General features: G+C 61.9%; 40 protein-coding genes and 1 tRNA gene (2 of these 41 cut by a window edge). 24 read left to right on the top strand and 17 right to left on the bottom strand.

The genetic code is table 11. The features are described 5' to 3' along the window. Positions 1–613, bottom strand: the 5' portion of a protein-coding gene (locus NAP1_RS15760) for a hypothetical protein (protein ID WP_156777165.1). The gene continues 1,127 nt to the left of window position 1, outside the view; the window shows 613 of its 1,740 coding nt (coding positions 1–613); its start codon is at positions 611–613; the stop codon falls past the left edge of the window. On the opposite strand from NAP1_RS15760, the gene NAP1_RS16385 reads away from it, so the two are divergent. Both NAP1_RS16385 and NAP1_RS01215 read left to right on the top strand, forming a co-directional pair. Further along, on the top strand, positions 603–824 hold the full coding sequence (locus tag NAP1_RS16385) for a hypothetical protein (protein WP_007163384.1): 222 nt from the start codon (positions 603–605) through the stop codon (positions 822–824). The two genes, NAP1_RS15760 and NAP1_RS16385, sit on opposite strands and share 11 nt — an antisense overlap. Positions 825–859: 35 nt before the next feature. Next, positions 860–1,933, top strand: coding sequence for an alpha/beta hydrolase (locus NAP1_RS01215; RefSeq protein ID WP_007163383.1), 1,074 nt, complete (start codon positions 860–862; stop codon positions 1,931–1,933). Here the strand turns inward: NAP1_RS01215 and NAP1_RS01210 are convergent, their stop codons facing one another. The 4 genes from NAP1_RS01210 to NAP1_RS01195 form a co-directional block, all read right to left on the bottom strand. Continuing rightward, positions 1,934–2,323, bottom strand: coding sequence for a RidA family protein (locus NAP1_RS01210; RefSeq protein WP_007163382.1), 390 nt, complete (start codon positions 2,321–2,323; stop codon positions 1,934–1,936). A gap of 16 nt (positions 2,324–2,339) precedes the next feature. Beyond that, positions 2,340–3,455: an ATP phosphoribosyltransferase regulatory subunit gene (locus tag NAP1_RS01205; protein ID WP_040464603.1), complete on the bottom strand. Its 1,116-nt coding sequence runs from the start codon at positions 3,453–3,455 to the stop codon at positions 2,340–2,342. A 76-nt stretch (positions 3,456–3,531) separates the two neighbouring features. Then, entirely contained in the window at positions 3,532–5,115 is a 1,584-nt protein-coding gene (gene serA, locus NAP1_RS01200; RefSeq protein ID WP_040464140.1) for a phosphoglycerate dehydrogenase, read from the bottom strand. 131 nt (positions 5,116–5,246) lie between these two features. Next, on the bottom strand, positions 5,247–6,425 hold the full coding sequence (locus tag NAP1_RS01195; protein WP_007163379.1) for a phosphoserine transaminase: 1,179 nt from the start codon (positions 6,423–6,425) through the stop codon (positions 5,247–5,249). Positions 6,426–6,612: 187 nt separating this feature from the next. Between NAP1_RS01195 and NAP1_RS01190 the strand changes: the two genes are divergently transcribed. Then, complete coding sequence (locus tag NAP1_RS01190) at positions 6,613–7,812, top strand: glycosyltransferase family 1 protein (RefSeq protein WP_007163378.1); 1,200 nt, start codon at positions 6,613–6,615, stop codon at positions 7,810–7,812. Positions 7,813–7,831: 19 nt separating this feature from the next. Here NAP1_RS01190 and NAP1_RS01185 read toward each other — a convergent pair whose 3' ends face one another. The 3 genes from NAP1_RS01185 to NAP1_RS01175 form a co-directional block, all read right to left on the bottom strand. After that, positions 7,832–8,260 carry a hypothetical protein gene (locus NAP1_RS01185; protein WP_007163377.1) on the bottom strand — a complete coding sequence of 143 codons (429 nt, stop codon included), beginning with the start codon at positions 8,258–8,260 and terminating at the stop codon, positions 7,832–7,834. Positions 8,261–8,382: 122 nt separating this feature from the next. After that, the gene (locus NAP1_RS01180; RefSeq protein WP_007163376.1) at positions 8,383–8,787 is read right to left on the bottom strand and encodes a hypothetical protein; all 405 of its coding nucleotides are present in this window, start codon (positions 8,785–8,787) and stop codon (positions 8,383–8,385) included. A gap of 118 nt (positions 8,788–8,905) precedes the next feature. Next, positions 8,906–9,559, bottom strand: a complete 654-nt coding sequence (locus NAP1_RS01175; protein WP_040464138.1) for a PadR family transcriptional regulator — start codon at positions 9,557–9,559, stop codon at positions 8,906–8,908. Positions 9,560–9,674: 115 nt separating this feature from the next. On the opposite strand from NAP1_RS01175, the gene NAP1_RS01170 reads away from it, so the two are divergent. Next, positions 9,675–10,994 carry a replication-associated recombination protein A gene (locus NAP1_RS01170; RefSeq protein WP_007163374.1) on the top strand — a complete coding sequence of 440 codons (1,320 nt, stop codon included), beginning with the start codon at positions 9,675–9,677 and terminating at the stop codon, positions 10,992–10,994. After that, positions 10,991–11,905, top strand: coding sequence for a hypothetical protein (locus NAP1_RS01165; RefSeq protein ID WP_007163373.1), 915 nt, complete (start codon positions 10,991–10,993; stop codon positions 11,903–11,905). The genes NAP1_RS01170 and NAP1_RS01165 overlap by 4 nt, the downstream gene beginning before the upstream one ends. A gap of 112 nt (positions 11,906–12,017) precedes the next feature. Here NAP1_RS01165 and NAP1_RS15755 read toward each other — a convergent pair whose 3' ends face one another. Continuing rightward, complete coding sequence (locus tag NAP1_RS15755; protein ID WP_007163372.1) at positions 12,018–12,437, bottom strand: TM2 domain-containing protein; 420 nt, start codon at positions 12,435–12,437, stop codon at positions 12,018–12,020. Positions 12,438–12,637: 200 nt separating this feature from the next. Between NAP1_RS15755 and NAP1_RS01155 the strand changes: the two genes are divergently transcribed. Further along, positions 12,638–12,713, top strand: a tRNA-Thr gene (locus tag NAP1_RS01155). A 31-nt stretch (positions 12,714–12,744) separates the two neighbouring features. Here the strand turns inward: NAP1_RS01155 and NAP1_RS01150 are convergent. Beyond that, positions 12,745–15,159: a prolyl oligopeptidase family serine peptidase gene (locus tag NAP1_RS01150; RefSeq protein ID WP_007163371.1), complete on the bottom strand. Its 2,415-nt coding sequence runs from the start codon at positions 15,157–15,159 to the stop codon at positions 12,745–12,747. Positions 15,160–15,322: 163 nt separating this feature from the next. Between NAP1_RS01150 and NAP1_RS01145 the strand changes: the two genes are divergently transcribed. The 5 genes from NAP1_RS01145 (at position 15,323) to NAP1_RS01125 (ending at position 25,470) form a co-directional block, all read left to right on the top strand. Further along, positions 15,323–17,911 (top strand): M14 family zinc carboxypeptidase, encoded by a 2,589-nt coding sequence (locus NAP1_RS01145; protein ID WP_007163370.1) that lies wholly within the window; start codon positions 15,323–15,325, stop codon positions 17,909–17,911. Between the two features lie 166 nt (positions 17,912–18,077). Then, the gene (locus NAP1_RS01140; protein WP_050750446.1) at positions 18,078–21,341 is read left to right on the top strand and encodes a glycosyl hydrolase; all 3,264 of its coding nucleotides are present in this window, start codon (positions 18,078–18,080) and stop codon (positions 21,339–21,341) included. Positions 21,342–21,399: 58 nt separating this feature from the next. Beyond that, positions 21,400–21,927, top strand: a complete 528-nt coding sequence (locus NAP1_RS01135; protein WP_007163368.1) for a PepSY-associated TM helix domain-containing protein — start codon at positions 21,400–21,402, stop codon at positions 21,925–21,927. Between the two features lie 28 nt (positions 21,928–21,955). Further along, positions 21,956–23,752, top strand: a complete 1,797-nt coding sequence (gene ggt / locus NAP1_RS01130) for a gamma-glutamyltransferase (protein ID WP_007163367.1) — start codon at positions 21,956–21,958, stop codon at positions 23,750–23,752. A gap of 68 nt (positions 23,753–23,820) precedes the next feature. After that, the gene (locus tag NAP1_RS01125) at positions 23,821–25,470 is read left to right on the top strand and encodes a DUF885 family protein (RefSeq protein WP_007163366.1); all 1,650 of its coding nucleotides are present in this window, start codon (positions 23,821–23,823) and stop codon (positions 25,468–25,470) included. Positions 25,471–25,477: 7 nt separating this feature from the next. On the opposite strand, the gene NAP1_RS01120 is transcribed toward NAP1_RS01125, so the two are convergent. Beyond that, positions 25,478–27,781, bottom strand: coding sequence for a GAF domain-containing protein (locus NAP1_RS01120; protein WP_007163365.1), 2,304 nt, complete (start codon positions 27,779–27,781; stop codon positions 25,478–25,480). Beyond that, complete coding sequence (locus NAP1_RS01115) at positions 27,778–28,317, bottom strand: hypothetical protein (RefSeq protein ID WP_007163364.1); 540 nt, start codon at positions 28,315–28,317, stop codon at positions 27,778–27,780. The genes NAP1_RS01120 and NAP1_RS01115 overlap by 4 nt, the downstream gene beginning before the upstream one ends. Positions 28,318–28,692: 375 nt before the next feature. Between NAP1_RS01115 and NAP1_RS01110 the strand changes: the two genes are divergently transcribed. The 3 genes from NAP1_RS01110 to NAP1_RS01100 are packed head-to-tail and all read left to right on the top strand — an operon-like array spanning position 28,693 to position 44,115. Then, entirely contained in the window at positions 28,693–30,429 is a 1,737-nt protein-coding gene (locus NAP1_RS01110; RefSeq protein WP_007163363.1) for a ShlB/FhaC/HecB family hemolysin secretion/activation protein, read from the top strand. 16 nt (positions 30,430–30,445) lie between these two features. After that, positions 30,446–41,077 (top strand): hypothetical protein, encoded by a 10,632-nt coding sequence (locus NAP1_RS01105; protein ID WP_156777164.1) that lies wholly within the window; start codon positions 30,446–30,448, stop codon positions 41,075–41,077. After that, entirely contained in the window at positions 41,074–44,115 is a 3,042-nt protein-coding gene (locus NAP1_RS01100; RefSeq protein ID WP_007163361.1) for a CHAT domain-containing protein, read from the top strand. The genes NAP1_RS01105 and NAP1_RS01100 overlap by 4 nt, the downstream gene beginning before the upstream one ends. Before the next feature lie 80 nt (positions 44,116–44,195). Here NAP1_RS01100 and queF read toward each other — a convergent pair whose 3' ends face one another. After that, complete coding sequence (gene queF / locus NAP1_RS01095) at positions 44,196–44,669, bottom strand: preQ(1) synthase (RefSeq protein ID WP_007163360.1); 474 nt, start codon at positions 44,667–44,669, stop codon at positions 44,196–44,198. Positions 44,670–45,429: 760 nt separating this feature from the next. Here queF and NAP1_RS01090 point away from each other — a divergent pair. The 9 genes from NAP1_RS01090 (at position 45,430) to NAP1_RS01050 (ending at position 53,771) form a co-directional block, all read left to right on the top strand. Continuing rightward, complete coding sequence (locus NAP1_RS01090) at positions 45,430–46,476, top strand: hypothetical protein (protein WP_007163359.1); 1,047 nt, start codon at positions 45,430–45,432, stop codon at positions 46,474–46,476. 48 nt (positions 46,477–46,524) lie between these two features. Further along, positions 46,525–47,394: a sulfurtransferase gene (locus NAP1_RS01085; RefSeq protein WP_007163358.1), complete on the top strand. Its 870-nt coding sequence runs from the start codon at positions 46,525–46,527 to the stop codon at positions 47,392–47,394. Then, entirely contained in the window at positions 47,391–48,608 is a 1,218-nt protein-coding gene (metC, locus tag NAP1_RS01080; RefSeq protein ID WP_007163357.1) for a cystathionine beta-lyase, read from the top strand. Before NAP1_RS01085 ends, metC begins: the two co-directional genes overlap by 4 nt. Continuing rightward, positions 48,605–49,723: a mechanosensitive ion channel family protein gene (locus NAP1_RS01075; RefSeq protein ID WP_007163356.1), complete on the top strand. Its 1,119-nt coding sequence runs from the start codon at positions 48,605–48,607 to the stop codon at positions 49,721–49,723. Before metC ends, NAP1_RS01075 begins: the two co-directional genes overlap by 4 nt. A 100-nt stretch (positions 49,724–49,823) precedes the next feature. Beyond that, positions 49,824–50,579: a uroporphyrinogen-III C-methyltransferase gene (gene cobA, locus NAP1_RS01070; protein WP_040464598.1), complete on the top strand. Its 756-nt coding sequence runs from the start codon at positions 49,824–49,826 to the stop codon at positions 50,577–50,579. Then, complete coding sequence (locus tag NAP1_RS01065) at positions 50,576–50,875, top strand: DUF2849 domain-containing protein (protein ID WP_007163354.1); 300 nt, start codon at positions 50,576–50,578, stop codon at positions 50,873–50,875. Before cobA ends, NAP1_RS01065 begins: the two co-directional genes overlap by 4 nt. Next, positions 50,875–52,518 (top strand): nitrite/sulfite reductase, encoded by a 1,644-nt coding sequence (locus tag NAP1_RS01060; RefSeq protein ID WP_007163353.1) that lies wholly within the window; start codon positions 50,875–50,877, stop codon positions 52,516–52,518. The genes NAP1_RS01065 and NAP1_RS01060 overlap by 1 nt, the downstream gene beginning before the upstream one ends. Further along, a complete protein-coding gene (locus NAP1_RS01055; RefSeq protein WP_007163352.1) occupies positions 52,511–52,975 on the top strand; it encodes a DUF934 domain-containing protein in 465 nt (154 codons plus the stop codon). The genes NAP1_RS01060 and NAP1_RS01055 overlap by 8 nt, the downstream gene beginning before the upstream one ends. Then, complete coding sequence (locus NAP1_RS01050) at positions 52,968–53,771, top strand: phosphoadenylyl-sulfate reductase (protein ID WP_007163351.1); 804 nt, start codon at positions 52,968–52,970, stop codon at positions 53,769–53,771. Before NAP1_RS01055 ends, NAP1_RS01050 begins: the two co-directional genes overlap by 8 nt. Before the next feature lie 4 nt (positions 53,772–53,775). Here NAP1_RS01050 and NAP1_RS01045 read toward each other — a convergent pair whose 3' ends face one another. Then, complete coding sequence (locus tag NAP1_RS01045; RefSeq protein ID WP_162013454.1) at positions 53,776–54,195, bottom strand: hypothetical protein; 420 nt, start codon at positions 54,193–54,195, stop codon at positions 53,776–53,778. A gap of 64 nt (positions 54,196–54,259) precedes the next feature. Between NAP1_RS01045 and NAP1_RS01040 the strand changes: the two genes are divergently transcribed. Further along, on the top strand, positions 54,260–54,850 hold the full coding sequence (locus NAP1_RS01040; protein WP_007163349.1) for a hypothetical protein: 591 nt from the start codon (positions 54,260–54,262) through the stop codon (positions 54,848–54,850). Here the strand turns inward: NAP1_RS01040 and NAP1_RS01035 are convergent. The 3 genes in view from NAP1_RS01035 to obgE are tightly spaced (at most 59 nt apart) and all read right to left on the bottom strand, a layout consistent with a single transcriptional unit that may run on beyond the window. Further along, positions 54,847–55,761, bottom strand: a complete 915-nt coding sequence (locus NAP1_RS01035) for an NAD(P)-dependent oxidoreductase (RefSeq protein WP_007163348.1) — start codon at positions 55,759–55,761, stop codon at positions 54,847–54,849. The genes NAP1_RS01040 and NAP1_RS01035 overlap by 4 nt on opposite strands. 4 nt (positions 55,762–55,765) lie before the next feature. Next, positions 55,766–56,899 carry a glutamate 5-kinase gene (gene proB / locus NAP1_RS01030; RefSeq protein WP_007163347.1) on the bottom strand — a complete coding sequence of 378 codons (1,134 nt, stop codon included), beginning with the start codon at positions 56,897–56,899 and terminating at the stop codon, positions 55,766–55,768. A 59-nt stretch (positions 56,900–56,958) separates the two neighbouring features. Next, positions 56,959–57,671, bottom strand: the 3' portion of a protein-coding gene (obgE, locus tag NAP1_RS01025; protein ID WP_007163346.1) for a GTPase ObgE. 358 nt of this gene lie beyond the right edge of the window; 713 of the gene's 1,071 nt are visible here — the last part of the coding sequence; the start codon falls outside the window, past its right edge; the stop codon is at positions 56,959–56,961.

The following is a 57,671-nucleotide window of genomic DNA, read 5'->3' as shown; positions in this document are numbered from 1 at the left end:
TATTCGCGATGTCCATCTCGAACACTTCGCAATCGCCCAGCAACCCTTCGAGAGTGGTGCTGGTTTCGTCGGTTGTATCGTCGTTCTCGTGAACCACGCCGCCGTCGGAATTGCGGATCACGAAATCGAGATCGGTGTCCCCGTCGCCGCGCGCGCTCACCCGCGCGCTCGTCCCGCAGGCCTTGAACGTCACCGTCTGCGTCTCGGAGGCCTGAACAATGTATTTCTGCACGCGGGTCGTGCTCTCGGTTATCGGTTCGAGGACGACCACGAATGCGTTCGCTTCTTCGCCGAGATTCGAAACGCCCAGCGCGAATGTCTCGCACTCATCGCCCTCTTTCTCGAGAACGACCGAGAGATAATCGTCGATGCCGGTGTCTTCGTGCTGGTTGTTGCCGTTTGCATCGGTGACAACGAAATCGAGATCGGTGCCGGTGTCTCCGCGAACGACGAGCTGCGATTCCGCCGAACACACCTCGAGATTGATCGTGACGCGGCCCGCGCCTTCGATCGAATACTCATCCACCGCTGCCTGTGCGCTCGTCCCCGCGAGAGCTGCGATGGCGCTCCCGGCCATAAGTGAAGCTCGCAAGAGCAAGTGGATGCGGTTCATTGACGTCCCCTTTGGCGAAACTGCGGGGTTTGACACGGTGGATTCGGCAAAAGCCTATAAGCATTCGCAAGTGAATAACAGCTTGATTGCCCGATTGGCGCTGCAACCTACTCAGATCGTGCGCGAATGTGGTGGGTGCATTGGAGATGAGCGCACGCTGTTACAAAGCGCGACCCGCGAGCGCTTGCCCGCAGCGCCGCGATTGGCTTGATTGAAAGCACCCAGTTCGAAGAGAGGAACCCCCGTATGCGCTTCTCACGTCCTTTTGCATTTCAGGCCGCAGGTCTTGCAGCCCTTGGCAGCCTTGTCCTTGCCAGCACCAGTTACGCCCAACAGCGCGACCGCCCCTCGCGCTCCTGCATGAGCGAAATCCGTCAATTGTGTGGATCGGATCGTTCGCAGATCCGGTCGTGCCTACAGGAACGCTTCTCGGAATTGTCGGAAAGCTGCGCGAGCGAGATCCGTGAGCGCGTGCAACAGCGGCGCGGTGGGCGCGAAGGGCGCGGAAACCGGGAGGGTCAGCAGCCCGACACATCCGCCAGCTACGTCCCTGCCAAAGTCTCGCACACGGTGATCTATGGCGAACACCAGCGCCAGCAGATCGACATCTATGCGCCCGATGACGCGGTCGAGGACCTGCCGATGGTGCTCTTCATCCATGGCGGAGGTTGGTCCTTCGGCAGCCACGAGAACGTGCAGGCGAAGCCCGGCCACTTTAACAAGACCGGCTATTACTTTGCCTCGGCCGGATACCGGGTGCTGCCCGGCGCTCCGGTGGAAGATCAGGCCCGCGATGTGGGCGCTGCAATCAACGCGCTGCGCGGACAGGCGAGCGCGTTCGGCTTTGATGGTGAGCAGATCGTGCTGATGGGTCACTCGGCAGGCGCGCATCTTGCGGCGCTGGTTGCAACCGATCCGACCTATGCTGGCGAGGCGTTTGATGCGGTCAAGGGCGTGATCCTGCTCGATGGCGCTGGATACGACGTGGCTGCGAACATGGCCGAGGCCCAGCCGCAAGCCTTCCAGATCTACAACAACGCCTTTGGCACCGACCCTGCGCGGCAGGCAGCCTTGTCGCCGGTAACCCATGTGGGCGGAGAGGATGCGCCCAATTGGCTCGCGCTTTACGTGGCCGCGCGCGATGTTGCGCAAAAGCAGGCTGGCTTGCTCGTCGATGCGCTCAGTGCGCAGGGGGCAAGCGCTGAGGCGGTGTCGATCGCTGGCACTGACCATGGCCGCATGAACCGCGAGCTTGGCACCGAGGCGGGCGCCGCTCAGACGCAGGCGGTGGATGCGTTTCTGGCGCGGGTGTTTAGCTGATCACACGGTCGCGGTGACGTCGATCTCGACCATCAGTTCTGGCAGAGCGAGGCTCTTCACCTCGACGGTCGTGTCGGCGGGGTATGGCGGTGTGAAGTAACGCTTCCGCGCCTCTACGATCTTCGGGAAATGCGCCATGTCGGTCATGTAGATCGTGACCTTGACGATCTTCGAAAGGTCGCTCCCCGCCGCAGCCAGAACCCGCTCGATATTGGCGAAGGTCTGCGCGAGCTGCGCGTCGAAATCGCCTTCTCCGACAATCGTGCCCTCTTCGTCGATGGCAGCCTGGCCAGAGAGAAACAGCAAATCCCCCACCCGCCAAGCTGGCGCGATGGCGTAAGGGGCGAGCGGGTCGGGATCGATGGCGATTGGCTCTGCTTTGTCGTCCATGCAATCCGTTCTCGTCTCAAAGCCCGGTCAGATCCGAGCCGTTTAAGGCGTGCGTGCAGCCGAGCGCTTGTGGGTCTTCACCCTCGCCCAGCTGCGCGATGGTGCGCGCGCCTTCGCGGCGAAGCTCTGCGGCTTTTGCGGTATCGTGGCCGGTCGGCAAGTAGACCGTGCGCGGTGTCTCGGGCTGCGGAGCGGCGGCGGACAGGCGGTCGACATAGAGCGTGAAGCCGGTTGCTGCCTCCTCACTTCCGCCGATCCGGTAAGTCCCCCCCCGCCCGGCAGCGCCGCGAACACCGTCGGCGTAGATCGTGAAGCCGAACCAGCTTTGATATTCGAACCCATGCCGCTCGGTCGGGTCGAGCGTGATGCGGGCCCCGGGACCTTGAACGTCGCCGATCCGCGCGGCGATCGCCTCAAGCCCGTCGAGCCGGGTTGCCAGCACTCCGCCCGCGTCGATCTCGCGCAGCTTGGCGAGCGCGTCTTCGAAGGGGCCAGTTGCATAAAGCAGCGGCAGATAATCGGCCCCACCCGCCTGCTTCAGCCCTCCTGCATCCTTCGTATCGAGCTCACGCCGGATCGCGTCGATCGCGCCTTCCTCCAGCCCATCGCGCGCCGCAAGCGTGTCGACGAGGTCGGGCAAGGTGAAGTCGACCGAAATGCCAGTGAGGCCAGCCGCGCCCAGCGCCTCGATCGCAAGGCTGACGATCTCGCCAGCGGCCTCGACCGTGTCAGCACCGATCAGCTCTGCTCCCAACTGCAAACGCTCGCGCGCCGGGTCGAGCTGGCTCGCCTGGATCAGCGCAGTGTCGCCGCAATAAGCGAGCCGCAGCGGGCGCGGCGCACTGGCGAGCGAGGTCGATGCGATCCGCCCGATCTGCGGGGTGATGTCGCTGCGCAAAGCGAGCGTGCGCAGGCTGGCCGGATCGACCATGCGGAAGGTGCGGCGGGTAGCTACGCCTTCCATCCGGGCGGCGAGCGCGGTTTCGAACTCGAGCAGCGGCGGGCGCACCCGGTCATAGCCATGGCTCCCCAGCGCATCGAGGCAAGCGCGCATGGCGGCGGTGATCCGCGCGGCGGACGCAGGCAGCCGGTCTTCAAGGCCGACGGGGAGGAGATCAGTTGAATTGGTCATGTCGCGGCGGTCCCTACTCAAATCGCCATCCATGCGTAAAGCACGGATGGCGAATTCGAGCAGATTGGCGGGCTATCTAAAAGCTGAGCGCCTTGACCATTTTCACGCCTTCGACCTTCTCGGCCTCGGCCATCACGTCCGCGCTGGGCTCATCGTCCAGGCTCAAAAGCAGCACCGCTTCCCCGCCCGCATCGCGGCGACCGAGGTTGAAGGTGCCGATATTGATGCCCTGTGAACCCAGCAGCGTACCGATGCGCCCAATGAAGCCCGGCTTATCGTCGTTGACGACGTAAAGCATGTTGCCGTCGAGGTCGGCTTCGATCCCGATGCCGAAAATCTCGACGAGGCGCGGTGCGTCCTTGCCGAACAAGGTACCGGCGACCGAGCGCGTGCCCGCATCGGTTTCGACCGAGACGCGGATGAGCGTGTTGAACGCACCTTCGCGCTGGTGGCGGATCTCGCTCACATCCAGGCCGCGTTCCTTCGCAAGGTACGGCGCGTTGACCATGTTCACCGTGTCGGAATAGCGGCGCATGAAGCCCGCCAGCACCGCGCCGGTGATCGGCTTGCCGTTGAGCTCTGCCGCTGCACCTTCACGCTCGATGCTGATCTTGGTGAGGTTGCCATGGGCGAGCTGTCCCACGAGGCTGCCGAGCTTTTCGGCGAGCGACATGTAGGGCTTGAGCTTCGGCGCTTCCTCGGCGGAGAGCGAAGGCATGTTGAGCGCGTTCGTGACGCCTCCATTGACGAGGTAGTCGCTCATCTGCTCGGCCACCTGCAGCGCAACGTTCACCTGCGCTTCGGTCGTCGATGCTCCAAGGTGCGGGGTGCAGATAAAGTTGGGCGCGCCGAACAGCGGATTTTCCTTCGCCGGTTCCTCGGCAAACACATCGAGCGCGGCGCCTGCGACCTGACCGCTTTCGAGGCAGTTCTTGAGCGCGACCTCGTCGATCAGCCCGCCGCGCGCGCAATTGACGATGCGGATGCCGGGCTTCGCATTCTCAAGCCGTTCGCGGCTGAGAATGTTGCGGGTTTCATCGGTGAGCGGTGTGTGCAGGCTCACGAAATCGGCGCGCGAGAGCAGGTTGTCGAGATCGACCTTCTCCACCCCGATTTCGACAGCACGGTCTTCGGTCAGGAACGGATCATACGCGATGACCTTCATGCGAAGGCCCAGAGCGCGGCTGGCGACGATCGAGCCGATATTGCCGGCCCCGATCAGGCCAAGCGTCTTGCCCGTCACTTCGATGCCCATGAAGTCTTTCTTGGGCCACTCGCCATTCTGGGTGCGTGCATCTGCCGCCGGGATCATCCGGGCAAGCGCCATGATCATCGCAATGGCGTGTTCGGCTGTGGTGATCGAGTTGCCGAACGGGGTGTTCATCACCACCACGCCCTTGCCGCTCGCATAAGGGATATCGACGTTGTCGACACCGATCCCGGCGCGGCCGATGACCTTAAGGTTCGTCGCAGCATCCAGAATTTCGGCCGTCACCTTGGTCGAGGACCGGATGGCGAGGCCGTGATACTCGCCAATACGCGCTTTCAACTCTTCTGGCGTTTCGCCGGTGATGACGTCGACCTCGCAGCCGCGCTCTTCAAAAATGCGCGCTGCATTGGGGTCCATCTTGTCGGAAATGAGGACTTTGGGTTTTGTCATTGGAAGCACTCCAATCGTCATCCCGGACTTGATCCGGGACCCCGCTTCTTGTTGCGGGAGGAGAAAAGGGAACTAGCGGGACCCCGGACCAAGTCCGGGGTGACGCCAGAAATCAGGTAACGCGCGGTGAATCAGCCGTTCTTGACGTTTTCGTAGGCCCATTCGATCCAGGGCAGGAGGCGCTTGATATCCTCCGCCTCGACCGTGCCGCCGCACCAGATGCGTAAGCTCGGTGGTGCGTCGCGATAGCCGTTGAAGTCGAGACCGACATTGCGTTCTTCGAGCATCTTGACGATCTTTTTCGGCACAGCCGCCTGATCTTCAGCCGAGAGGCTTTCGTACCAGTCGCCCTGGAACATCATGCAGACGCCGGTATTGGTGCGCTTCGCCGGGTCGGAGACCATGTTGCGCAGCCAGGGCTTCGCCTCGATCCAGTCCTTGACGATATTGGCGTTGGTATCGGCGCGTTCGAACATCGCCTGACGCCCGCCAATTGACTTCGCCCATTCGAGCGCAGCGATGTAATCCTCTGTCGCAAGCAGCGAAGGCGTGTTGATCGTCGCGCCTTCGAAGATGCCGCGATTGAGCTTTTCACCCTTTTTCAGGCGGAACAGCTTGGGCAGAGGCCAAGGGGGATCGTAGCTTTCGATCCGTTCGACCGCCTTGGGCGACAGGATCAGCATGCCGTGCTGGGCTTCGGAACCCATCACCTTCTGCCAACTGTAGGTCGTGGCATCGAGCTTGGGCCAGTCCATTTCCTGAGCGAAAATGGCGCTGGTCGCATCGTTGATGGTGACGCCTTCGCGGCCCGGCTCGAGCCAGTCGGTGTTCGGGATCATCGCTCCGCTCGTCGTGCCGTTCCAGGTGAACACCACGTCGTTGCGCTGCGGAATGGTGGAGAGATCGGGAATCTCGCCGTAATCGGCCGAAAGCGTTTGCAGGTTGGGAAGCTTCAGCTGCTTCACCGCGTCCTGGATCCAGACATTGCCAAAGCTTTCCCACGCTGCGACCGTGGCCGGGCGCGCGGGATCGAGCATCGTCCACATCGCGCATTCAAGCGCGCCGGTGTCCGATGCCGGCATGATGCCGACCAGATAGTCCTCCGGAATGCCGAGCAGTTCCTTCGACAGGTCGATCGCGTATTTCAGACGCGACTTGCCGGTTGCCGAGCGGTGCGAGCGCCCGAGCGAATCGGTTTTCAGCTTGTCGAGGGACCAGCCCGGGAACTTTACCGTGGGACCGGAAGAAAATTGGGGGCGCTCAGGTTTGAGCGGGGGCTCGTGCATGAGCCCGCGAGTGTAGTCAGTCATTGTATTCTCTCCTTACAGAGAGCACGCGCGGCGTTGGGACCGCGTGGCCCGCTGGCCGAACTAATGTTGCGCTGCGAAGAGTCAATGAGAAATCCTCCGCAATCGGTGAAAGTGATTTGGGCAAAGATCAAATGCTTGTCGCAAGCCTCTCGCATTCAACGCGCGACTGCCTTAGATGTGCCCGGCAATGCAGACAGACGACCTTCGCATTGCCCTGTTCAGTGGCAATTACAATTACACCCGTGATGGAGCGAACCAGGCGCTAAACCGCCTTGTGGGGTCGCTTCTCGACAAGGGCGCGAGCGTGCGCGTCTATTCCCCCAAGGTCGCCGAACCCGATTTTCCGCCGACCGGCGACCTTGTCGGAGTGCCCAATGTGCGGATGCCGGTGAAGGGTCGCGGGGAGTATCGCCTTCCGCTGCGCCTTGGCGGCGCGGTCAAGCGCGATCTGGAAAAGTTCAAGCCGAATATCGTGCACCTCTCCTCGCCCGACCCGGCAGGGCACGCCGCGCTTCGCTGGGCGCAGCAGCACGACATTCCCGTGCTGGCGAGCGTGCACACCCGGTTCGAAACCTATCCGCGTTATTACGGCCTCGCTTTTACCGAGCCTCTGGTGGTCGGCATTCTCAAGCGATTCTACAACCGCTGCGATGCGCTGGTCGCGCCTTCGCAAAGCATGATCGACGAATTGCTGGCGATGGACATGCATGACGATATCGCGCTGTGGTCGCGCGGGGTGGATCGCACGATCTTCTCATCGCAAAAGCGCGATCTCGAATGGCGTCGCTCAATGGGTCTTGAGGACGACGACGTGGCGATCGTGTTTCTCGGGCGGCTGGTCATGGAAAAGGGCCTCGACGTCTTTGCCGAGACCATCGTTCAGTTGAGAAAGCGCCAGGTCCCGCACAAGGTGCTGGTCATCGGCGACGGGCCTGCGCATGACTGGTTCAAGGACGCGCTGCCCGGTGGTATCTTCGCAGGGTTCAAGACCGGCGAGGATCTGGGGCAGGCATTGGCGAGCGGGGATATCTTCTTCAACCCCAGCGTCACCGAGACATTCGGAAACGTCACTCTCGAAGCCATGGCTTGCGGCCTTCCTGTCGTCGCAGCTGGCGCAACCGGCGCATCAAGCCTCGTCAATGATGGCGTCACCGGCAGGCTCGTCCCGCTAACGGGAAAGAAGGGCGACAAGTCCCCCGACAGCGAAGGGCTGGCCGAGGCTATCGCGCCCTACTGCACCGACCCTGCGCTTCGCATGGCGCATGGACGCGCGGGCGAAGAACGCAGCTTCGAATACAGTTGGGACGCGATCAACCAGGTCGTCGCCGACACCTATATCCGCCTCATCGAAGACCGCCGCGCGTTGCAGGCAGCCGAAGCCCAGTAGGCTGGCCGACGCAGGCTGGTTAACGAAGCACGCCATTTTGCGTCATGCGCGATGCGTAGATCAGCATGAACAGCGTGGTCACCCAGATCATGATCGTGAGCGCAGGGCTTTGCAGGCTCTCGGGCACTTCGATCATCGCATACTGAAAAATGGTCGTGCCGATCAGGCCAATGATCGCGATCACGGTCGCATGAACCGCGTAGCGCGAGCGCAATAGGATCAGGATCGAACCGGCAATCGCTCCCCAAACGCCCATCGCCCAAAAGGTGTTGGCCCAGACCGGATGGCTTTCGAAAAAGGCGATCTCGGTCTCGCTCATGCCGAGGCTTTCGAGCAGGCCGAGCCGGGTCATGGTGTAGCTGAACCCGCCAACCGAATTCCATAGCAGAGTAAGTACGCCGACCACCCAAAGGTGCCACGGCGTTTTCGCGCGCCCGATTATGTTCATTATGTCTCTCCCCGCGATATCGCGACCACTGAAGGGCGACCCGTCAGGGCAAGGAGTGTCAGATCAAGCCGCGCCCTGCAAGCGCCGCATCGACGAGGAACTTATCGTTTCGCCTAAGCGCCTTAGCGCAGCAGCCCGCGAGAACGCACACGAAGAGCGTAGAGCAGTGCAGTCTGGGTGATGACCCAGAGGCCAAACAGCGCTGGCATGTGATAGATATTGCCCGCCGGGCTGTTGAGAACAATCATCGTGAAAGACGCTGCCATAATGCCCACGATGCCCGTCACAAAAGCCTGAACGGCCCAGCGCGAGCGCGCAAGCAGCAGTATGGCGCCTGCAAAACTACCCCAGACGCAGGCCGCGACGTAAACCTGTGTCCAGCCCGAAATTTCGCCCGACGCCGTGCCGAGAGCACCGTATTTGGCAAAGACCATCATTGACCACACAAGGACAAGAATGCCCACCGCCAGCATGTGCCACGGCATCGCTCCGCCGGTTTCATCGCGTCTGGAAAGAATGGCTTGCATGGATGAAGTCTCCGGGCGTTGAGGACTGCTGAACCTGAAAGGCCCCGCGCGAGTGTCCTTCATGCACCCGGAGACGTGATCTTAAAGCGAACGCTTATAGTTTCGCCTTGGTAAAATCTCAGAGGCGCTCGATGCGCTTGGCGACTTCGTCGATGATGTCGACGATCTCGTCGATCGCCTTCTGATCGAGCTTTCCGGCGCGTGCACGATTCTTGAGTACGGTCGCTAGGTTGCCCATTGCACGCCACAGGTCGGGCGACTTGGCCTTGACCTTCTCGGCGCGGGCACCGTGCTCGCCCAAGCGGCCCATCAGCTCGTCGACCTCGTCTTCGCGGTCGGCGAGTTCGGACTTGCCGGCTTTGGTCACCTTGAACGGCTTCTTGCTGCTGGCCTCGTCGTCATCCGAAGCAGCCTTGACCTTTGCCGGTTTGATCAGGCCTTCTTCCTCAAGCATCTGGAGCGTCGGATAGACGGCGCCCGGTGACGGGGCATAGCTGCCGCCGGTCATATCCTCGATCGCGCGGATCAGTTCGTAGCCGTGGCGCGGCTCGTTATTGATGAGGGCAAGCAGCGCGAGGCGAAGTTCGCCAGTGCCGAACATACGACCGCGGCGCTTGCGAGTTTTAGCTCCGTCGTGCCAGGTGCGAGAGCGGCGCGAACGGCGCTCATCACGCTCGCTGCTGGAATCCCACTCATTCGCGGCCTGCGCCGCCATCATGGCGAGCATCGGGCCCAACTGGTTCCAGCCGCCGCGTCCATACCTTCTGGTCATCGTAATTCTCCTGATAGTTCTTATGACGCTCAAGATATATCTTTGACCTATCTCTTCAAGGGGTCTGGTCGCGCGATATGGCTTTTTCCGACGAGTGGCTTATCTCGATCCACGAATGGCCGATTTGTTTGCAGATGATCCCCCGCCCGCCCGCGCTGCGGACGAACCGCGCGCTGATGCCCCGCTCGCCGACCGCCTGCGCCCGCGCTCGCTTGATGAGGTTATCGGGCAGGAGCACCTGACAGGCCCGGAGGGCGCAATTGGGCGGATGGTAGCGGCAGGCCGCCTTGCCAGCATGGTGCTTTGGGGCCCGCCGGGCACGGGCAAGACCAGCATAGCGCGCTTGCTCGCAGATGCGGTGGGCATGCGTTTCGTCTCGATCAGCGCCGTCTTTTCGGGCGTGGCTGACCTGAAAAAGGCCTTTGCCGAAGCCGACAAGATGGCCGATGCGGGCAAGACCACGCTGCTGTTTGTGGACGAAATCCACCGCTTCAACCGCGCGCAACAGGACGGTTTCCTTCCTTTTGTCGAACGCGGGACGGTCACGCTGGTCGGCGCGACGACCGAGAACCCAAGCTTTGCCCTCAACGCTGCACTGCTGAGCCGGGCACAGGTGCTGATCCTCGAACGGCTAAGCCATGAAGCGCTGGAAAAACTGCTCTCGCGCGCCGAGCAACTCGAAGGCCCCCTCCCCCTTACCGAGGACGCGCGCGCAGCCCTGATTGCGAGCGCCGATGGCGACGGGCGCTTCCTGCTTGGACAGGCCGAGACGCTCTACAATGCGAAACTTGACGCGCCGCTCGATCCGGCGGCTCTCGGCGCATTCCTGCAGCGGCGCGTTGCGGTCTATGACAAGGATCGCGACGGGCATTACAACCTCATCAGCGCCCTTCACAAATCCTTGCGCGGCTCTGATCCGCAGGCGTCGCTCTATTACCTCGCGCGGATGCTGACCGCAGGCGAAGAGCCACTCTACGTACTGCGGCGCCTCGTGCGCTTTGCATCGGAAGACATCGGCCTTGCCGACCCGCAGGCGCTCACTCAGTGTCTTGCGGCAAAGGACGCCTTCCAGTTCCTGGGCAGCCCCGAAGGTGAACTCGCGATTGTGCAGGCCTGCCTCTATTGCGCCACCGCGCCCAAATCGAACGCTGCCTATGCCGCGCAAAAATCCGCCTTCCGCGCCGCGAAGGAGACAGGTTCGCTGATGCCGCCGGCCAACATCCTCAACGCGCCGACCAAGCTGATGAAGGATATCGGGTACGGCGAAGGCTACGCCTACGACCACAACACCGACGAAGGCTTTTCGGGCGACAATTATTGGCCAGAGGAAATGGAGCCGCAGACCTTCTACGAGCCGGTTGAGCGCGGGTTCGAGCGCAAGGTTCGTGAGCGGATCGCATATTGGGACAAGCTGCGCAGCGAGCGCCAATCATGAGGGACTGGGACCACTTCCTTGCTGTCGATTGGTCGGGCGCCAAAGGTGAGCGGCACAAGGGCATAGCGCTCGCCATTGCCGAGGCGGCGGGTGGCCCTCCGGTGCTGGTGGAGCCACCCTCTGGCGGTTGGTCGCGGGTCGATGTCTTTCACCTGCTGCGCGACGAGTTGCCCGCCAATACACTTGTCGGGATCGACCTCGGCATATCGCTCCCCTTCAACGATTGCGGCGCGTTCTTTCCCGGCTGGGATCGATCTCCCAGCCACGCCAAGAAGCTCTGGGCGCTGATCGACGAGATTTGCAAAGACGACCCACACCTTGGCGCGCACAGTTTTGTCGAACACGTTGAGGCTCGGCGCTACTTCCGGCACGGCAAGGGCGATGAGGGCGACCGCTTCCACCTACCAGATGCGGCGAGCAAGACGGGCCGGTTGCGCGAAGCCGAAGTCGCTCAATGGCGCCAGAAGTGCCGCCCCGTTTCAAACTTCAATCTGGTGGGTGCGGCGCAGGTGGGCAAAAGCTCGCTAACCGGCATGCGCATGCTGCACAAACTGCGTGGGTCTTTGCCAGTTTGGCCGATGGACCCGGTCCCGGAAAAACGGCTCAAACAGGGCGGCTCGATGCTGGTCGAGATCTATACCGGCCTCGCCTCACGCGAAGCCGCCGATGCGCTGGGTGGAAGGAACGGCACGCGCACCAAACTGCTGACCTATGCCGACCTCAACGCTGCCATCGGCGCGCTCGACAGTCCGCCGGTCGACAAGTTCGGCGAGATTGACGACCATTCCTCCGATGCGCTGCTAACCGCCGCATGGCTACGCAAGACCGCAAGCGAGCCCGAGCGATGGGAGCCACGCTGCCTGACAGCGGAAATCGCCTGGACCGAAGGCTGGACTTTCGGAGGGTTGTGAGAGTTCAGGAAACGGTCGCGTCAGCGACCGCAAGGGCGACCGCCCGCCTGCAGCGGGCGCAGCTTTGCTGCGCATCTAGCGAGGACGCGCCCGCGGATGCGGGCGCGAAAAGTCAACGATACAACTGCGAGTAGTCGCTGCGGCGTTCCTTGCGGTAGCCGGTTTGCCGCAGGTCCTCGAGCATTGCCTCGCGCCTGCGATCAGCCTCACTCTCGACGCGGCGCGGCTCTTCGACGTGCTCGCCTTCGCGGTAGGACATCGAGGCGTTGATCATGTCGATCGTGTTGCGATTGCGCTCGTTCACGAGGCCCGGCACCAGCAGCGCATCGAACAGCCACCACCAGAACGTGACGAGCAGAAAACCGATCCCTGTCAGGGTCAGGACAAGCTGAATGGCACCGGACTTGGTGTTGCCCGTGTAGAAGCGGTGAACCCCGAACCAGCCAAGGAAAAGCCATAGGAGGTAAGCCACCCCCGTTGACTTGCGGTTCTCTTCAAAAACCATCTGTTTGTGCAGATTGTCGTCCACCATTCGCCCCTTTCTTGTGGCACTAAGATGTATCTTAAGCAGGCGGGATGCAAGGCCATTTGCTGGCCATTCGACAAAGTGCAAACTGTCTTCGGCAAACCGAAATGCGCCCCCTCTTTGCGCGCAAGTGGCTTTGCCATCTGGACAGAAGGGGCGCTTTGCGGCTAGCGGGCGCTCTCTTTGCGAGAACGCACCGCAGGCACGCCGGTTTAGCTCAGTTGGTAGAGCAGTTGATTTGTAATCATCAGGCCAGGGGTTCGAATCCTCTAACCGGCACCAGCCTCCTGCTCTTTTCCAATTCGATCAGGCCTTAGCCGCCCTCCTGGACCTCCGCATTCTTCACGTGGGCGTCGAACCATTCGAACATCTCGTGAAGCGTGTGCAGCACGGATTCGCGGCCGCGATAACCGTGATCCTCATGCGGCAGCATGACGAGGCGCGCGGTGCCGCCCGTGCCCTTCACCGCTGCGAACATGCGCTCCGACTGCTGCGGGAAGGTGCCTGAATTGCTGTCATTGTCGCCGTGGATGAACAGGACCGGCTCGTTGATCATGTTCGCCGCCATGAAGGGGCTGAGGCGGTAGTAGGTCTCGGGCGTGTCCCAGAAGATGCGGCGTTCTGCCTGAAAACCGAACGGGGTGAGTGTGCGGTTGTACGCGCCCGAACGCGCGATGCCTGCGCGGAACAGGTCGCTGCGCGCCAAGAGATGAGCGGTCATGAAGGCGCCATAGCTGTGCCCGCCGACACCCAGCCGCACCCCGTCGCCAAAGCCGCGTTCAACCGTGAAATCGACAGCTGCCTGCGCATTGGAGACGACCTGTTCGATGAAGGTGTCGTTGACCGTCTCCGGGTCCGACCCGACCACCGGCATCGAAGCGCGGTCGAGCACGGCGTATCCCTGCGTCAGGAAGAACAGGTGCGAATAGCCGCCGATCCGGGTGAAGCGGTACGGCGAATCGCGGTTCTGTCCTGCGGTCGCCGCGTTGTTGAATTCGCGAGGGTAGGCCCACACGACCACCGGCACCTTCTCGCCCTCCTTGTATTCGGGCGGGAGATAGAGCGTTGCGGTCAGCTCCACCCCATCCTCGCGGGTGTATGTCACAAGCTCACGCTTGATACCGGTCAGTTCGGGGTGCGGGTCGGGGAAGTTCGTGAGGAAGCGCTCTCCGCCATCGGAGTAAAGCTTCACATTGCCCGGATTGGTCGGGCTTTCGTAGAATGTGATGAACTCGCTGCCATCCTCGGTCACGACGTCGATCACCGATTCAAGCTGCTCGCCAGAATTGCGCCAGACCTCTTCGGTCTCGAGCGAGGCCAGATCGAAGCGGCGCAGGAAGGGACGCAGGCCCTCGGGCGTTGCGCCCGATCCGGTCAGCAGCAGCTTTCCGTCGACATTGCGCGCGACATATTTGCCGTATTCGTTGGTCGTCATCAGCGGGCTGCCGGGATCGTTGTAGGCATCCTGCACATTGCGGAGGCCGAGCTCACGCGACGCATCGCCATCGCGCACATCGACCAGCGTCTGGCGAAGCTCGCGCGTGTCACGGTCATATTCATAGACGATGAGATCGTCGGTGCCCTCGATCCCCATCGCGCCCGATGCGCGGTCTTCGAGCCGTGCGAGCACACGGCCCTCGCCCGTGAATGGCGCCTCGAAGGCGAGCACGTTATCGCGATTGTCGCTTTCGGTGCGCGGGTCGCCGCCGTCCTGCGCCTCGACCCACATCAGCATCGCGTCTTCGCCCGGATGCCACTGAATGTTGCGCCTTCCGGTAACGACGCCCTGCACCGGCAGTGCATCGGCAAGCGGCTGTTCGACGATGGTAGAGACGAGGTCGCCGTCCATCGTGTAGATCGCGCTCGTCCGCGGGAAACGATACCACGGCACCTGGTAGGAGAACGGCTCGTTGATCCATTCCATCAGCAGGTATTGCCCATCGGGCGAAGCGCTGACGCTGGTGTAGATGCGCGGTTCGCCGACCATGCGCTTGTTTGAGCCATCGGCGTCCATGATCACCGGCTGGCTGGTGGCGAGCCATTTGAACATCGCCTCGTCATGCGGGTTTTCGAGCAGGTTCTGAAAAGTACGGGTTTGCGCTTCCTGCCCGCCCGATGCGTCCTGGATCGCCGGGCCTTGGGGCGTAAGCGATTCTATCGGCTTTGCGCCGCGATCGGACGGAATGGCGAGCGTGAGAAGCGAACCGCCGGGCAGCCAGCTGGGGCTCTGGAACACCGGGTTCACTCCGCCGGTCATCAATGTAGCAACCGCGCCGCTGGCGGTGTTGAGGACGTGAACATCCATCGCGTCAGCGCGCGTGTTGGTGAAGACGATCTTCGACCCATCGGTGGACCACGCCACGTCCGAGATGTCCGCATTGGCCGGCAGGTCGATGGCCCGCACCTCGCCGGTGGCGATGTCCTGAAGCGACAAGCCGACAAAGGCGCGCGTGCCGTAGCGGTCATTGATGCTCGCATCGAGGCGGATCCCGGCGAGCTTTTCCATGGGTCGCGCAAGGTCGGCAACCGGCGGCAGGGCCTCGCGCTCCATCAGCAGGATGAGGTCATTATCAGGCGAGATCGAGACGCGCGGTGCAGGAGCGCGGGTGACGATATCGGTCACCTCCGGCGGCGGGGTCTGGTAGCCGTCCTGCGCCGCAGCGGGCACGGTGGCTCCGAGGCCAAAAACCAAAGCAAGTCCGGTGGTTGCGATAAACGATGAGCGCATAAATTGTTCTCCCCTTTGTGCAAAACCATAGCGGGCATGCGGCTCGCATCAAGCGGCCATTTCGATCGAAATTTGACTTGCGCGGCGCATGGGCTAGCGAGAGGCACAAATGGCGCCTTGTCCAAGGCGCTGGTTCAAACAGTCACGTCTACGAGGATTGCCCATGCTGCGCCGCGCTCTCGCCGCCCTTGCCGCTTTTTCGATTCCATTCGCAGCGGCTCCTGTCGCTGCCGAGCCGGTCGAATTCTTCCAGGTTGCAGGCGTCACCTATGACGAGAGCATCCCGTCTTTCGAGGACAGCGCAGGCTACGAAATTGGCGAGCGTCCGGTGCGCTACGCAGACCTTGTCGCCTATCTGCGCGACCTAGCCGCCCGCTCGGACAGGATCACGGTAGAGACGATCGGCTACTCGCACGAACGCCGCCCGATCCTGACCTTCACCGTCACCAGCCCGCAGAACCACGCGAATATCGAGAGCATTCGCCAGACCCACTTGGCCCGCGCGCAGGGCAATGCGTCGGCCGATGCAGCGCCGATGGTGCTGTGGATCAATTGGGGCGTTCACGGGGCAGAGACGACCGGCATGGTCGGCTCGATCCCGACGCTTTATCACCTTGCAGCAGCGCAAGGCCCGCAGATCGAAGCGCAGCTTAGCAATGCGGTGATCGTGCTCACCGTCGCCTTCAACCCCGACGGGCATTCGCGCCGCGTCGATCATGTCGAAAAGTTCTGGTCCTATGCCGACAACACCGACCCGAACGATGCTGCGCACAATTTGTGGGTCGATGCGCGCACCAACCATTACGGCTTCGACCTTAACCGCCAATGGCTGCTGCTGACGCAGCCCGAAAGCCAGGCGTGGATCCGCGAATGGCACAAGTGGAAACCGATGGTCTCTGTCGACTATCACGAGATGGGCTCTGCCTCGCCATACTACTTCCACCCCGGCGAAGAGCTGCGTCGCAATCCGCTCATCCCGGTGCGCGCGCGTGACCTCACCAAGCAGATCGCGCAGCGCCATGCCGCATGGATGGACAGCGAAGCGCGGCTCTATTCGAGTGAGGAAGGCTTCGACAATTTCTACATCGGCAAGGGTTCTACCTACCCGCAGATCAACGGCGCGCTTGGCATCTTGTTCGAAGCGGGCGCGGCGCGCGGCGGCGCGATCCAGACCGAGCGAGGCCTCGTCACCACAGCAGACAATGCCCGCACCCATTTCCGTACGGCGCTGACCTCAATCCAGGGCTCGCTCGACCTGCGCAACGAAATCACCGCTTACCAGCGTGACTTCTTCGCCCAGAACGCCCGCAACGGCGGCGCTGGCGGCTGGGTCTTCACCGCCGAGGGCGATCCTGAGCGAGCTGCGCGCTTTGTGCGCCTTCTCAATATGCACGACATTCGCGTGACCCGCCTCGGATCGGACGTCACCGCAGGCGGGCGCACATTCCGCGCCTCGACCAGCTACTTCGTGCCCGATGCGCAGACCAACAACCGCATGATCCGCGGCATCTTCGAACGCATCACCGAGTTTGAAGAGAACATCTTCTACGATGTTTCGGGCTGGACCCTCCCGCTCGCCTACGACCTCGAATATGCGCGCATTGGCAGCGGCAATGGGGGAGCACGCGCGGATGGCGCGTTCCAGAGCGCCCCTGCACCTGAGCGGGCGCGCTATGGCTATGTCTTCGACTGGTCGCACACCTACGCGCCGCGCGCGCTCAACCGCATCCTGTCAAAGGACATCATGGCCCGCGCCGCGATGGAAGAAGCGATGTTCCCGACCACCGCGGGTAACATTCAGTTCGGACGCGGTTCGATCTTCGTGCCACTCGCGCGGCAGGAAAGCTCGGCAGCAGACATTCACGCGGTCATGCAGACCATTGCCGCTGAAGATGGCGTGCCGGTCTACGCCGTGTCCTCCGGTTCGACGCCCGACACGGGCCGCGACCTTGGCGCGACCGGCGTGTTCCGCTCGCTCGAAAATCCGCGCGTAGTGCTCGCCTATGATGGCGGTCTGTCGCGCTACGATTATGGTGAGGTCTGGTGGACGCTTGACCATAATCACCGCATGCCGGTGACGCTGGTGAAGAAAGACGATCTCGGCTCGCTTCCCTGGAGCGATTACACCCACCTCGTGCTGGTCGGCGGCAATGCTGCTCTGAGCGAAGGCGTGACCGAAGAGGTCAAGGGCTGGATCGAGGACGGCGGCACGCTGATCGCAACGCGCAGCGCGGCATTGTGGGCGCAGGGTGCGATCCTTGGCCGCGAAAAGGACGAGGATGAGGAGAAGGACGAAAGCGACAGCGAGGAAACGGCCGAGCGTTTGAACTTCTCCGAGCTTTCCGTTCGCGATGCGCAGGACGTGATCGGCGGCTCGATCTTTGCAGCGGATATCGACACCAGCCACCCGCTCGGCTTCGGCTATGCGAACCGCGAACTGCCAGTCCACCGCAACGTCACTTTCACGCTGATGCGGCCTGAGGGGAACCCCTATGCGGTTCCGGTGCAGTACGAGAATGACCCGCTGCTTTCAGGCTATGCCTCGCGCAGACGTCTCGACGAAATCGGCGGTACGCCATCGGTCGTGGCGGAGCGTATGCGGCGCGGGACGGTGATCCTGATGGCCGACAACCCGGTTTTCCGCGGCACCTATGCCGGGACCGAGAAGCTGCTGATGAACGCGATCTTCTTCTCCGGCCTGATCGATGCACCGCGCGGCGAATACGAAGCGGGCGAGCACCAGCACGACTAATCTGCCTAGCCATCGCGCTGGCCAAGCGCGACAACTTTGCTACACCCTCACCCGAGACGTCGATTGTGACGGCCAACGATAGTCGTTGACCGTTCATCGGCTGGGGCTTGCGAGCGCGCCATCGCTTCAGGACCGTGCGCGCTCGTTTTACGAGGGGCTGAATCACATGAAATTTTCGAGGCTTGTTCTCGCCGCTGCCGCTATTCTGGGGCTCGGTCAGGTTGCTGTTGCGCAGGACGAAACCGAGGAGGACAAACCAGCGCTGTCGAGCAGCACGTTCAGCGCTTTCAAGCTTCGCAATATCGGCCCTGCCTTCATGTCGGGACGCATCGCCGACATCGCCATCGTTCAGGACGATCCAGCCACCTGGTATGTGGCCGTGGGCTCAGGAGGTGTCTGGAAGACCGAAAATGCCGGCACGACTTGGACCAGCCTGTTCGACGGACAAGGCTCCTACTCCATCGGCTCTCTCGGCCTCGATCCATCCGATCCTAGCCGCATCTGGGTCGGCACGGGTGAGAACCACGGGGGCCGCCACGCTGGCTACGGCGATGGCATCTACCTCTCCGAAGACGGCGGCAAGAGCTGGACCAAGAAGGGTCTCGAAGGGACCGAGCGGATCGGCAACATCATCGTCCACCCGGAAGATTCGAACACTGTCTGGGTCGCAGCTCAAGGCCCGCTGTGGTCGCCGGGCGGTGAGCGCGGCGTCTACAAGACGACTGATGGCGGCGAAACTTGGGAGAATGTCCTGTCCGCTGGCGAATATACCGGCGCAGGCGATCTCGTGATTGATCCCAGCAATCCTGACCGGCTCTACGCAGCGCTTTGGCAGCGTCACCGCACGGTAGCCGCCTACATCGGTGGCGGCCCGGAAACCGGTCTGTGGCGCAGCGAAGATGGCGGTGACACATGGACCGAGCTGAAGAGCGGCATCCCCGGCGGCAACAAGGGCAAGATCGGCCTCGCCATCTCACCCATGCAGCCTGACGTCGTCTACGCCGCGATCGAGCTTGACCGACGCGATGGCGGCGTTTGGCGTTCGGACAATCGCGGATCGAGTTGGACCAAGATGTCCGACACGGTCAGCGGCGGCACCGGCCCGCACTACTATCAGGAGCTTTACGCCAGCCCGCATTTCTTCGACCGCATCTACCTTGTCTCGAACACCTCGCAGATTTCGAATGATGGCGGGAAGACTTTCTACGGTCTCAACAACGACCTGAAGCACGTCGATGACCACGCCATCGCGTTCCACCCGACTGATCCTGAATACATCATGTTCGGGTCTGACGGTGGCCTCTATGAAAGCTGGGATCACACTAAGACCTGGCGCTTCATCAACAACCTGCCGATCACGCAGTTCTACAAGGTCGCGGTCGATGATGCCGAACCGTTCTACTACGTCTATGGCGGCACGCAGGACAACAACTCACAAGGCGGTCCTTCGCGCACCGATAACCGTCAGGGCATCCGCAACGACGACTGGTTCGTGACGCTTGGCGGTGATGGCCACCAGTCCGCGACCGAGCCGGGCAATCCCAACATCATGTATGCGCAGTCGCAGCAGGGGAACCTTGCGCGCGTCGACCGGATCACCGGCGAAGTCGTGCGCATTCAGCCACAGCCTGCTCCGGGCGATGATATTCCGCGCTGGAACTGGGATTCGCCGATCTGGGTCAGCCAGCATGAGCCCACCCGCCTCTACTTTGCTTCGCAGCGCCTGTGGCGTTCGAACAATCGCGGCGACAGCTGGACTGCGATCTCGGGCGATCTCACCCGCAATGAAAACCGCATGCGCCTGCCCGTCATGGACCGCCAGTGGAGCTGGGATGCGCCGTGGGACATCTACGCGATGAGCCAGTACAACACGATCACTTCGATCGGGGAATCTCCGCTCAACGAAAGCCTGCTTTACGTCGGCACCGACGACGGCCTCATCCAGGTAACGGAAGATGGCGGCGCGAACTGGCGCCAGGTCGAAGTCGGCTCGCTTCCGGGCGTTCCGGCGACCGCGTTCGTCAACGATATTCGCGCCGATCTGCATGACGTGAACACCGTTTATGTCGCGCTCGACAATCACAAATACGGCGACTTCAAACCGTATCTGCTCAAGAGCAGTGACCGCGGTCGCACTTGGCGCAGCATTGCGGCGAACATTCCCGACCGGCACCTCGTCTGGCGCCTGGTTCAGGACCATGTGAACCCCAACCTGCTGTTCACCGCGACCGAGTTTGCGCTGTTCTTCAGCCTCGATGGCGGGGAAAAGTGGACCAAGCTTTCGGGCGATGCACCGACGATTTCGTTCCGCGACGTCACGATACAGCGGCGCGAGGATGACCTTGTGGCCGCTAGCTTTGGCCGTGGTTTCTTCATCGTCGATGACATCTCGCCGCTTCGCACGCTCAGCGAGGCGAGCCTTGGGCAGGAAGCGATGCTGTTCCCGGGTCGCAAGGCTTGGTGGTATATCGAGAAGCCGGAACTCGCCTTCTCGCGCGGCGGTTCGCAGGGGCACGGATACTACATGGCTCCCAACCCCGAATTCGGCGCGAACTTCACCTACTATCTAGCCGACGACATCCAGTCGCTCGAAGCCATGCGCCAGGAACGCGAACGTCCGCTGGTCAAGGCTGGCGACGACACGCCCTTCCCCAGCTTCGATGCGCTGACCGCAGAGCTTCAGGAAGAAGACCCTGCCATCTGGCTAACTGTGCGCGATTCCGAAGGAAACGTTGTTCGCCGGATCAAGGGACCTGCCAAGAAGGGTTTCCACCGCGTCAACTGGAACCTGCGCTATCCTTCGACCTCAGTCGCACGCAGCGGGTCGGAGCGTTCAGGCTTCCTCGTCGCACCGGGCGAATACACCGTCTCGATGTCGAAGCGGGTTCGCGGCCAGACCACCGAGCTTGTCGGTCCGCAGCCTTTCACTGTCGAACGCCTTCGCGAAGGTGCGCTTCCGGCACAGGTAGGCGCTTCTGACTTCTGGGCAGAAATCGCTGCATTCGACCGCCGTGTCTCGGCGGTGGCGTCGACGCTCAATGATGTCGAGCGCCGGGTCGGCCTGATGGCCGCAGCCGTACGGGCAGCACCGGGCGGTGATCCGGCAACGCTCGACAACCGGCTCGACGCGATCCGCGCCGAAGTGCGCACGCTAGACGAGATGCTCAACGGGAATGAAGCGCGCAACGCGATCTATGAGCGCACGCAGCCCACGGTTCGCAGCCGTCTTGGCCGCGTGATGTTCGGGGTGAGCGGGTCGACTTATGGTCCGACCCAGACGCACCGCGAACAGTTCGGCTACGCCCAGGCAGAATTCGGAGCGATCCGCGACCGCCTGCGCACGCTCACTGAAAGCACGATCCCGGCCTTCGAGGCTGAGCTTGCAGCAGCAGGCGCACCGTGGGTGCCGGGAAGCGCGCTTCCGCAATAACTGAAAGACCCAGCGCGGGGGCTTGCCTTGGATAGGTCCCCGCGTCAGGAATACTCCCATGAACCCCAAACGCCTGTTTCGTCAGGTCCACTACTGGCTTTCTCTCGCCGTATTCGTCCCCGCCGCGATCATGTTCGGCGCCGGCGGCTTTCTCATGCTCAAGAAAGAGATCGAGTGGATCCAGCCGGGCACCGCGCGCGGCGTGGCCGAAGCACAATTGCCGCAGGCGAGCTTCGACCAGATGCTGGCCGCCGCCCGTCAGCATCCCGAGGCGGGCATTGAGGAATGGTCCGACATCGACCGCATCGACCTGCGCGTCGATCGCGGCATGGCGAAGCTGCGCGCGAAGTCAGGCTGGGAGGTCCAAGTCGACTCAAAGACCGCCGAAGTGCTTAAGGTCGCCTACCGCCGCTCGGACCTGATCGAGACGATCCATGACGGGTCGTTCTTCGCCGACTGGGTGAAGCTCTATATTTTCCTGCCTACGGGCATCTTGCTCATCATCATGTGGGGAACGGGCGGATATCTGTTCCTGTTGCCACGCATGGTGAAGGCGCGAAAGAAGCGGGAAAAAAGGACCGCCTGAGGCGTTAATCCCTCCAAAGGAGACAATCATGCGTTTTGCCATCGCCGCCGGAATCTCGGCCCTTGCTCTCGCCCCCGTGACTGTGCCTGCCCCTGCGCTCGCGCAAGAGGCAAAACCGATCGAGGAACAGATCGGTGCTGGCGGACGCCCCGTGGGCGCAAACTGGTCGCGCAGCCCGGTCTATGCCGAGCACGGAATGGCCGCGACGGCTCACCCGCTCGCGACGCAGATCGCTCTCCAGATCCTTCGCGATGGCGGCAGCGCGGTGGATGCAGCGATAGCCGCCAACGCAGCGCTCGGCCTGATGGAGCCCACCGGCAACGGGATCGGCGGCGATATCTTCGCGATCATCTACGACCCTGCGACCGACAAGCTTTACGGTCTCAACGGGTCGGGCCGCTCACCGATGGGGCAGACGCTTGATCAACTGCTTGAGAAACTGGACGGAGCGGATGCGCTTCCACCGGTTGGCCCGCTCCCGGTCACAATCCCCGGCACGGTCGATGGCTGGTTCGCGATGCACGAACGGTTCGGCAAGCTTCCGATGAGCGAGATCCTTGCCCCGACAGTCGAATATGCGCGCGAAGGGCACCCGGTTGCCCCGATCATCGCCATGTATCTCGACCGCAGCCTGCGCGCCTATGCGGGCCGGCTGGAGAGCTATCCGTTCGAATTCGACAACGCCCGCGCGACCTATTTCCCCGATGGCACCGCGCCCAAGGCAGGCGATGTCTTCAAGAACCCGGACCTTGCCAACACGCTTGAGACCATCGGGCGCGAAGGGCGCGATGCGTTCTATAAGGGCGAGTTGGCTGAGACCATGGTTGACTACCTCCAGCGCCAGGGTTCTGCCTACACAATGGACGACTTTGCCGCGCACAAGAGCGACTGGGTCGAACCGGCCTGCGCCGAATATCGCGACGGGTTCGAGCTGTGCGAACTGCCGCCCAACACGCAGGGTTTCGCCGCGCTGCAGATGGTCAACATCCTCAAGAACGTCGATCTTTCCCAGTGGGAGCGCGGCAGCCCCGAGGTCATTCACTACATCACAGAGGCCAAGCGCCTTGCCTATGCCGACGTCGCGCGCTTCTATGCCGACCCCGACTTCACCCGTTTCCCTGAGGAACTGCTGAGCGAGGAATATGGCCGCGAACGTTTCGCGCTTATTGACCCTGCCCGCGCAACGCCCGAATTCGGACCCGGCGAACCCAAGCTCGAAGGCGAAGGCGACACGACCTACCTCACCGTCACCGACGAAAGCGGCTTGATGGTGAGCCTCATCCAGTCGAACTATCGCGGCATGGGCGGCGGGCTGGTGCCCGATGGTCTGGGCTTCATGTTTCAGGACCGCGGCGAGCTCTTCAGCCTCGATCCCGCGCACCCCAACGCCTACGAGCCGGGCAAACGCCCGTTCCATACTATCATTCCCGCCTTCGTGAAAAAGGATGGCGAGCCGTTCATGACCCTAGGCCTGATGGGCGGCGGGATGCAGCCGCAGGGGCATGTCCAGGTGCTCATCAACATGGTCGATTATGGCATGGACATTCAGGAAGCGGGCGATGCCGCGCGCATCAACCACGATGGCGGTCGCCAGCCTACCGAAGCACTCTCCGGCCCCGCAGCCGATCCGCTCGGCACGCTGAATGTCGAACCCGGCATCCCCGAAGCCACCGTCGAGGCGCTTCGAGCCATGGGACATAATGTCCGCGTTGTCTCAAACGGCATCATGTTCGGCGGCTATCAGGCGATCATGCGCGATGCGGAAACCGGCGTGTATGCAGGCGCGACCGAGATGCGCAAGGACGGTCAGGCGAGCGGCTACTGACCCGCTTGCCCCAAGCCTCTGGACACAACCGGCGCGCTCCCGCATCACCTTCGCATCAGGAGGTGGGTATGCGGTTTTTCGTTGGATTTGTGAGCCTTGCGCTGTTCTTCATCGGTGCAGCGCACGCACAGGACGCGGGTGACGAGGGTTATGACAGGCTCGTCGAACTGCACGAGGAACTGCGCGAATACATGGTCCCCGGCTTCACCGCCGGGGTAGTCCTCGACTCAGGCGCGCGCATCGGGGAGGTTTATGGCGATGAGCTGATGGCCGAAAAGCTCGGCGGGCTCTCGTACTTCGAGAACAAGCTTGCCGCCCTGCCGATCGTCGACTGGTCCCGCGCGAGCCAAGTCGAATATCTCGCGGTCAAATCGATCCTCAATGGATACCGCTTCAACCTCGCGGTCCTTCGCCCGTGGAAGCGCGATCCGGGCTTTTATCTCGACCCGCTGATGCGCGTGGCCTTTGCCGAGGTGAGCGAAGACGGCGAAGAGGTCGAGAAGCTGCGCGAGCGGCTTCGCCTTGTCCCACCGCTGCTGGCTTCGGCACGCGCGAACCTGACCGAGGTCGCCGGTGATTTCGCGGACCTTGCGCTCCATAATCTGGAGAACAGCGACGGGGTGAACCACTACCACCCCTACCGCGAAGTCCCACCGCCCGGCATAATCGGATGGTACGAAGACCTGCTTGAACGCAGCCGCACGCAGCGCCCTGACCTTGTCGCAGACGTCACTGCCGCGCGCGATGCGCTGAGCGACTTTCGCGATTGGCTTCGGGCAGAACGCCCCACGATGACCGCTCCCGGCGGTGTCGGGGCCGAGCAGTACGACTGGTACATTCGCCACGTCCGTATGATCCCGCTCACCTCGGGCGAAATGGTGACACTGGCCGAGCGCGAGCACGAGCGCATGACAGCCGCGCTCGCCCTGCTTCGCCACCGCAATCGCGATTTGCCGCAGCTGGAACTCTCGCAAAGCGCCGAAGAACAGCGCGCGAAGATCGCCAGAACCGATGCAATTGTGCGCCGTTTCCTGACCGAGGACGACTTCGTCACCATCCCCGCATGGGTCGGCGAGCTTGGCAGCAACACGCCCTTTATCGAACGCCCGACCGGGCCCAATTTCTGGGAGCAGATCCAGTTCCGCGATCCCATCCCCGACCATGTCCACGCGGTCATTCCCGGCCACCGCTTCGACGCAGTCCTCGCCGCCCGCGACGAACGACCGATCCGCGGACGTTACAGCGATGGAGGCCGCGCCGAAGGCTGGGCAACCTATCTCGAGGAAGCGACCATGCTCGCAGGCGGCACCGTGCACTCGCCGCGTGCCGATGAATTCATGCAGATATTCGGCATCTTCCGCGCCGCGCGCGTGCCTGCTGATGTCTATATGCAGCACAACATCTGGAGCGTGCCTGAAGCGGTCGCTTACATGCGCGAAAAGACCCCCTGGCTGGACGAGGATGTCGCGCGCGTGGACGCTGAAATTTATCTTCGCCGCCCGCCCGGCTACGGCGTCGCCTACACGATTGGCAAGCTACAGATGGATGCGCTGCTGGCCGACCGGGCGAGCCAGTTGGGAGAGGAGTTCTCCTTGCGCGAATTTCACGATCAGTTCCTCGCCGCAGGTCGCCTGCCGATCGCCTTGGTGCGCTACGAGGTGACCGGACTGGACGAGGAAGTCGCGCTGTTCTGGCAGACGCCGCCGATCCCTGAGTAAGCGGGGCCTATTTCTCTTTCATGATCCAGACCCCGTCCCACTCATCGCCGGGCGGATTGTCCTTCATCAGCTGACAGCGGTCGATATAGGTCTGGCTGAGCTTGTCCTCAGGGTTCGCTTCCATCGCCTTTTTGAAGTAGCCCGCCGCGCGGTCCCATTCCTGGCCGCGATAGAGCTTCACGCCCTCGTTGAAATTGCCGAGCACATCCATGAGGTTCGGGAAAGTCGCATCGGAGTGGTAGTCGAGGCATTCGAACACGCCCACCGGCTCAGACTTCCCCTTCACCACCACTCGGTCGACTTCGCGCAGGCGGTAAACGCCCTTCAGTTTGGCAACCGTGTATTCGGACAACAGGATGCGGGCTGAGTACTGCTTGCACGCACTTTCGAGCCGCGCGGCAAGGTTCACCCCGTCGCCGATCATGGTGTAATCCATGCGCTTCTTCGACCCGATATTGCCTGCGACAATGCGGTCGGTGTTGAGGCCCAGACCCATGTCGAGCGGCATCTCTCCGCGCGCCTCGCGCTCACCGTTCCAGCGCCACAATTCGGAGATCATGTTGATCCCAGCTCGAAGCCCGCGGTCCTCGTCATCGTCGTGGCCGACCGGGATGCCGAAGGCCGCCATGATTGCATCGCCGATGAACTTGTCGAGCATCCCGCCCTGCTCTGAAATGCAGTCGACCATCAGCTCGAAATAGTCGTTGAGCAGCGCCACGGTCCCCTGCGCGCCGAGCTTTTCGGTGATGGTGGTGAAGCCGCGAATGTCGGAGAACAGGACGGTCGCGGTCGTGTCCTTGCCGCCAAGAATGTCGTCCTCGCCCCCGCCTGCGAGCATCTGCGATGCAAGGCCGGGGTCCATGTAGCGCGACAGAGTCGATTTGGCGCGTTTAGCGTCGGAAATGTCCTCAATCATGGCAAGCGTGCCGAGCGACGTGCCCTCTCCCGATTCCATCGGCAGCACGGTCACGTTGGCGGACACGGTCTCGCCTGCAAAGACAAGCTCGGTATCTGGCAGGCTTTCTGGCGTACGCCGCTCAGACACGCGGGCGATCTTGTCGATCAGCCACTGGTTCTCTTCACCCAGAACTTCAGCTGCAGACTTCCCGATCAGCTCGTCAGGCTCGCAGCGCAGAATGCGAGCGCCCGCCTGGTTACAGGTGCGGTTCGCGCCTTCCTCGTCGAAGGTGATGACCCCGTTCGACATGGATTGAAGCATGCTCTCATTGTAATTCTTCATCGACTGGATGTCGGCGAAGAGCTTCGCGTTCTCGAGCCCGATGGCGATTTGCGCGGTGAATGCCTTGAGGCGGCTCTCGTCTTCCTCGTTGAAAGGCCCGCCGCGCTTGTTGAGCACCTGCGTCACGCCGATCGTCTCGCCCGATTTGTTCACTACCGGTACGCACAGGATCGAGCGGGTGAAGAAACCCGATTGCTTATCGAAAGCCGGGTTGAAACGCAGGTCTGTGTAAGCGTGCGGAATGTTGATCGCTTCGCCGCTGGTGAACACCGATCCTGCGATGCCAAGATGGTTGGGCAGGCGGATTTCCATAGCATCCAGCCCTTCGCCCACATGGCTGAAAAGCTCTGCCGTCTTCTCGTCATTGATGAACAGAGTGGAGCGTTCAGCGTCGAGCATGGAGGTCGCTTCGGTCATCACGCGGCGCAGCAGCGTGGTCAGCTCCAATTCCGAGGTCATCTCTGACACGATGTTGAGAAATTCGATCTCGCGCCGGCGCGAATCTTCCATGCGCTCGACCAGCTGCATCGATTCCAGGGTGATTGCGCATTGCGAGGTGATGCCTTCGAGCACCTGGAGATCCTGTTCGTTGAACTCGCCCGCGACCTTGTTCAGAACCTGCGCGACCCCAATGGTTTCGCCGCGTGCGTTGCGGATCGGGCTCGCCAGGATGGAGGTGGTGGTGAAGCCGGTCTGCGCATCGACATCCTTGTTGAAGCGCGGATCGGTGTACGGATCGTGGATGATCAGGCCTTCGCCGCTTTGAAACGTGGTCCCTGCAATGCCAATCGTATCGAGAATGCGGATTTCCCGGCGCTTCATTCCTTGCGCAATCCGGCTGTAAAGCTCGCCGGAAGAGGCATCGTGCAGGAAGAGCGATCCGCGCTCTGCCCCCGTCGTTTCGACCGCAACCGTAACCAACGTATCGAGCACCGCATCGAGCGTTTCGAGCGACGCCACCTGGCGCGAGACATCGAGGATCATCTGAAGCTGCTTGAGCCGCTGCGCCTGTGTCAGCGCTGCGTCCTTTCCGGGCGCCTTCTTTTCGATATTGCCGGGAAGCTCGTTCATGCCTGTGTCTCCGTCAGCCGTTCGCGCAGGTTCTGGACCATCGCTTCAAGCTCGCTGATTTCATCGCGATGGGCGCGGATCATCGCCTGTTTTTCCGATTCAAGGCTCGCCCGCAGCTCATCGATCACGGCGCGCTGATCCTGTAGAGCCTGTTGCAGTTGGGCGGCCTCTGCTTGAGCGCTCTGACGCTCGGCCTGAAGCGCCTGGGCAGCGTCTGCCCTTTGATCTTCTAAGGCCTCGCGAAGCGCTTGCGCGGTGTCTTTAAGCTCGCGAATTTCAGCCGCGGCCTCGGCCCGCACGGCTTGCATCTTGCCTTCGGTTTCGAGAGCTTCTTCTTCCAGCTGATCACGCAGACTTTGGGCTGTTTCCTTCAGCTGAGCGATCTCTCCAGCAGCTTCGGCTTGCGCTTCATGGACCAGCCGCCGGGCCTCGTGTTCCTTGTCCTCAAGCGCGTCGCGCATGGTCGCAATTGCACGCTGCAACTGGCGATTTTCCGCAAGCGGATCGCCGAAAGCTTCGGATGGTTTTTCAGACATGCAAAATTAGCTTCGTAAGTTCCCCAAACACCGGATGTCCGCTTCTTGCGAGCGATTGACCGGACCATGCACCCACCCAACCATCGAACCATAAAGCGCATCAATCAAGGGCATTTACCCTAGATCTGCGCGATTGCCTGTTAGCGCACAGACCAAAGCACGGCTCGCCTTATTGGATCTGATCTGGCGTATTACAGGTTAACGGGTTCAAAATATGCGCGAAACCGATGTGAACGATCCCATGAGATAAAGTTACCCCATAAAATAGGTATTCCAGTCACTTGCAGCCTGACCTGTTTTCCCCCAAGACCCACGGCATCTAGAGTTACGCCACATTCGTGGGGTTTGCCGGCTCGGGGACGGCAAGGGGGAAAAATGAGCACGAAGAAGGCCTGCATTGCAGGTGGCCTGGCTATTTCGCTTGGCCCGGTTGGTTTAGTGACCGCAAGCGAGGCAAGCGCACAGATCGCTCCCACTCGCGAAGAACTTCAAGGAATAGCGCCGACCGAAACGCGCCCTGCCCCGCGACTTGAAATCGAAGGCGGGATCGAACGCTCGCCCTGCGCTCTTGCCGATCCCCAATATGCCGACGTCTCGCTGACCATCCGCGAGGTCAACTTCAACGGCCTCAAAGGCGCAACGCCCCAAGAGCTTGAGCCGGCGTGGAAACCGTTCGAGGGTGAGGAGCACCCGGTGGCGGTCCTGTGCGAAATTCGCGATGCTGCGGCCACGATCCTGCGTGACAAAGGCTATCTCGCTGCGACGCAAGTTCCGACGCAGAGGATCGAGGACGGCTCGGTCGATTTCGAAGTGCTTTACGGTCGCATCAGCGCGGTTCGGGCACGCGGCGAAACGCGCGGTGCTGAAGCGAAGCTTCAGCAATATCTGGGCCGCCTCGCCGAAGACGAGATTTTCGACCGCAACAAAGCGGAGCGCGCGCTGCTGCTTGCCCGCGATCTGCCCGGATACACGGTCAACCTCACGCTCCGCCCCGGCGGCGAAGGACCCGGCGACCTCATCGGCGAAGTCACCGTCACGCGGGAGCAATACGCTTTCAATTTCGCGATGCAGAATTATGGCGCCGATGCCACGGGGCCGCTAGGCGCTCAGGTGCAGGCTCAGTTCTTCGGTCTGACGGGTCTGGGCGACGTCACTTCGCTGTCCTATTTCGCAAGCAGCGATTTCAGCGAGCAGCACGTCATCAATGCAGGGCACGAATTCCGCCCCGGCGGTGACGGATTGGTCGTCGCTGGCCAGTTCACCTACGCATGGACCGCGCCCGATCTCGGCACGGCAGCGGCCGCCGGAATTCCCGCTGCGGACCTGCAGGCCGAAACACTGGTCGCTGGCATCTCTGCGGGCTTCCCCATTTTGAGGACGCAGGGCGAGAATTTCTTCGCCAGCGCAGGCTTCGACTACATCGATCAGGACGTCGACTTCATCGCCCCGCTCTCGCGCGACCGGATCAGGGTCGGTTGGGTGCGGGTCGAATACGATTCGATCGACCTTGCAAACCGCGTGCCGCAATATCAGGCCTCGGCCAGCCTAGAGTTTCGCCAGGGCCTCGATATCTTCGGCGCCACCTCGGTGTGCCTCGGCCCAACCTGTCCTGCGGGCCAGATCAATCCGGGTCGGCTTGATGGCAGCCCCTCCTCCTCGATCCTGCGTGCTACCGGCGATCTTGAGCTTGCGCTCTCCGAGCTCTTCGCGCTGTCCTTCAGGCCGCGCGCGCAATTGTCGCTTGGCGGCGGTCTGTTCGGCTTCGAAGAGTTCGCAGCGGGCAACTTCACCGTCGGGCGCGGCTATGATCCGGGTACGATCATCGGCGACAGCGGCGTAGCGATGACGACCGAACTGCGCACGGCGACGCTCCCGATTGCCGGAGCGGGCGACCTTGCTGTCCAGCCCTATGCCTTCTTCGACCTCGCCAAGATCTGGAACGAGGGCGCGGAGCCGAACGACGAACTCTACTCGACCGGAGCGGGCGCACGCCTGTCATTCGGTGGCCGGTACGGTCTCGATGCGCTGGTCGCAGTCCCGCTCAAGCGCGCCGGGCTTCAACCCGAACGAGGCGATGTTCGCGTGCTCTTCACACTCACTGCAAGCTTCTAAGCGTTAGGAATTGATCGTGGCCTACAAAACCCAGCTTAAGATGGCGCAGTGTTCGGCAATGGCTCTTGCAACGGGCATAGCCTTCGCCTCGGCGCCTGCTTTTGCGCAGTCATTCGAGGGACAAGGCGTCGTCGCCGAAGGGGCAGCCACGATCACCGAAGGGGCCGGCACGACCAATATCACGGTCGAATCCAACAGTGCCGTCATCGACTGGACGCCGGACGACAACCAGGGTTTCGGCGACATTCTGTTCCAGCAGGCCGGAACCACGGCGACGTTTGAGAATGGCACCGGGATCACCGACTTTGCCGTTCTCAACCGCATCCTGCCCGAGGACTTATCGCGCCGGATCATTCTCGACGGCAACATCATCTCGCAGGTTCAGGGCAGCATCGGGGGCACCGTATACTTCTATACGCCCGGCGGGATCGTTATCGGGTCGAACGCGGTCATCGATGTAGGCAGCCTTGGCCTCACCACCGCTGCTCCGCTCACCAACGGCAGTGGTGGCTTCATCAATGGCAGCAACCAGGTCCAGTTCCAGCAGGCCGACAGCTTCTCGAATATTGTCATCGACCAGGGCGCACAGATCAATGCGCTGGCTGAGGGCAGCTACGTCGCGCTGTTCGCTCCGCGGATCGAGCATAATGGCGACATCAACGTAAACGGCTCAGCCGCACTGGTCGCCGGTGAAGCTGGCACAATCACTTTCAGCCCTGATGGCCTGTTCGATATCCAGGTCGATATCGGCACTGAAGACAATACAGACGCGCTGGCGGTCAGGGGCGCTATCGGCGGACCTGCAAGCACAGGTCCGGGCGACAACCATCGCGCTTACCTTGTGGCGATTGGCAAGAACACCGCGACCACGCTTGCGATCCTTGGCGGCGCTGAACTCGGCTTCGACATCGCGCAATCGGCCAGCATGGAAGGCGAGGCGGTCGTCCTTTCTGCCGGCTTCAACATTACGGTCGGCGATATCGATACGAGCTCGCTCGCAGGTACCGGCGAAGAGTCGATCAATTTCGACACGTTCGACTTTGGTTTCGGTTCAGGCATCACGGCGACTTCCGACGTGATTGCCAACGCCGCGTTGGGGATCCTTGGCTTTTTCGGTGACCCGGCGAATTTCGCAGGCGACCTCGATCTGACCGCTGGCGGCATCGACCTTTTCATCGACGCCGACGGTCCGATCGACATCGGGGGCAATTTCGCAGCCCGCACGCGAAATCCCTTCTTCGGGTCCGACGTCGGCGACGCGAACGTCAACGTCAACAACGGAGCGCTGCTCAATATCGGTGGCGACGCGCTCATCTCCTCGATCGCTACGACGGATGCGGACGGCGATGGCGTTCTGCGGGGCGGGTCTGCAAATCTTTCGGTGGGCAGCAACAGCAGCGTCGTCGTTGGCGGCGATCTCAGTGTCATCAGTGGGATCGACCCCTTTTCATTGTTCAACGGCATTGGCGGCTCGACCGCGGGTGCTCTCATCAGCATTGCCGACCTCTCGGACGTTGATGTCGGCGGGCTCACCCGCATCAGCACCAATGTCAGTTCCGGCCCAGGGGCCGCAGCCTCCGCAGGCCCGGCAAATCTCTCGCTCGGCAACGGTGGCCAGCTTGTAACGGGCGAGCTCAGCCTGAGCGCGAACGCAGCGGGAGGCAGTGAATTCGTCGGAACCGGAGGCGCCGCAGACGCAGGTTTTGTTTCCATCAACCTCGATGGAGCGGGCACCAATCTTCAGGTCCAGGCGCCCAACACGACCGGCGGCTTTGATTTCCTTTCCGCTCAGGCGTTCGCGGGGTCTGGACAAGCCGGTGGGGAGCCGGGCGGCGCTGGCGGAATTGCGACGACTGCCGGGTTCGCCCTGAACGTTTCGAACGGGGCACAGATTTTCCTGCCCTCCGATCCGCTAAACCCGCTTCGGATAATCAACCGAGCGGTCGGCGGCGATGCGCCTTCCGATCAAGGCGTCGGCGGAAACGCCTTTGCCGGGTTCAGCCAGATCCAGATCGACAACGCCTCAGGCGATCTCGGTCAGCTTTCGATCCTCGTGGAATCCATGGGCGGCAATGCGGACACCCGCTTCGACATGCAGGGCAACCCAGCGCCCACCACCGGCGCCAGCGGCGGCGCGGCGCAGATCGACAGCACGTTCTTCAACATTGGCAATTCCACCTTTGACCTAGGTGGACTTGATGTTTCGTATCTGGCGGCGGGCGGTGCCGGTTCGCTTGGCGAAGGCCTTGGTGGAGCGATCTTCAACCCCGGCGCATTCAATATAAACCTCTTTGCCACTGACCTGACAGTCGGCGGCGATCTGATCATGTCGGGCACCAGCTTCGATGGTAACGGCGATGCTGACTTCGGCCAGCAATTCACTTTGACGGTTGACGGTTCGAACCTCACTGTCGGTGGAGACATCTTCTTTTCCGGCGGATTTGCGCAGATCTTAGCGTTGGCGGACTTCAACACCGGTGCGCCCTCGACGATCGACATCACCGGCGACGTGTCGCTCATTTCCCAGTTCGGGAATTTCGGCGTTGATGCGGGCAGTTCTGAGCTGACCGCGATCCAAGGTTCGACTATTACGATCGGCGGTAACTATTTCGGGGCCTCGAACGCCCAAGGCGACATCAACGACGATAGCTTAGTCAACAGCGGTTTCGTAACGATCAGCGCGCGTGATGCGGGCAGCTCAATCAGCATCGGCGGCGATCTCACGCTCGATGGCAGCATCAATCTGGTCGAGGACAGTTCCGGGATCGATGCCATTGGCGGTTCCGCCGAGGTGTTTCTTGTAGACGGCGGTACGCTTACGGTTGGTGGTTTCACTCAGCTCAATACCGACGCTTTCGCGGGCGGCGGCGCGAGTGCCTTTGCCACGAATTCGCAAGTCATCGTCCTCAACGGCAGCGCGTTCAGCACTGGCGGCCTGAGCCTCAGCGCAGTCGCATTTGGCGGCGACGATATCGGCTTTGGCGGGGGCATGGCATTCGGGGGCAACACCCGCATCGATATCTCCGGACCAGGAAGCTTGCTGGATGTCTTAACCGGTAATCCGAACGGGCTCGACCTGATGGTTGCGGGAGCAATCGGCGGTGAAGGAACGGTCGGCGTTGGCGGGTCAGCCAGCGGCGGCTTCATCGACTTCAACATATCGAGCGGCGCGACTGCCAATTTTGCGAACGTTTCGACCAACCCGTTCCGAATTCGGAATCTGGTTCGAGGTGGAGATACCGGAGCAAGCGACAGCTTTGCTGGCGATGCAACTACCGGCAATATCTTCCTGAGCGTCAATGACGCTACTGCAAGCCTTGGCACGATTTCGATCGTTCAGTCGACGACGGCCGGTTCCGCGATCGGAGCGGCAGAGCGCAGCTTCGGCGGCAACGTCTTTGCCGGGTTCAGTCAGTTCAACACATTTAACGCAGACCTCGATTTCGGCGTCGGGATCATCGATCTGTTTGCTCAGGCAGGCTCGGGCTCGGCAGACGGCTTGGGCGGTAACGGGACGCTCGATGTCAACACGCTCGCCCTCAACTTCGAGAACAGCGTCGTCGACATTCTCTCGGGTATTGAGGCCACCGCGTTTGCGCTCGATGGCGACGGAAGCCTCGGGAACACGTCCGGCATCATCCTCGACTTCAGAGGCGGCTCTGCGACGATTAACGGGAATGTCGATCTTGCAGGCGGCTTTGCCCAAGTTTCTGTCAATCAGGACTTCAACACCGGCATTCCCGGCTCGCTACTCATCGACGGCTCCGTCTTTCTCGACGCAAGCGCGCCGAATTTCGGCGGCGACGCCGGTTTCGCCAGCCTCAACGCATTCGGTGGTTCGAGCCTGACCGTGCGCGGCGACGTACTCGTCGTATCCAACGGGCTCGAAGATCAGGACTTTGATGGAGTTGTCCGGGCCGGTAGCGCCTCGATCGACATCCAGAACGGCGCCATCGCTATCTTCGAAGGCGATGTGACGCTCGATGCCGGTAGCCGTCGCCCAGGCGCGACGGACGGCCTTGGCGCCGCAGGTGACTTTGCGCGGCTTTCGTCATTCGGGAACAGCGATGTCTCGATCGCAGGTATTCTTCGCATCGGATCTGATACGGTCGCAGGACTTGGCGGGAATGCATCTGCGGGCACGGCGGACGTATTCGTCGGCAATGGAGGTGTGCTCACTGTCAATGAGCTTGCCCTTTCAGCAGACGCGCAAGGCGGCAATGACAATGGCACCATTGCCGGTAATGCATCCGGAGGGACGATCTTCCTAAGGGTAGACGGTCCGGGGAGCTTGTTGCGGGTCGTGTCACCAAATGTGACCGGAAATGCAGCCAATGGCGAGCTCGACTTCCTGTCGACCAATGCGTTCGGAGGGCAAGGCGTCACGAGCAATGGCGGCGATGCCGTTTCCGGCCAGATCTTCGTCGACATCACCAATGGCGCGGTTGTTGATCTTCCGAACGTGGTCGGCAATCCGCTCACAGTGAACAGTATCGCGTTGGCAGGGGACACCTCAGCCAATGACCGGTTTGGCGGGGTCGCCCGTACTGCCGGCACTTTCCTCAGTGTCTCCAACACGACCACCGACCTCGGCCGCCTGGCGTTTACCATCCGCGCTGAAGGTGGGTCCGCAGTCGGAGGAGCACAGCGTAGCGGAGGCGGCGAGGCTGTCACAGAATTCAGCCGGATCTCCATAAATGATAGCGACGTCACGATTGCTCTGGAACCGATCACGATCACATCCACCGGTGGCAACGGAACCGATGACGGACTAGGCGGCGGTGCCAACTTTACCACTTTCGCGATCGACACGTTCAACTCCACTGTCGATTTCGAAGGTGCGCTGCGCCTTATCGGAACTGCAACCGGCGGCGATGGCCAACTTGGCGGCTTTGCGAACGCAGGCAATTTCTCGCCGTCTTTCGTCGGCTCTTCGGTCAATATCGGCGGTGATCTTGAAGTCTTGGCAAGCGCAACCGGCGGTCGCGGCGTCGGAAACAGCGCAGTCGGTGGCGGCGAGGCCACTACGGCCCCCATGGGTCTCAATCTTCAAGTCAGTACTCTCAACGTGCCCGGCACGGTTTCGATCGGATCAGTTGCACGTGGCGGTGGATCAAATGGCGGCGATGCGGGGCTGGCCACGTCATCCGAGACCTTTATCTCGCTGAACGACGGAAGCGTTCTCAACGCTGAAGTACTCGACATATTTGCAAGCGCATTCGGTGGCAGCATCGCACCCGGCGGGTTCGGCAATGGCGGCGCGGCAACGGCAAACCGCGCGGCGATCAGCTTTGAGCCCTCATTCGATCCGTTAACGGGCGAGATCATCTTTGGCGGCACCGCCACGATCAACGCAGAGATTCTTGCAAGCAGCAATGCGCGCGGCGGGAACGCTGGCCAATCTGGCGGAGACGGAGGAGCTGCGACCAGTTTCAACGCCGTCCTGTTCGGCGGCAATGAAGGCGAGTTGACGATCAACGGCAATGTCGACCTGTTCAGCGATGCAACCGGCGGAACAGCCCCTCAGGGCCTTGGCGGGTTCGCAACAGCCGGGCCTGCCGAGATCTTCTCCTTCAACGGCAGTGTCCTCGTCGATGGCGATGCAGTCTTTACCTCCAGCGCCAAGGGCGGTGATGGTCAGACCGGCGGCGACGCGGGCGGTGTGTCTCTCAGTGTGATTGGACGGCAGGGGACGATTTCGATCTCCGGTCTCCTCGACATGAATGTTAGCGCGGTCGGCGGTAATGCGCTTGCAAGCGATATGCCTGGCGCGGGCGGCAATGCATCTGGTTTCAACTTCCGCGTCGATGCCTTCAATACGCCGGGTGACCTGCCTACGCTGATCGAGGTCGGTTCAATTGATATCGACGCCACGATCCGAGGCGGTGATGGCGGCAATGGCCTCAACGGCGCTGACGGGGGCGCTGGTGGCGACGCAACCGGCATCGGCGGGATCATCCTCGCCCGCGCATTCGATGGCACTCTGATAGTCAATGGCGCAACCACGATCGACCTGCTCGCCTTCGGCGGCAACGGTGGCGCAGGCGCGAATGGTGGCGTCGGCGGCGAAGCGTTCGGCGGCAGCCTCAACATCGGTACAGCAAGCGGCGCCTCTATTCCTGATGTATTCAATGGCTCGGCCACGTTCACGACCATTACGGCGTTCCAACAGAACACCGGTGGCGAAGGCGGAGCCGCATCGTCTGGCACGGGCGGCGATGGCGGCCTTGGTCTGGGCGGTAGCCTGACTTTTCTTGTTCGCGGTGCCAACGTCACCGCAGATAGCGTCAATTTCGAAAGCAACGGGACCGGCGGCAATGGTGGGACCGGCCAAACACAGGGCAATGGCGGCGACGGCGTCGGCGGTAGTGTTGCAGCCGCAGTCACGCAGGCCTTCGAAAATCCGGGTCGCGGTAGCCTGAACCTCGGCAGCTTCTTCGCACGATCGAGCGGAATTGGCGGCGACGGTGCGGTCGCTGGCGCAAACAATTTTGCCCTCTCCGGCAGCTTCTTCGTTCGCCAGGCAGATGCGCAGGTCGGCTCGATCGATATCCAGCTATTCGGCGACGCACCCGCGGACTTCCTGTTCGACGATGGCACCCCGGCGGTCACCACTCCTTATGGCGTCGTGCTTGAGAATGCGACGCTGACTTCGGATGTGATCGACATTGCAACGACGGGTGAACTCCAGCTCACGCTCGACAGCTCGCAAGTCAATTCTCGCCTCTTCGCAGTCAATGCAGGGGCAATCGTTCTGCCTGAAGTCGATCCCAATGCACCGCCACCCGATCCAGCGCCTGTACCGGGCACGGTGACAGCGACGGAAGGGTTGCAGCTGATCACGACGTCAGGAGGCGTCACGACTGAGACAAATCTTGCAACGCAAGGTACGCTGATCATCGATTCAGCCGCGGGCATAGATGTCGGCAATCTCACCGCAGGATCGCTGTCGCTCAACGCGGCGAACGGCATGATCATGACTGGCACGGTCAACTCGGCCGGCGGAACGGTTACGATCACGACCGAGGAATCGATCGAACTGGCTGGCATCATCGCCGATTCAATTGTCGCCCGCTCGGGCGGAGGTGACATCACCTCAACCGCTCCGATCATGCTCACGGGTCTGCTCGACCTCGACGCAGCCGGCGCGATCACCCTGACCGACGTGGTAGCCGCATCTCTCATCGCGCGTTCGCGCAGCGGTGACATCACGCTCGATGGCGTTTTCGACTTTACCGGTGCCGTTGACCTGCTTTCTGCGCAGGGCATCACGCTCGGCCAGATTGGCGCAAGCTCGCTCAGAGCCGTCGCGCAAGCCGGTGATATCAGCTCGGTAGCGCCCGTCACTCTTGACGGCCTGCTCGACCTCAATGCTTTGGGAGCGATCCAGCTAGTCGACGTGACGGCCGGGTCCCTTAATGCCGTGACGGGTACAGGCAACATTGTTCTTGATGGGGCATTCGACATCGCAGGTGCCGTCGACCTGCTCTCGGCGGGCGGCGTTTCGATCGGTCAGATCGATGCGGGCTCGATTGATGCTGTCGCGCAAAACGGCGACATCAATCTGCTTGGCGTTGTCAATGTCGACAACTCGCTGAGCCTTGATGCAACCGGCCTCATCCGCCTTGCACAGATCACGGCCAATGCCCTGCTCGCAAGCTCGTCGGATGGCGATATCGAAGCCGAGGAAGACATCGACGTTGCCACAACGGCGATCTTCGATGCGGCAGGATCTCTCACGCTGGGTACGGTCACCGCGCAGACCCTCAACGCCGTCGCTCGCGGCGGAACTGCCACGATTGTCGGCGATATGGCGCTGACGGGTGGTCTGAACCTGCTCGCTGACGGAGCGGTCTCAACTGGCAATATCAGCGCCGGCGCAATCCAGCTGGATTCTGCCACCGCTGGCGTTTCGACGGGCACCCTGACCGCGCTTGGCGGGACGGTTGAAATCAACTCGGCGGACTCCATCGCCCTGTCTGGCATCGAGGCAGCTTCGATTGTCGCCACCTCGACCGCTGGAGATATCACCTCGAGCGCGCCGATCGCGCTGACCGGCCTGCTTGATCTCAGCGCGTTCGGAGCGATTTCGCTTGCCGATGTGACCGCTGGGGCGCTCAGCGCGATAACTGCCAACGGTGCCATCACGCTTGACGGCGTCTTCGATATTGCAGGTGCGACGGACCTCGTCTCTGCGACAGGCATCACCATCGGCGAGATCGCTTCGGGATCGCTTAGCGCGGAGGCTTTGAACGGCGATATCTCGCTGATGGGTCCGGTGAGCGTGGACACGACGCTGACGCTCGATGCGACCGGGCTCATACGCCTCGCTCAGATTTCGGCCAACTCGCTGTTCGCCCGTTCGTCGGAAGGCGATATCGAAGGCGAGGACGATATCGACGTCGCGACGGGAGCGATGTTCGACGCTGCCGGAGCCCTGACGCTGGGCGCCGTAAACGCGCAGACTTTTACCGGCTCTGCGCGAGCAGGCGATGCAACGCTGCTTAGCGACATCACGCTTTCGGGCGCGTTGACCCTGCTAGCAAGCGGCGCAGTCGATACCGGAAGCATCACCGCTTCAGCGATCCAGCTTGGTTCGACGGATGCGGGTGTATCGACCGGTACGCTGACAGCACTCGACGGAACCGTGGCGATCAATTCGGCAACCTCGATTGCACTTGGCGGCATAGACGCATCCTCGATCATCGCCACCTCGACGGGAGGAGACATCACTTCGAGCGCGCCGATCATGCTCGACGGTCTGCTTGCCCTCGACGCATTAGGAGCGATCACCTTGGCCGATGTCACGGCGGGCGCGTTCGATGCGACGACAGCCAACGGCGCGATCACCTTGATGGGTACAGTCGATGTCGCAGGGGCAATGACGCTCAATTCGGCGGACCTGATCGCGCTTGGCCCCGTCAATGCGGGCTCGCTGACCGCAAGGGCAAATGGCGGTTCGATCTTCGGCGATGGTCTGGTTCAGGCAGAGGGCGCTGTCACGCTTGACGCACTCGATGCGATTGGCGTCGACAGCATCACCGCTGAGACGATCAACGCCACGGCTGGAAACGTGATCGAAATCGGCGGCACCTGGCAAGCCGAGAGCATCAATGCAACCACCCCGGACTTCTTCATTGGCGAAGAGGGCCTCGTATCAGCAGGGGCAACCGGAACCGTTCGGATCCTCTCGACCAACGCCAACGGCGTCCTGGTGGGCACCGGCGGAGACGAATTTGACGGCCAGATTTTCGATGCTGAACAATTGGCTCGTCTGCAAGGCGGCGAGGTTCGTATCATCGCGATCGGCGGCGACAATGGCGGCAGCCTGACTGTCACTGATCTCGAACTAGGTGCGACTAGCGGGATCGACACGCTCTCGCTGGGAACTTCGGGCCTCGGCGGAGTTGTTCGCGTTACCGGCGTGGTCGAAGGCGGCGACGGTGTCGACCTCAGTTTCTTCACCACCCGCTTTGAGCTCGACACAAGCACGGGCCGGATCGACCTCATCGGTAGCGGAGGCGACGTCTTTATCGCCGGGTCCGACATTCTGGTCGGCGAAGGCACATTGCTCGACAGTCTGACCGGCGATGAAACCGCAGAACAACTCGCCGAGCTGTTCAACGCGGCGGCAACCACTGCTCAACCGGACGGGGTGCTGAGCGGCGCGACACTGAGCCTGTTCGCAAGCGATCGCCTGCTGATACAGAACTCGGGCACCGAAGAACTGCCCGCAGGTTTTCTCGTCAGTGGTGCTGCCAACCTCGTAATCGGCGGGAACGACAACGAAGGCGCGGTGGCAATCATCAGCGGCCAGATCCAGGGCGCAGATGGCGTCACGATCTCAGGTGACGATGCAGCAACCGCGATCTTCGAGGCTCTGGACGGCACCAGCTTCTTCGCAGCCGGAAGCCAGATCAACACCTGCCTGTTCACCGGATGCATTGCCGAAAGCACGGGCGAAGTGACTTCGACCGTGTCGGCTTCGGTCAATGGCGCAGTGAACACCGGGACTTCCGGCGGCTCTTCTGGAACCGGCACCGGTACTGGCACCGGTACCGGCACCGGTTCCGGCAGCAGTGGATCGTCTGGAAGCAGCGGTGGCGAATCGAGCGGTGACGGCGGCGATAGCGGCGACGACGGCAGCGACGACGGCGACGGCGGCAACGATGACGGCGGTGAAGATTCAGGTGAGAGCGGCGCAGGCGCAGCCGGCACGGGCACCGGCGGCAGCGACGGCAGCGGCGACGTGAACGCCGACAACGTCGACGATGGCGGCGGCGGCAACGAGGACTTCGAACTCGACGACGGCGGCGAGGAAGGCGGAAGCGATTCCGAAGGCTCCTCTGACGAAAGCGACAGCTCCGACGAAGGCGAGTCTTCGGATGAGGGTGAAGGCGAGAGCGAGGAATCGGAAGAATCCGAAGAGTCCGAAGAAGAGGAGACGGAAGAGGAATCCTCCGAAGAGGAAGAGGATAGCGAAGGTCCGACAACGGGCCCGATCAGTCCTCCGCCGTCCATCATCAACACCAACACTCTCGAACAGCAGGGCACGATCAACGACCCTATCAGCGGTGCCGGCAACCCCGCGCTGCTTGACCCTCAGATCGAAGTCGGACCCGTATCCGAGCCAGGAGGCCAGCAATGAAGATCAGGAATATCGTCTTGGCAGCGACCGGTGCGGCGATGACCCTCACCGGGGCGCTGATGGTGACGCCTGCGGCCTCGCAGGACGTGCCTCTCTCGATCCGCACCAATTTCCGGGTAGGCGATGCAGGCGTGCGCTGCACAGCGCAGAACGCGCCTGCCGAACCGCGCCTCAAAGGCATGTTCGACCGAGCTTACCGCCTGACCTGCCGCGACGCGGCTGGCGCGGTCGGCACGCTCTTGGTCCTGCGCGATCCTTCGGGCGTGAGCGCTCAGCCAAGCGGTGCGGGTGAAGAAGCGCTTTGCCAGACGCCGGAAACCGACAGCATCGACATGGTCGGCGACGTTACCAAGCTGACCTGCACCGATCAGGTCATCGGCATCTCCTATCGCAGCTACACGTTCGAGCGCGATGGACGCACTTACATCGTCGAAGGGCTCGCCGGATATGACCCGGTCCTGCGCCTCGCGGTTGCTTCTGTGGTGAATGACCGCGCGCTTCCAGGCACGATACAGGTTGCCCAGACCGAAGTCAGCGACGCCGCGGCCTTCGCCCGCGTCCAGGCAGGTGCCTTGAGCGAATTCGATGCGCTTACCGAAGCCTATCTTCGCAACAATTCAGGTCGGTTTGCCGAAAGCGGGCAGTTCTTCGAGAACCTGCTTGGCCGCACCCAGCAGAGCACTTCCGCCTATGCAGAAGTGCTGGCAAACCAGGGGCTGCAACAGAGCAACCTTGGCAATTTCCGCGCTGCCGAGCGGCTCTTCAACCAGGCCGATGCCTCGCTGACCCGCAATGACGGCGTCGCACAGAGACTGATCCGCAATTACCGCGCGATCAATTTCCTCAACCGCCGCTTCCCAGAAGCCGCGCTCGATGCGCTGGCAGCAGAAATGCGCGAAGTGACGGCGCAGACCGAGACGCTCTCGATCCGCGAGGGCTTCATCGACAATCCGCTCTCAGCTCAGATCAACCGGGAGAATGTCGCGCTCCAACGGATCGGCGGCGTCGAGCTCGGCCTCTCGCCGCTCGAACGTGCCGAACTGCTCGACGCTCAGGCAGATGCCATCGCCGGTTCGATTGCACGCCAGCAGAACCGGCTAGAAGACGCCCGCAGGCTCCTGCGGCAGGCAGACAGCCGGATTGCTGACGTCCGTGAAGGGCGTGTTGCCTCAGCGCGCTGGTTGCGTTCGGAAATCGCAATCGAGCGCGCGCTGGTCGCGGAAGGACTGGGCCGAAACGACGTCGCCATCGCCGCCTACGACATCGCGGCAAAGGCAATTTCGCGCGATTATCCGCAATCGCCTGTGCTGCTGGCCGCCTATGCCCGCAAGGCTGGCTTCCTGCTGCGCATCGGCCGCGATGATGAAGCGCGTGCGCTGTACGGTGAGGTCGTCGACCGCGCCCAGAACACCACCGATAGCGGTGCAAGCTTGCGCAACCTGCTCCAACCATATTTCGAGCTGCTCGCCGAACAGGGCACTCCTGAGGCGACATCAGAATTCTTCGCCGCCTCACAATTGCTCCAACGACCCGGCGTTGCTCAAACGCAGGCTATTCTGGCTCGCCAGATGTCCGAAGGCGACGACGAGGCTTCCGCCCTGTTCCGCCTCTCGCGCAACCGCAGCCGTCAGATTGCGCGTACGCAAGCGCGTGCTGACCGTCTCGCAGCATTGACCGACCCCACGCCGCTTCAGGCAGAGGGACTGGTCGCGGCACGTGAGACGCTCGAATATCTGCGCGCAGAACAGACTGCACTGGTTTCGAAACTTGCTGACTTCCCGCGCTTCCGCGCCCTGTCGCCCACGCGCCTGCAACTCTCCGAATTGCAGGCCGCGCTCAAACCGGGCGAGGCCTATTACAAGGTCGTGCTTCTAGGCGAAGAAGTCTTCACGTTGTGGATCACCCAAAAGGACGCCCGCAGCTTCAAGATCGAAGGCGGCCTCGATGAACTGGACGATGCGGTCGCCTTCATTCGCGACTCAATCGTCATCTACGAAGCTGGCGAGACCACGACCTACCCGTACGACGTGGAGCGTGCCCGCGAGCTTTACCTGACCTTGTTCGGGCCGGTCGAAGCCGAAATGGCAAGCATCAAGCACCTGATCTTCGAGCCAGATGGCCCGATGCTGCAATTGCCTCCGCAGGTGCTCATCGCTTCGCAAGAGGGCGTTGACGCCTATCTCGAACGCACCGCCGATGCGCAGACGGACGAGGAACTTTTCGATTATCGCGGCATCGACTGGCTGGGCAAATCGCGCGATGTCTCTATCGCGGTGAGCCCGCGCGGGTTTCTGAACATCCGCGAGATCGCTCCATCAAAAGCTACCAAGGCGTATCTTGGTCTCGGCTCGAACGCGCTCCCGACCGGACGTGAGCCATCTAGCGATCCGTGTGCTTGGGGCCTCAACACATGGCGCGATCCGATTGATCCGGGTGAGCTGTTTTTCGCCGCACAACGCTATGGCGAAGCAAACAGCAATGTCGCGATCAAGGAGGAGTTTTCCGACACCGCGCTTCTCAAGAACGAAGAGCTATCGGAATACCGGGTGGTGCATTTCGCAACGCACGGTCTCGTCACTGCGCCGCGCCCGAATTGCCCTGCCCGCCCTGCCCTTGTCACCTCGTTCGGGAACGAAGCATCCGACGGTTTGCTGACATTCAAGGAAATCTTCGACCTCGAACTCGACGCCGATGTCGTGATCCTGTCGGCTTGTGATACGGCTGGCATGGCGACCACCGCAGCTTCGCGTGAAGCGGGTGTGATTGGGGGCGGCAATTACGCGCTCGATGGCCTGGTGCGCGCTTTCGTTGGCGCAGGCGCGCGAGCGGTGGTTGCAAGCCACTGGCCGGTGCCTGACGACTTCGATGCGACACAGCGGCTTGTGCAAGGTCTGATCTCGGGCGACCAGTCCGCTGGCCTGTCGGGCTCACTCGGCGATGCGCAGCGCCAACTGATGGATGACCCGAACACCTCGCACCCCTTCTATTGGGCCGCGTTTATCGTGCTCGGCGATGGCGCCAAGCCGATCGGCAACTAAGAACTACGCATCCTCAGACGAAAAGCGGCGCGGCACTCCAAAGGTGACCGCGCCGCTTCTTTAATGATCAGTGGCTCGCCTCAACCACGCCCGCGATAAGGGGCGACACCTTGATCGGGCAGCCACAGCCCCTCGGGCGGAGCGCCGCTTTGCCAGAATACATCGATCGGAATGCCGCCGCGCGGATACCAATAGCCGCCGATGCGCAGCCATTTGGGCTTCATTTCCTCGAACAGCCGCTGACCGATCCCGACTGTCACATCCTCGTGAAAGCCGTTGTGGTTGCGGAAACTGCCGAGGAAGAGCTTAAGGCTCTTCGATTCGACGATTGTCTCACCGGGCGCGTAATCAATCACGAGGTGGGCGAAATCAGGCTGGCTCGTCACCGGGCACAGCGAAGTGAATTCGGGCGCTGCAAACCGCACGAGGAAAAGGGATCCGGCGCGCGGGTTGGGCACGTAATCAAGCTGCGCTTCCTCAGGAGAAGCGGGCAGCGGAGTATCCTTGCCCAGAAATGCGGGCGCGCTTTGGGGGTTTTCAGGTGTGCTTTCCATGCCGCGCTGTTGCCGCGAAAGGCGCTCGCTTGCAAGCGAGGAACTGGACGGGCAGGATTTGCGAATTATGTCACGTTGGGTGAAAACACCCCGAGCGGTGATAGCCACGCAACTGGCCATATGCTCGCCGCAAGAACGATAAGAACCGCGAAGAAAAACCCGCATGATGCGCGCGCCGCCCCTGATTTCGCTTTGTACGAGCCGCCCACTCCCGCTTGTAAGTGGGATTGCGGTCGCGACATCGCTGGTTCTGGCGAGTCCGTTGGCTGCGCAGCGGACCTTCTCTTTGCCGCAGCCAACGCCGACACCGACCTCGACAAGTGCTCCGCAGGGCCCTGTAGATGAGCGCGCTGGCGTACAAATCGGGCCGCGCGTCATTCGCACGCCGACACCCACGCCAACTCCGGCTCCGCGTGCCACTCAGGCGCCGCAAGAGTCCGCACCAACGCCGACACCCACTGCAACACAACCGGTTGAGCAGACCCCGGCTGCAAGCGCGCCTGCCCAACAGACACAAGAGCGGTCCAGCACACCTCCGACAAGCCGCACCGCGCCTACCCGGCAGCCAACCCGTTCGACGCCGCGACCAGCCGCGACGGCGACTCCCGCGCCGAGCGCACCGCTGCGTCTCAATCGCACTCTGACACGGCGCCCCGCTCCTCCGTCAGATCCCGCACCCGCGAGAGAGGTAGCGCCGCCTCCGCCCGAGCCGGTCGAGGAAACTTTCGTCGATGATCCCGCTTCCGGTACCCAGGTTCCATTGGGCGATCGGATCCAGCCGGGATTTGAGACGCTGGGGCCAGAAGGTGAAGAGCTTGCCCCGGTTGGTCCCGATGACTGGTACGACGTTGGCCGAGACGGAGAGATCGGATCGGGTTCGAATTCGGGGTCTCGCACCAGCGCGCCAGTATCTGAGACCGGCTTCACTCCCGCAGACCCGCTCGACAGCACCCAAAACCGGGTCATTGCGGCCTTCGCGGTGCTGCTTGGCCTACTCGCCGTGCTCGCGGGTGTCATTTGGTGGCGCAGGCGGCGTGAGGAGCTGAACGGGCAGGAAATCCCCAACACGGTCCTTGCTTCCGGCGTCCTCGGTGCGATTCCCGGCCGCGATCCCAAGCCGCAACAGCCATCTGGCGGTGCGGGCGCAACCGACGATGTAGAACGGGCAGAGGAAACGCCAGCGGCAGACGATAAGGATGGTGAGACCGTTCGTTCGGAGCCTGAAGAAAGTGTCCGACCCGAACCCGATCTGGCCCCGCCCGAGACTGTCGCATCAGCAGCGCCGAATACCAATGTCGAACCGGCGCGTATCGACCTTGAAATCGATATCCCGCTCGCCTCGCGCAGCATGATGATGTTCATGATCGAGTTCAGCCTGGAAGTGGCGAACCGGTCAGACCGGGCTGTGCGCGACGTCACTGTTGCCGCAAAGCTTGCCTGCGCTCGCAAGGGAGGCGGCAACGCCGCACCTGCGGGCGGGGGACAGCCTATCGCCACGATCGAGCGTATCGGCCCGCAACAAAGCCGCCGGGTCACGGGCAAGATGCAACTTCCGCTCGCCGAAGTCACTGCAATCCGTCAGGGGTCAAAGCCCCTATTCATCCCGCTGCTTCATGTCACTCTCGAAGGCGAGGGCGTGGTCGCCACCACTCGTAGCTTCGTCCTCGGCACGCCAAGCGCCGCAAGCGACACGCGGGTCCACCCTCTCCCTCTCGACGGGCCTCCGGGAAGCCTGCCTCCAATGCGCGCGCAGCCGCTGAAGCAGCCCGTCTCGCAGCCAGCCTCGGGCGATACAGAGGCGGTCTGATCGGCAAAGCTTGGCGCGCGCAACCAGCCACGCTAGTCATTGCGTAAGATGGCTGACGCGTTTCCGATCCTTGTTTCGACCCAATGGCTTGCCAGCAATCTCGAAGCCGCCGACATCGCCGTGCTTGACGCATCGCGTCATTTGCCCGCTGCTAATCGCGACCCGCGCGCCGAGTTTGAAGCTGGCCATATTCCCGGCGCACGCTTTCTCGATCTTGAAACCTTGACCGATGGGGGATCGCCAGTTCCCTCGGCGCTGCCCACAGCAGGGCAAGTTGCCGAGAGGATTGCGCAGCTTGGCATAACACACGAACACCGCATTGTGCTCTACGACGACAGCGCGGTGAAGACGAGTGCGCGCGCCTGGCTGGCGTTGACGTCGCATGGGCTTGCAAATGTTGCGATCCTCGATGGAGGTCTGGCGAGATGGAAGACTGAGGGGCACCCGCTTGAAAGCGGCGTCAACGAGTTTCCCGCCGCAGCTCCGGCAGTTCTTCGCGATGATAACAACGTCGCGACAAAGGGCGAGATGCTTGCCAATCTCGAAACCGGCGCTGAGCAAGTGCTCGACGCAAGAGCAGCCGATCGGGTTTTCGGTAGCGGGATCGACCCGGTCCATGGTGGGCAGAACGGCCGTATTCCCGGTTCTTTGAACCTGCCGTTTAGCGCGGTGTACGCCGATGACGGCACATTCAAATCGCCCGCCGCCCTTCGCGCAGAATTCGAGCAAGCAGGCGTCGATATGCAACGCCCGCTTGTTGCCACTTGCGGAAGCGGCGTCACCGCAAGCGTCCTCCTTTTTGCTGCAAGGCTGGCAGGAAAGCAGGACGTGCGACTTTATGATGGCAGTTGGCAGGAGTGGGAGGCCGATCCGGCAACTCCAAAAGCGCAAGGCCCAGCGGATGTGACCGGGTCATGAGCGGCGCTGGCGACGACAAGCATCTGGGGCCAGGCTCGCGCGTTACGCGCGCCGGTCGCCGAGAGGAATGGACAGGGCGCGTTGTGAACACGCCAGTGTGGCGAGCCTCGACGCATCTCTACGAGAGTGAAGCGCAGCGCAAGGCAGCTACGGGCTCCAACAGTGATGGCGAATTCTTCTACGGGCGGCGGGGCGCTCCGACCCAGTGGGCGCTGGCCGAAGCCTTGACCGAGATTGAGCCCGGCGCTTTTGGCACTGTGCTTTATCCCAGCGGAGTAGCAGCGATCGCGGGGGCGCTTCTCGCAGTGTTGAAGCCCGGCGACACGCTGCTGATGAGCGACAATTCCTACGATCCATCGCGCAGCATGGCGACAGGTTTACTCAAACGCATGGGCATCGCGCATGCTTTCTTCGACCCGCTGGACCTTGGCGCGTTCGAAAACGCGCTGGGCGAACATTCGCCGCGGGCCGTGTGGTTCGAAAGCCCCGGCAGCCTGACGATGGAAGTGTGCGACGTGCCCGCTTTCGCTTCGGCTGCGCGCGAGGCGGGAGCGGTGACGCTCATCGACAACACCTGGGCGAGCGCGCTCGGTTTCGCCGCGCTCAACCATGGCTGCGACATCACAATGCAGAGCCTGTCCAAGCATGTTGGCGGACATTCTGACCTGATGATGGGTTCGGCCAGCGCCGGGGAGCGGTGGTACAAGGCGTTGCGCCGCACGTCTCAGCAATTGGGGCAGGTGGTCTCACCCGATGATGCAGCGCTCGCCGCGCGCGGGCTGCGCACGATGGCCGTTCGGCTCAAGCAATCGACAGCGAGCGCGCTGCAAATTGCGCAGTGGCTCGCCCAGCAACCACAGATTGCCGAGGTCATGTGTCCGATGCTCGAAGGATCGCAGGGCCACGAGCTCTGGACGCGTGATTTTACCGGCGGCTGCGGGCTGTTCAGCTTCGTCCTGAACTCCGATGACCCCGATGCGAGTGGAAGATTGGTGGATGCCCTCGACCTGTTCGGGATCGGCTACAGCTGGGGCGGCTTTGAGAGCCTTGCCCTCCCTATATTCCCGCATCAGCACCGCGACGTCATGGCCTCGCCTACGTTCATCAGCGGGGGTGGCACACGGCCAGCCGTTCGCCTATCGATAGGGCTTGAAGAGTCAGGGGACCTGATTGCGGACCTTGAACGCGCGCTCTCGCAACTGGATAACTCATGACCGCGACCACGCCTACCGCACCTGAGACGATCAACGATCCGGCCAACGAAGCCCAGGAAGGCGCGGAGGGTCAGGCACCCGTCGAGCAAGCGCCTGAAGACCTGCAACCCGGCCAGATCTGGAGCTATGCCGAGGAAAGCGAGCAGGTTCAGGAAATCGTCGGCGTCGCAGAAGGGTCGAAGGAGGCGATTGCGTCGCGTAGCGAAACACTGGGCGCTCTGATCGATACGCTCGATAGCTGGGCGCTGGTGGTCGGAGACATTCGCGTCTCTGCTTTCGACGTGCTGTTCCTGATCGCCACGATCGGTCTTGTCATTACGGTTGCGTGGACGCTCACCCGCGTAGCGCGCCGCGTGCTTGGCAAAGTCTCCCGTTTCGACGAGGCGCAGAAGGTTCTGGCGGAAAAGCTGCTGACCATCGTCATCTGGACGCTGGCCTTTCTGATCACGGTCGACCTCGTCGGTATCGACCTGACTGCCCTTGCATTTTTCGGCGGTGCATTCGGTCTTGCCATCGGTTTCGGCCTCCAGAAAACCTTCGGCAACCTGATTTCAGGCATCCTTCTGTTGCTGGACAAGTCGATCAAGCCCGGCGACGTGATTTCCGTCACCGATCAGGCGGGCAACGAGGCGGTGGGACAGATCCGCAAAATCGGCATCCGCGCGATTTCAGTCATTACCCGCGATCAGACCGAACACCTGATCCCGAACGAAAACCTGATGGTCAACCAGGTGGTCAACTGGTCCTACTCAAGCCGCGACGTTCGCGTGAAGGCGCCCGTCGGTGTGTCTTACGACAGCGATCTCGACCTCGTGACCGAGCTGCTCTATCAGGCGGTTGCCGAAACCAACCGAATTCTGAAACGCCCCAAGCCGCGCGTCAACATCATGGAATTCGGCGATAATTCAGTGAATTTCGAGATCCGCTTCTGGATTCAGGACCCCGAAGAAGGCCTCGCGAACATCCGGTCCGACGTCTACATGCGCATCTGGCAGCTGTTCAAAGAAAACGACGTCGAGATCCCGTTCCCGCAGCGCGATTTGCACCTGCGTTCCTCGAAACAGCTCGACCAGATCGTCGAGATGATGAGCGGCGGGAAAGTCGTGGGCGAATAGCTACCAGCGCGGTCGGAAAAACACCGCCGAAAGCTTTCCTTGCGCTCCCCCAATCCATTCTCGCTGGCGAGTGGACGCGCCTTCGCCCATCTCGCAAGGCATGGAAATCGGAACTATTTATCTTGTTGGCGCAGGTCCGGGTGACCCCGACCTCCTGACCCTGCGCGCTGCCCGGCTGATCGAGCGTGCCGAAGTAATCGTCCATGACGGGCTGGTCAGTCGCGAGATACTCGCGATGGCACGGCCCGATGCGCTCCTCATTTCGGTCGCCAAGCAACGCTCCAGGCACACCCTGCCCCAAGACCAGATCAACGCCCTCCTCGTGCGTGAGGCCAAGGCGGGCCGTGATGTGGTTCGCCTCAAGGGCGGCGACCCGTTGATCTTCGGCCGCGGCGGTGAAGAAGCCGAAGATGCGCGCGCCTCCGGTGTCTCGGTCGAGATCGTACCCGGTATCTCCGCTGCCAACGGCGCGGCAGCAGCCACACAGATCGCGCTTACCCACCGCGACGCGTCGAGCGTGGTCAGCTTCGTTGCTGGCCAGTGCAAGGGCCTTTCCGATCAGGACTGGACCGGCCTTGCTGGCAAGGGCCGCACGCTGGTGATCTATATGGGCGTCAAGACTGCACCCCAGATCGCGGAGAAGCTGATGGCGGACGGACTTGCCCCGGACATGCCGCTTGCTGTCATCGAGAATGCTGCACGCCCCGAAATGCGCGTCCTGCGCGGTCCGCTTGCTGCCCTGCCCGACCTTGTCGTTCGCGAGGCGGTGAAGAGCCCTGCCCTTATCGTCATCGGCGACGTCACCGCGCGCGAAGACGCTGACATCGCGAAGCTCGCCGTGGAGGCACATCAATGAGAGTTCTCACCGGAAACGACCTCAAGACAGGCGATGTCGTCTGGTGGACGGGCGAAACGTGGTCGCGCCATGTCGATGAGGCTGTCGATGCGGGCGAACGCGCGGAGGAAATCCTCGCCGCCGAGGAAGCCGCACGCCGCGTCAACGTCCCCTACGTGATCGAGGCGACCCGCGAGGAGGACGGCAGCGTGCGTCCTGCTCACATCAAGGACCGCATTCGTGCGCTCGGCCCCACGGTGCGGCCCGACCTCACGCTCAAACCCAAAGACCCCGAAGCGATTGACTGGGTAATCTGATGTACAAATACGACAATTATGACCAGCAGATGGTCGATGCTCGCGTGGAAGAATTCCGCGACCAGGCGCGCCGCCGTCTCGAAGGAAAGCTGACTGAAGACCAGTTTAAGCCGCTGCGGCTGATGAACGGCCTCTACCTGCAATTGCACGCTTACATGCTGCGCGTCGCCATCCCCTATGGCACGCTCAATTCCGAGCAGATGATCGCACTTGGCGATATCGCGGACAAATATGACCGCGGTTACGGCCACTTCACCACGCGCCAGAACCTGCAATACAACTGGATCAAGCTGGAGGATGCGGCCGACATCCTAGCCGACCTTGCCAAGGTCGAGATGCACGCGATCCAGACCAGCGGGAACTGCATCCGCAACATCTCAAGCGACCACTTTGCAGGCGCCGCGCATGACGAATTGGTCGACCCGCGCCCTTACGCCGAATTGCTGCGCCAGTGGTCGAGCTTCCATCCGGAATTCACCTACCTGCCGCGCAAGTTCAAGATCGCTGTCATCGCGGCGGAAAAAGACCGCGCGGCGATGCGGCTGCACGATATCGGCATCCAGATCGTGAAGAACGACGCCAAAGACGGTGGGAGCGAAATCGGTGCGCGCTTTTTCGTGGGCGGCGGCATGGGTCGCACCCCGATGGTCGCGCCGATGATCCGCGACTTCGTGCCGCTCGATCAGCTCATCACCTATGCCGAGGCGTGCCTTCGCGTCTACAATCGCTACGGTCGCCGCGACAACAAGTACAAGGCGCGTATCAAGATCCTCGTCCACGAACTGGGCAAGGACGAATACACGCGCCAGGTCGAAGAAGAATTCGCTCACTTGCTGAAGCAGGGCGTCGAACCGCCGCGCGAGGAGCTGGAACGGATCAAGCCGTACTTTTCCGATCCGGCGTTTGAGGACGGCCCCAAGAGTGTCGATCGTTCCGATCCCGACTTCGCCGTCTGGGTCGACCGCAACACGCACCGCCACAAGCATGACAGCTATGTCAGCGCAGTCATCTCGCTCAAGCCTGTGGGCGGCATTCCCGGCGATGCGACCGGTGAGCAGATGCGTCTGATGGCGCGGCTCGCCAAGCAATACAGCTTCGACGAGCTGCGCATCATGCACACCCAGAACGTGGTCCTGCCGCACGTCAAGATCGGTGACCTGCACGCGCTCTGGACCGAGCTTGAAGCCGCCGGCCTCGGCTCTCCAAACATGGACACGATCGAGGACATGATCGCGTGCCCGGGGCTCGATTATTGCAGTCTCGCCAACGCCCGCTCAATCCCGCTTGCACAGCGCATTTCGGAACGTTTCGATGCCTCGGGCAAGACCAGCAAGCTGGGCGAACTCAAGCTCAAGATCTCGGGCTGCATCAACGCCTGCGGGCACCACCATGCAGGCCATATCGGCATCCTCGGCGTCGACCGGAAAGGCGTTGAGAACTATCAGCTCTCGCTCGGCGGCTCGGAAGCCGAGGACGTGAGCCTCGCCAAGATCACCGGCCCCGGCTTCACCGAAGACGGCGTGATCGAAGCGGTCGATACCGTCACCAACGTCTATCTCGCCAACAAGCAGGGCGAGGAGCGTTTCCTCGACACCTATCGCCGCATCGGCATGGAGCCGTTCAAGGAGGCGCTTTATGGATAATCCGCTGGGCACTTCCCCCGACGACGTCCAGTTCCGCTTCCGCGATGACGAAGTCGCCGACCATGGCACCGTCACCGTCGATGCATGCTGCGAGCAGACCAACGCCACCGCCGTTCGGATCGAACCGGGCGACGATGCGCGCGTCCTGCTGCCCCATCTCGACCGGATCGCGCTCGTCGAAGTCAACTTCCCAACCTTTGGCGACGGGCGCGGCTATTCGGCTGCGCGCATCCTTCGCGAAGAGGGCTACACTGGCGAACTGCGCGCCGTGGGCGATGTCGGCATCGACCAGCTAAGCCATATGCGGCGCTGCGGCTTTGATGCCTTTGCGCCAGACACCCCGCTCGACGAAGAGGACGCAAAGCGTGCCTTCGCGACATGGGAAAACGTTTATCAGCACGCCGTAGACACACGTGGAGGGGCGCGGCGCACCATCCCGGAGCTGCGCCATGAATAAGCCCCCCGAACGTCTCGAAGCGCCATTCACCACCGACGAAGCCCGCGCACGTGCAGTCGACCGGCTCGACACGGGGCCGCGCTTCACCGAACACGATGCGGTGCGCCTCAATCGCATGTTCCGCGGCTCATCGACGCAAGAGATGCTCGAGGCGGTGATCCAGGGACATCTCGCTGGCGATATAGCGATCGTATCGAGTTTCGGTGCCGAGAGCGCGGTGCTGCTGCACCTCGTTGCGCAGGTGAAGCCGGACATTCCGGTCCTCTTTCTCGACACCGGCAAGCATTTTGCCGAGACCCTTGAATATCGCGACGAGGTGGTCGCAAAGATCGGCCTCACCAATCTCCAGATTCTCACTCCGGACGAAGCGGAGCTGGCCGAAAAGGACGAAAGCGGTCTTCGCTGGTCCTACGACCCCGATGGCTGCTGCGAGATCCGCAAGGTCAAACCGCTGGCGAAAGCGCTCGACCAGTTCGATGCAAGCTTTACCGGGCGCAAGGCGTTCCAGTCCTCGACCAGAGCCAATCTGCCGCGTTTCGAAATCGACACGTCCGACGCGCAGGGCCGTCTCAAGATCAATCCGCTGATCGACTGCAGCGCAGAGGATATCGGCGCCTATTTCGAGGAGCACGACCTGCCTCGCCACCCGCTGGTCGCACGTGGCTTCCCCTCGATCGGGTGCGAGCCGTGCACTCACAAGGTCGCGCCGGGCGAAGATCCGCGCTCAGGCCGTTGGAAGGGCTGGGACAAGACCGAATGCGGCATCCACAAGCCGGGCGAGGAACCGTTCTTATAAAGGCTCAGAGCTGCTCGATGCGCTCTATGACCGAGACGATGCCTGTGTCAGGATCTGTGGTCCTCCAAACACCATCCTCGCCAATCTCGTCGAGATAACACTTCTCGACGGCCCCTTCGGCCTTGGGTGTGAAGCACGGCAATTGAGGGGTTCTTTGGACGTATGTGCCTTCTTCGATCAATTTGCCATCGGCGTCGGTGAACACGTAAGTGCCATCGCTGCGCAGCTCCTCAATCAGTACAAATCCGGTTTCGTCCACTGCACGGTAGAAGCCCTCTGCCGGCTGGCCGTCGGCCGCTAAGCTTGCCTCGAGCTCAGCGGGATTCGAAACGGGCGCATCGTCGACCTGCACACCTGTCTCTGCCCCGCACGCCGCAAGCATCGCGATACCGTTCAAGCCAATCATTGATCTGATAACGCGCATGAATTTCCTCCGTCATGCGAACCTGTGCTCTTGCACACTTTGTGTCTAGCGATATCGTGTGGGCATGATCACTGTCATCTTGCTCGCCGCTGCACAGCCCGAAATCCCAGCTCAATCTGCTGAGCCCGATTGTTCTTATGACCTTGAAGCCATGCTCGAACTGGACCGTCAGGCCTTTGATCAAGACATACCGGATGGAGGCTGGCGCGGTCTATCGCGCGAAGGTTGCCACGAAGCTGCGGCGGAGCTCATCCGCACTTGGCGGCACCAGAAGCGGGATCACAACTCGATCCTTTATTGGCACGAAGGCCAGATGCGCGCCTATGCGGGGCAAACGAAAGAGGCGATCGCGCTGTTTGAGCTAACCCGCAAATCTCAGGATTTTGACGCGGATTTCGGCTGGAACCACTACGTCGATGGCACTGTCGCCTTCCTGCGCCAGGACCGCGAAGGGCTGGAGCGCGCAAAGGAACGGCTAGCCACGATCCCGGAACCATCGAACAACAGCTTCACACGGCCTGATGGCACTGTCGTGCAAATGAGCTGGCCGCCCAATATGAACGTGCTCAATCGTTTCGAGTATTGTTGGGGCAAGACTTACAAGGAAGCTTATGGCGGCGAAGAATGCACTCCGCCAGCAGACGAAGCCGACTAGAGCCAGCCCTGTTCCTTGTACCACTGCGCCGTCATGGCGAGGCCCGCCTCGCCTCCCCAAACCGCTTGCCAGATCGACAATGGCGGCGCTTTTCTAAGGTCGCAGACCCAGTCGTCGTGCAACATGTAGCCGACACGGTCCTGCGTAAGCTTGGCCTTCCCACCTCGTAGCAGCCCGTCCACCTGCGCTCCCAGTTTCATGACTGCAGGAGGCAGCGAAACGGCTGTTGCCCTCGGATTGCCGACCGCTTCGCCGATCATCTCGGCCAATTCCTTGTGAGTGTACCCAAACGCGTTGTCGTCCCATGGCTCGTAGGTCTGGCCGCGGGTCACCGGGTTTACCGGAACAAGCGCAACCAAGAGGCGCGCCAAATCCTCCACATGGATGAGCGAGCTTTTGCCTTCCGGCGGTACCGGCACGATGCCCAGCTTTGCCGCCTTGAACAGGTCGAGGTAATCCTTGTCACCCGGACCATAGACCCCCGGCGGTCGGACGATGGTCCAATCGAGGCCACTGTCTTCAACCAGCCTTTCCGCCTTTGCTTTCGATGCGCCATAGGCCGACAAATCCGGCTCGCGCGCCGACAGGGAGGAGACGAACACGAAACGCTCAATGCCTTGCGACTTGGCAGCGGCGATCATGTTGGCTGTGCCTGTCACGTTCGCGGCTTCGAAGCGCCCGGGATTGGGTGTGCTGGTGAGCCCTGCAACATGGATCACGGCATCGCATCCGCTCACCAGTTCCTCCAAGGCTTCGGCTCGGTCGAGAGTTCCTGGCACCCATGTCACCCGTTCGCGCGGCTGAGCATCGCGCCGGGTCAGGGCCCGCACGTGCAGCCCTTTCTGGACCGCGACATCGAGCGTCGCCTTGCCCACGAAACCTGTCGCTCCGGTGATGGCTACAATCGGCATGGCGCTACAACAGAACCATCTGATCGCGATGGATCACCGCTGAGCGCGGGATCGTGCCCAGCTTTTCGGAAAGCTGTTCGCTGCGCAGACCCTTGATCGCATCGCATTGGTTCGAATCGTATTCGACCATACCCTTGGCAATCATGCGTCCATCGGGGTCTTCGATAGCGATCACGTCCGCGCGTTCGAACTTTCCGAAGACGTCGGTCACACCTGCAGCAAGCAGGCTCTTGCCTCCGCGCAGCGCTTCTACCGCTCCAGCATCGATCCTGAGCGAGCCGTTGAAACGCATCCTTCCACCGATCCAGGACTTGAATGCGTTGTCATCGCGCTTGGGCAGGAAAACTGTTCCCAGGTTAGCGCTCAGCGCGCGGCCAATGGGGTAGTCATCGACGCCCTTGATGATCGTAAGCGCAATCCCCGCACGTTCCGCGATTTCAGCGGCGAGCAGTTTCGAGCTCATGCCGCCCGACCCCATGCCCGACCCAGAGCCGCCTGTGGCCATGGCGTGCATTTCCGGAGTGACGCCGCGAACCTCTTCGAGCAGTTCTGCATTCGGCTCGCTTGGATGCGCGGTGTACAGGCCCTCGACATCGGTCAGCAGGATCACGCCATTGGCGCCAGCCGCCTGAGCGACGCGCGCTGCCAGCCGGTCGTTGTCGCCGAACTTGATCTCTTGCGTCGCGGTGGTGTCGTTTTCGTTGATGATCGGGATCGCACCGCGCTCAAGCAGTTCGCGCAAAGTGGCTCGCGCGTTGAGATAGCGTCCGCGATTTTCAAGATCATCAAGCGAAAGCAGCATCTGGCCGGCCATCAGATTGTGTTCGGCAAACATCTGCGCCCATGTGCTGGCGAGAAACACCTGCCCGACGGAGGCTGCGGCCTGCGCATGTGCGAGCGTATCGCGACCGCCTCCGGGCAATTCAAGCATGGCTGCGCCCAAGGCAACCGAGCCCGATGCCACGACGATCACTTTCTGCCCCCGCTCACGCGCACCGGCAATTTCGTGCGCTACGCTGCGCAGCCAGTCGAAACGCGGCGTCCCGTCAGTATGGACGAGGAGCGCCGAGCCGATCTTTATGACCAGCGTCGGACATTTGGACACATCGCGAAAATCGAGGAGTGCTTCGATAGTCATGCTGCAGTGCACCTAACGATTGGAGCGACCAATTTAAAGGGCTCCCCACAATGGCACTCTCAGATCGGTGACCAGTCACCGGTATCGTCACCGCTCTCTTCGCCGTCACTTTCGCTCGGAGCAGCGTTTGTCTCAGTGGCCGTGCGGTCGGGTAGATAGCTTAGAACCGCATCCATGAGTTCCTCGATCCCTTCACCGCTCGCACCCGACACGGCGAAAACCTTGTCTGCGCCTGCTGCGATCAGCTCCTCGGCGAAGGCGACGCCCAGTTCTTCGTCAGCGAGATCCAGCTTGTTGAGCGCGACGAGCTGCGGCTTGTCTTCAAGACCGGCGCCATAGGCCTCCAGCTCTTCCTTTACGATGCGCATGGCTTCGACCGGATCGTCGCCTGCAATGTCGATCAGGTGGACGAGCACGCGGCAGCGTTCGATGTGGCCAAGGAAACGATCGCCGATCCCTGCGCCGTCCGCCGCGCCTTCGATGAGGCCGGGAATATCGGCGAGCACAAACTCGCGACCCTTGTGACGCACAACACCCAGCTTGGGGACCAGCGTGGTGAAAGCGTAGTGACCGACCTTCGCCTTCGCATTGGAAACCGCGTTGATGAAAGTCGATTTGCCCGCATTGGGAAGACCGACAAGGCCTACGTCAGCGAGCAGTTTCAGCCGCAGCCAGACCCACATCTCTTCGCCCGGTTCACCTGGCTGATGCTGGCGAGGCGCGCGATTGGTCGCGCTCTTGTATGAGGCGTTGCCTCGTCCGCCGAGCCCGC

The sequence above is a fragment of the Erythrobacter sp. NAP1 genome (assembly GCF_000152865.1).
GTDB lineage: Bacteria > Pseudomonadota > Alphaproteobacteria > Sphingomonadales > Sphingomonadaceae > Erythrobacter.
Note: the sequence above shows the minus strand (reverse complement) of the source record. Positions and strands in the feature narration are given on the sequence as shown.

Coding starts and splice junctions, on each gene's coding strand:
- NAP1_RS16385 (WP_007163384.1), top strand. CDS start 603: ATGCGGTTCATTGACGTCCCCTTTGGCGAAACTGCGGGGTTTGACACG.
- NAP1_RS01120 (WP_007163365.1), bottom strand. CDS start 27,781: ATGAACGAGCTTCCCGGCAATATCGAAAAGAAGGCGCCCGGAAAGGAC.
- NAP1_RS01175 (WP_040464138.1), bottom strand. CDS start 9,559: ATGACCAGAAGGTATGGACGCGGCGGCTGGAACCAGTTGGGCCCGATG.
- NAP1_RS01055 (WP_007163352.1), top strand. CDS start 52,511: ATGGATAATCCGCTGGGCACTTCCCCCGACGACGTCCAGTTCCGCTTC.
- cobA (WP_040464598.1), top strand. CDS start 49,824: ATGGAAATCGGAACTATTTATCTTGTTGGCGCAGGTCCGGGTGACCCC.
- NAP1_RS01045 (WP_162013454.1), bottom strand. CDS start 54,195: ATGCGCGTTATCAGATCAATGATTGGCTTGAACGGTATCGCGATGCTT.
- NAP1_RS01180 (WP_007163376.1), bottom strand. CDS start 8,787: ATGCAAGCCATTCTTTCCAGACGCGATGAAACCGGCGGAGCGATGCCG.
- NAP1_RS01185 (WP_007163377.1), bottom strand. CDS start 8,260: ATGAACATAATCGGGCGCGCGAAAACGCCGTGGCACCTTTGGGTGGTC.
- NAP1_RS01165 (WP_007163373.1), top strand. CDS start 10,991: ATGAGGGACTGGGACCACTTCCTTGCTGTCGATTGGTCGGGCGCCAAA.
- serA (WP_040464140.1), bottom strand. CDS start 5,115: ATGACAAAACCCAAAGTCCTCATTTCCGACAAGATGGACCCCAATGCA.
- NAP1_RS01060 (WP_007163353.1), top strand. CDS start 50,875: ATGTACAAATACGACAATTATGACCAGCAGATGGTCGATGCTCGCGTG.
- NAP1_RS01075 (WP_007163356.1), top strand. CDS start 48,605: ATGACCGCGACCACGCCTACCGCACCTGAGACGATCAACGATCCGGCC.
- NAP1_RS01210 (WP_007163382.1), bottom strand. CDS start 2,323: ATGGACGACAAAGCAGAGCCAATCGCCATCGATCCCGACCCGCTCGCC.
- NAP1_RS01135 (WP_007163368.1), top strand. CDS start 21,400: ATGAACCCCAAACGCCTGTTTCGTCAGGTCCACTACTGGCTTTCTCTC.
- NAP1_RS01140 (WP_050750446.1), top strand. CDS start 18,078: ATGAAATTTTCGAGGCTTGTTCTCGCCGCTGCCGCTATTCTGGGGCTC.
- proB (WP_007163347.1), bottom strand. CDS start 56,899: ATGACTATCGAAGCACTCCTCGATTTTCGCGATGTGTCCAAATGTCCG.
- NAP1_RS01205 (WP_040464603.1), bottom strand. CDS start 3,455: ATGACCAATTCAACTGATCTCCTCCCCGTCGGCCTTGAAGACCGGCTG.
- NAP1_RS15755 (WP_007163372.1), bottom strand. CDS start 12,437: ATGGTGGACGACAATCTGCACAAACAGATGGTTTTTGAAGAGAACCGC.
- NAP1_RS01035 (WP_007163348.1), bottom strand. CDS start 55,761: ATGCCGATTGTAGCCATCACCGGAGCGACAGGTTTCGTGGGCAAGGCG.
- NAP1_RS01170 (WP_007163374.1), top strand. CDS start 9,675: ATGGCCGATTTGTTTGCAGATGATCCCCCGCCCGCCCGCGCTGCGGAC.
- NAP1_RS01190 (WP_007163378.1), top strand. CDS start 6,613: ATGCAGACAGACGACCTTCGCATTGCCCTGTTCAGTGGCAATTACAAT.
- metC (WP_007163357.1), top strand. CDS start 47,391: ATGAGCGGCGCTGGCGACGACAAGCATCTGGGGCCAGGCTCGCGCGTT.
- NAP1_RS01040 (WP_007163349.1), top strand. CDS start 54,260: ATGATCACTGTCATCTTGCTCGCCGCTGCACAGCCCGAAATCCCAGCT.
- NAP1_RS01085 (WP_007163358.1), top strand. CDS start 46,525: ATGGCTGACGCGTTTCCGATCCTTGTTTCGACCCAATGGCTTGCCAGC.
- ggt (WP_007163367.1), top strand. CDS start 21,956: ATGCGTTTTGCCATCGCCGCCGGAATCTCGGCCCTTGCTCTCGCCCCC.
- NAP1_RS01115 (WP_007163364.1), bottom strand. CDS start 28,317: ATGTCTGAAAAACCATCCGAAGCTTTCGGCGATCCGCTTGCGGAAAAT.
- NAP1_RS01110 (WP_007163363.1), top strand. CDS start 28,693: ATGAGCACGAAGAAGGCCTGCATTGCAGGTGGCCTGGCTATTTCGCTT.
- NAP1_RS01125 (WP_007163366.1), top strand. CDS start 23,821: ATGCGGTTTTTCGTTGGATTTGTGAGCCTTGCGCTGTTCTTCATCGGT.
- NAP1_RS01150 (WP_007163371.1), bottom strand. CDS start 15,159: ATGCGCTCATCGTTTATCGCAACCACCGGACTTGCTTTGGTTTTTGGC.
- NAP1_RS01145 (WP_007163370.1), top strand. CDS start 15,323: ATGCTGCGCCGCGCTCTCGCCGCCCTTGCCGCTTTTTCGATTCCATTC.
- NAP1_RS01215 (WP_007163383.1), top strand. CDS start 860: ATGCGCTTCTCACGTCCTTTTGCATTTCAGGCCGCAGGTCTTGCAGCC.
- NAP1_RS01195 (WP_007163379.1), bottom strand. CDS start 6,425: ATGACTGACTACACTCGCGGGCTCATGCACGAGCCCCCGCTCAAACCT.
- NAP1_RS01100 (WP_007163361.1), top strand. CDS start 41,074: ATGAAGATCAGGAATATCGTCTTGGCAGCGACCGGTGCGGCGATGACC.
- queF (WP_007163360.1), bottom strand. CDS start 44,669: ATGGAAAGCACACCTGAAAACCCCCAAAGCGCGCCCGCATTTCTGGGC.
- NAP1_RS01050 (WP_007163351.1), top strand. CDS start 52,968: ATGAATAAGCCCCCCGAACGTCTCGAAGCGCCATTCACCACCGACGAA.
- NAP1_RS01065 (WP_007163354.1), top strand. CDS start 50,576: ATGAGAGTTCTCACCGGAAACGACCTCAAGACAGGCGATGTCGTCTGG.